Source organism: Paracoccus halophilus (genome assembly GCF_000763905.1).
GTDB classification, from domain to species: Bacteria; Pseudomonadota; Alphaproteobacteria; order Rhodobacterales; family Rhodobacteraceae; genus Paracoccus; species Paracoccus halophilus.
This window is the reverse complement of sequence record NZ_JRKN01000003.1, coordinates 1-54,135: the sequence shown is the minus strand read 5'-3', so window position 1 is coordinate 54,135 and position 54,135 is coordinate 1. Positions and strand designations below refer to the sequence as shown.

Genomic DNA, 54,135 nt, shown 5'->3' with positions numbered 1-54,135 from the left:
AGCTGCAATGGAAGCCCGATTTCGGCGCCCGCTGGGCGGCGCTGGACGTGGATTTCGAGATGTATGGCAAGGATCACAGCACCAACACGCCGATCTATGACCGCATCTGCGAGATCCTGGGCGGCCGCAAGCCCGAGCATTTCACCTATGAGCTGTTCCTGGATCAGCACGGCCAAAAGATATCGAAATCAAAGGGCAACGGGCTTTCCATCGACGAATGGCTGACCTATGCGGCGACCGAGAGCTTGAGCTATTTCATGTTCCAGAAGCCCAAGACCGCCAAGCGCATGTATTTCGACGTGATCCCCAAGGCGGTGGACGAATACCATCAGCAATTGCGCGCCTATCCCGAGCAGACGCCCGAGCAGCAGCTGGCCAATCCGGTCTGGCATATCCATGGCGGCGCGGTGCCGGCCTCCGACATGGTGGTGCCGTTCCAGATGCTGCTGAATCTGGCCTCGGTCGCCGGGGCCAAGGACAAGGACGGGCTCTGGGGCTTTATCCGGCGCTACGCCCCCGAGGCGACCCCCGAGGCCAATCCGACGCTGGACCGCGCGGCCGAATTCGCGCTGCGCTATTTCAACGATTTCGTGGCGCCCACCCGGCAGTTCCGCGCCCCAAGCGACAAGGAGCGGGCGGCATTGCAGGATCTGGCCGGGCGGCTGGCGGCATGGGATCAGCCCGCCGATGCCGAGGCGCTGCAGACCATGGTTTTCGCCATCGGCCGCGAACATGGGTTCGAGCCGATGAAGGACTGGTTCCAGGCGCTGTATCAGGTCCTGCTGGGCGCCGATCAGGGGCCGCGCTTCGGCGGCTTCATCGCGCTTTACGGCGTCGCGGAAACCCGCGATCTGGTCGGCCGCGCGCTGGCCGGCGAACTGGTGTCCGAAGCCCTGGGCTGATCCGGCCGGATGTTGCGCGCGGCCCCGTTGCGCCGCGCGCATGGTTAACGGACGGTTAACGCGAGATTGCCAAATTCCTGCCTGACCGCGCGGGCCTTGCGCCCTGCATGATCCGGGTAAGGGAGAATTTGGGATGAGCATTGCGATTATCGGCGATCAGGCTTTGATGCCGCGTCCGTTTCAGGCGGGTCTGGGCCTGTGGTCCCGGACCGATGGCCGGCCGGGTTCCCCGACCTGGGCCGGGGCGTCGAACGCGGCCATCGTGCCGGCGGACGAGGATTTCGGCGCCTGCCTCGAGATCCTGAAACAGCAGGCGGTGACCTCGATCCGCTACATGCGGCAGACGCCGATCACGCCGGGGAACTATCTGCGCATCTCGGCCCGGGTCAAGGCGATCGCCGGCAACCTGCCGCAGGTGCGCGTCGCCGCATTCGCCGGCGCCAGAAACGGCAGCCAGCTGGCCGGCGTGACGCAGGTCGGCCCCACTGTCAGCCTGCCCGGCTATGGCGAGGTGGTCGAGGTCTCGGCCATCGTCGGCAGCGGCCGGCGCGAGGGCGTGGACATGGCCTGGGGGCGCGATGCGGCTTTCGGCCATTTCGGGCTGGACCTGATCGGCGACAATAACGGCTCGGTCCGGATCGAGAACCTGGCGATTGAGAACGTGACCTCGGCCTTTGTTCCGGGCATGCTGGACTGGGTGGATGTGCGCGATTTCGGGGCGGTCGGCAATGGCGTGAGCGACGATCGCGCCGCCTTTATCGCCGCCGATCAGGCCGCCAATGGCGGCGAGGTCCTGGTCCCGGCGGGGACCTATTTCATCGCCAGCGATCTGAGCATGAACGCCCCGGTCCGCTTTGTCGGCAAGCTGAAAATGCCGCGCGCGGCCCGGCTGGCGCTGATGGGGCGGTTCGATTTTCCGACCTATGCCGACGCCTTTGGCGACGAGACCGAGGGGATGAAGCGCGCGCTGCAGGCGCTGCTGGGCTATACCGATCACGGCACGCTGGATCTGCGCGGCCGCACGGTGAACCTCAGCGAGCCGATCACCATCGCCGGGGCGGCGCCGGGCCTGACGACTTTCTCCAATCGCCGGGTCATCACCAACGGCCAGATCAATGCGGTCGAGGGGCCGGCCTGGGCCACGGCTCAGGTCAACTCGGCCGGGACCTATGATCCGAACGCGCCGCTGGTTCTGTCCAATGTCGCCAATGTCGCCAATATCGAGGTCGGCTCGCGCATCAACGGCAATGGCGTCGGCCGCGAGGTCTATGTGAACGGCAAGAACGTCGCCGCCCGCACCCTGTCCCTGTCGCAGCCGCTTTACGGTGGCGCGGGCACCCGCAATTACAGCTTTCTGCGCTATCGCTATGTCTTCGACTTCTCGGATATGGAGCGTCTGAGCCGCTTCACCTTCGACGATGTCGAGTTCCTGCTGAACGGCGTGGCGAGCGGTGTGATGCTGGCCAAATCCGGCTCGGTGAACACGTTCCGCGACTGCTTTTTCACCCATGCCAAGGATCGCGGCATCACCTCGATCGGCTCGGCCTGTCAGGGGATGACGGTCGATCGATGCGAATTCCTGTCCAACGAGATGGCCGATCTGGCGCAGAACCGGACCTCGGTGGCGATCAATATCAACAATAACGACGCCAAGATCCGGCATAACCGCGCAAATCGCTTTGGTCATTTCCTGGTGGCCAATGGCGGCGGCCATATCATCGAGGGAAATCACTGGTTCCAGGGCGACGATGCCCAGAACGGCGTGCGCTTTGGCGGGCTGGTCCTGACCCATACCAACCTGCAGGTGACGGTGACTGGCAATTATATCGACAATTGCTCGATCGAATGGACGAACGAGCACGATGCGCGGCCGGATTTCGAGGGCGGCGAATATTCCTTTGGCGGTCTGACCATCACCGGCAATACGTTCCTTGCCTCGAACACGACGCTGGGCTTCAACTGGCTGGTGATCAAGCCCTATGGCAGGGCGCATTTCATCCACGGCCTGGCGGTGGTGGGCAATGTGTTCAAGTCGCAGAACAACAGCGTGGCGCGGGTCGAAAAGGTCGATACCACCTTTGCCGACCTGAACTATCAGCGGATGCGCAACATCCTGTTCCAGGGCAATATGTTCAACGGTGTGAATACCTATATCGCCAATCCGCTGGACCTGAACCATACCCAGGCCACCGCCGCCAGCCGCTGGGTGCTGCCGGTCAATGCCTCGCTGCCCTTCAACGGTTGGGCGCGCAATGTCGAATCGGTGGTGGCGCGAAGCGCGATCACCAATGGCGCCGGCTCGCCGGTCGCCGATATGCCCTGGATCCAGGCCGAGGTCGGCCAGGGCCGTCGGCAGATCGCGCTGAACTGGCGCAGCGCGGTCAAGGGCTCGAACGCCTATCGCCTGCGGATGGACAATCCCGATTGAGCGGCCCAATCGCGACGGGGCAGAACCCCCGGCAGTCAGTCTGCCGGGGGTTTCAGCATGTCCTGCGGCCCCAGCCGGAACGCCCGGCCAAAGCCCGCATTGAGCAGGCCGGAGATGGGCTCGATCCGCCAGAAGCGGAAATCGGGCAGATCGATATAGGCGCGCGCCTTGGGGGCGCGGGTCAGCCAGAGCCGGCGCCGCTCGGGGTCGGAGGCGATCTGCCCGGCCCTGCCGATCAGCGACAGCCGGGCATGCGTCATGGGATCGCCCCTGGCCGAGGTCGCGGCGATCAGCAGACCGGCCCGCGGATCGGCGGCCAGCGCATGGCTATGCGCCGACAGGCCCGACAGCAGCAGGACCGGGGCGCCATCGGCATCGGGCTGCACGGCAACGCGGGTCACCAGCGGCGCGCCGGTCCCAGGGTCGAGCGTGCCGAGGCTGGCATGGCGCATTTCCGCCAGCAGGCGGCGGGCCAGCGCGCGCGCCTCGTCGTCGGTGGTGCGGATCGGATCCTGTGTCATGGGGCGATATTCCGGCTAAGGTCTTGTGCAGGCAAGGCGCGCTGACATTTCTGTGAACAATTTACAAAAACATAGTGCGAACGGTCAATAAATTTACAAAATTTCCATTACAAAAAAAAGGTTTACGCTGACTGATAAAATACATTAACCTTTCCTCCAGATCGTTTCGGGCGTCCATCCGCGGTCGGTCAGCCGCTTCGGGACATCCGTTTCACGAACAGAGCATGAGGAGAGGAGGCCAGCCATGTCCGTTGAAAATCTTGCCAAACATCCGATTCCGCCGGGCTTTGACGCCGCGCATATCCGGCCTGCGGATTATGCGCGGCTTTACGACGAATCGATTTCCGATCCCGAGGCCTTCTGGGGGCGCGAGGGCAAGCGCCTCGACTGGATCGAGCCCTATACCAAGGTCAAGAACGCCGATTTCACCATGGGCCGCGTCTCGATCAAATGGTTCGAGGACGGGGTGCTGAACGCCTGCGTGAACTGCGTGGACCGGCATCTGCCGACCCGCGCCAACCAGACCGCGATCATCTTCGAGCCCGACGATCCCGAAACCCCGGCCAGGCACATCACCTATGCGCAGCTGTCCGACAAGGTGAACCGGATGGCCAATGTCCTGCTGAGCCAGGGCGTGATGCGCGGCGACCGGGTGGTGATCTATCTGCCGATGATCCCCGAGGCCGCCTATGCCATGCTGGCCTGCGCCCGGATCGGGGCGATCCACTCCATCGTCTTTGCCGGCTTCTCGCCCGACGCTCTGGCCAACCGGATCAACGATTCCGGCGCGAAACTGGTCATCACCGCCGATACCGCGCCGCGCGGCGGCCGGCGCACGGCGCTGAAATCCAATGCCGACGCGGCGCTGCTGCATTGCTCCGACCGGGTGCGCTGCCTGGTGGTCAAGCATACCGGCGACCAGACCACCTGGGTCGATGGCCGCGATGTCGATGTGCTGGCGCTGATGGATCAGGTCAGCCCCGATTGCCCGCCCCGTCCGATGAACGCCGAGGATCCGCTGTTCATCCTGTATACCTCGGGCTCGACGGGCAAGCCCAAGGGCGTCGTGCACACGACCGGCGGCTATCTGGCCTTTGCCGCGATGACCCATGAGCATGTCTTCGACTATCGCGACGGCGATGTCTTCTGGTGCACGGCGGATGTCGGCTGGGTCACCGGCCACAGCTATATCGTCTATGGCCCGCTGGCCAATGGCGCCACCACGCTGATGTTCGAGGGCGTGCCGACCTGGCCCGATGCCGGGCGGTTCTGGGCGGTCTGCGAAAAGCACAAGGTCAACCAGTTCTACACCGCGCCCACCGCCATCCGCGCGCTGATGGGGCAGGGGACGGAATGGGTGGAAAAGCACGACCTGTCCAGCCTGCGCGTTCTGGGCACGGTCGGCGAGCCGATCAACCCCGAGGCCTGGGTCTGGTATGACAAGCATGTCGGCAAGGGCAAATGCCCGATCGTCGATACCTGGTGGCAGACCGAGACGGGCGGCCACATGATCACCTCGCTGCCCGGCGCGATCGAGACCAAGCCGGGCGCCGCCACGCTGCCCTATTTTGGCGTCAGGCCGGTGGTGCTGGATGCGCAGACCGGCAATGTGATGGAAGGCAACGGCGTCGAGGGGGTGCTCTGCATCGGCGACAGCTGGCCGGGCCAGATGCGCACCGTCTGGGGCGATCACGAGCGTTTCATGGAGACCTATTTCCAGCAATATCCGGGCTATTATTTCAGCGGCGACGGCTGCCGCCGGGACGAGGACGGCTATTACTGGATCACCGGGCGCGTGGATGACGTGATCAATGTCAGCGGCCACCGCATGGGCACGGCCGAGGTGGAATCGGCGCTGGTCGCCCATGCCAAGGTCGCCGAGGCCGCCGTGGTCGGCTATCCGCATTCGCTCAAGGGGCAGGGCATCTATGCCTATGTCACGCTGATGAACGATGTCGATCCCACCGACGACCTGCGCAAGGAGCTTGAGACCTGGGTCCGCACCGAGATCGGCCCGATCGCCAAGCCGGACCTGATCCAATGGGCGCCGGGCCTGCCCAAGACGCGCTCGGGCAAGATCATGCGCCGCATCCTGCGCAAGATCGCCGAGAACGATTACGGCGCCCTGGGCGATATCTCGACGCTCGCCGATCCGGGTGTCGTGGACGAGTTGATCGAGAACCGGATGAACCGGGGCTGAGATCGGGCAGAGATGCCGCGGGGCCGGCGCGGCCCCGCCATCGCCCCCGTCCGCCGCCGCCCACGGACGGGGTCACCGCAAGACCGAGGCGGCGTTACACAGGGAGGAAACAGGGGACATGAGCGACAAGCAATCCTCTAACGCCTACTGGCAGGCAAATATCCGCATCATCTGGATCTGTCTCGTCATCTGGGCACTGGTATCATACGGCTTCGGAATCCTGTTCCGGCCGATGGTGTCCGGGATCAAGGTCGGCGGCTCGGATCTGGGCTTCTGGTTCGCGCAGCAGGGATCGATCCTGGTCTTCATCGTGCTGATCTTTACCTACGCGAAGCTGATGAACCGGCTCGACCGCGATCACGGCGTCGAGGAGTGACATATGGACCAGTTCACGCTTAACCTGATCTTTATCGGCCTGTCCTTCGCGCTGTATTTCGGCATCGCGATCTGGGCACGCGCCGGCTCGACCGCCGAATTCTATGCCGCGAACCGGGGCGTGCATCCGGTGATGAACGGCATGGCCACCGCCGCCGACTGGATGTCGGCCGCGTCCTTCATTTCGATGGCCGGGCTGATCGCATTCACCGGCTATGACAACTCGACCTATCTGATGGGCTGGACAGGCGGCTATGTGCTGCTGGCCATGCTGCTGGCGCCTTACCTGCGCAAGTTCGGCAAGTTCACCGTGCCGGAATTCATCGGCGACCGTTTCTACAGCCAGACCGCGCGCATCATCGGCGTGATCTGCCTGCTGATCATCTCGATCACCTATGTGATCGGCCAGATGGAGGGCGTGGGCATCACCTTCGCGCGCTATCTCGAGGTCAGCAAGGAATCCGGGCTGTGGATCGGCGCGGCCATCGTCTTCGTCTATGCGGTTCTGGGCGGCATGAAGGGCGTGACCTATACGCAGGTCGCGCAATATGTCGTGCTGATCATCGCCTACACGATCCCGGCGATCTTCATCTCGCTGGCGCTGACCGGGAATTTCCTGCCGCAGATGGGCCTGTTCGGCAGCCATGACGCATCGGGGATGGAGTTCCTGACCAAGCTGGATCAGGTGGTGACCGATCTGGGCTTCAAGCAATATACCGCCCATAACGGCAGCACGCTGAACATGGTGATGTTCACCCTGGCGCTGATGATCGGCACGGCGGGCCTGCCGCATGTCATCATCCGCTTCTTCACCGTGCCCAAGGTCTCGGACGCGCGCTCCTCGGCGGGCTGGGCGCTGGTCTTCATCGCGCTGCTCTACACCGTGGCCCCGGCCGTCGGCTCCATGGCGCGGATGAATCTTTCGACCACCATGTGGCCGGGCGCCGATACCGGCGAGACCTATTCGCAGCCGGCCGTCTCGCTCGAGGCGATCGAGACCTCGCCGGAACTGAACTGGATGCGGACCTGGGCCAAGACCGGCCTGCTCTCGTGGGAGGACAAGAACGGCGACGGGCTGATCCAGTACTATAACGACACCGCGACCGAAGGTCCGGCCGCCGAAATGGCCGCCGCGCAGGGCTTGCAGGGCAATGAGCTGACCCAGGTCAGCAACGACATCATGGTCCTTGCGAATCCGGAAATCGCCAACCTGCCCGGCTGGGTCATCGCCATCGTCGCCGCCGGCGGCCTGGCGGCGGCGCTGTCCACCGCGGCGGGGCTCTTGCTGGCCATTTCGGGCGCCGTCAGCCACGACCTGATCAAGGGCGCGCTCAATCCCAACATCTCGGAAAAAAGCGAGCTGATGGCGGCGCGGATCTCGATGGCGGTCTCAATCCTGGTGGCGACGCTCCTGGGTCTGAACCCGCCGGGCTTTGCCGCGCAGACCGTGGCGCTGGCCTTCGGCCTTGCCGCCAGCTCGATCTTCCCGGTGCTGATGATGGGCATCTTCTCGAAGCGCATCAACAAGCAGGGCGCGATCTGGGGGATGATCGCGGGCATCGCCTCGACGCTGCTCTATATCTTCACCTACAAGGGCTGGTTCTTCATCGCCGGCACCAACATGCTGGAGGATACGGCGGCGAACTGGCTGTTCGGCATTGCCCCCGCCTCGTTCGGGGTGGTCGGCGCGGGGCTGAATTTCCTGGTGGCCTATCTGGTCTCGAACGTGACCGAGGAGCCGCCGGTCGTCGTGCAGGAACTCGTCGAGTCGATCCGCGTGCCCAAGGGCGCCGGCGCGGCCACCCACCACTGACGAGAACCGGCCGCGCCCCACGGGGCGCGGCCATTTACCGGGGGAGCGGATATGGACGAAATCGTGAAATTCCTGTCGGGCATCCATCCCTATGACGCCCTGTCGCGGGACGAGCTGGCGCGGGTCGCCGGTTCCTTCAGCCGCAGGGAATGGAAGACGGGCGACACCGTCTATCGCCATGGCGACCCGCTCGAGGGGATCTGGCTGATCGAGGATGCCGAGGTCGAGGTGACCGACAGCGCGGGCACGCCGGTCTCGACCCTGGGGCGCGGCAACAGTTTCGGCGAGCGCGGGCTGATGCGCGACGGCAATGCCGCGACCACCGCGCGCGTCACGCGCGGCGGCACGCTGCTGATGCTGCCCGGGCGCGAATTCCGCCGGCTGCTCAGCTCGAACGCCGCATTCTCGCGCTTTTTCAACCGCGGCGCCGGGCGCGGGCGGGGATCGCAATGCGCGCAATTCGCCGCTCTGCGGGTCTCGGAACTGCTGGGCCGCGCACCGCTGGCCTGCCCGCCGCAGACCCCGATCGTCGAGGCCGCGCGCATGATGCGCGAGGCCGGCGTCTCGTCGCTGGGGATCACCGGCCCGGAGGGCGCGCTGCTGGGGCTGGTCACCGTGCGCGACATGTCGAACAAGGTCGTGGCCGAGGGGTGCCGCGCCGACGCGCCGGTGTCGCGCATCATGACCAGCGATCCGGTGACGCTGGGCCCGGACGCGCTAGGCGCCGATGTGCTGGCCCTGATGGCCGAGCGCCGGATCGGCCATCTGCCGATCACCGAGCGCGGCCGGCTGGTCGGCATGATCACCCAGACCGACCTGACGCGGGTGCAGGCAATCTCGGGATCGGTGCTGCTGCGAGAGATCGCCCGCGCCCCCGACAGCGCGGCGCTGGCGGGCGCGACGGCGCGCATCCCCGAATTGCTGGCAGGCCTGGTCGCGGCCAGCCAGCGCCACGATCTGATCACCCGCCAGATCACCGATATCGCCGATGCCGTCACCCGCCGCCTGCTGTCGCTGGCCGAGGCCGAGCTGGGGCCGGCGCCCGGCGGCTGGCTCTGGGCCGCCTGCGGCAGTCAGGGCCGGCAGGAACAGACCGGCGTTTCGGATCAGGACAATTGCCTGATCCTGGCCCCCGGCATGGATGCCGATCATCCCTGGTTCCGCGATCTGGCGAAATTCGTCAGCGACGGGCTGAACCGGGCCGGCTATGTCTATTGCCCGGGCGACATGATGGCCTCGAACCCGCGCTGGCGGCAGCCGCTGGATGTCTGGCGTGGCTATTTCAGCGGCTGGATCGACCGTCCCAGCCCCGAGGCGCAGATGCTGGCCAGCGTCATGTTCGACCTGCGCGCCATCGGCGGCGATGCCACGCTGCTGCGCGATCTGCAGGCCGAGACCCTGGCCGCGGCCGGGCGCAATTCGATCTTTGTCGCCCATATGATCGCCAATTCGCTGAAGCATCGCCCGCCGCTGGGGCTGATCGGCGGTTTCGCCACCATCCGCTCGGGCGAGAAGCGCAACCATATCGACATGAAGATGAACGGCGTGGTGCCGGTCACCGATCTGGGCCGGGTCTATGCGCTGCAGGCGGGGCTTGTGCCGGTCAATACGCGCGCGCGCATCGTCGCGGCGGCCGAGGCGGGGGTGATTTCGACCTCGGGGGCGGCCGATCTGCTGGCCGCCTTCGATCTGATCCAGACGCGCCGGCTCCAGCATCAGGCGCGGCTGATCGCCGCCGGCCGGCGGCCCGACAACTTTCTGGCGCCCGCCGAACTTCCGGACCTTGAACGCAGCCATCTGCGCGACGCCTTTGTCGTCCTGCGCACCATGCAATCGGCCCTGGGCCATGGAAAAGGGGCGCTGGCATGATGAGCGGCATGGCCTGGGACATTTTGGGGATGATCGCCGTCGGCATCGGCGCGGCGGCACTGCTGTTTGCCGGCGCGCATGCGCTGCGCAAGGCCGGGCTTGCGGTCCCGCGCTGGATCACCCCGGCCGGGATCGGCCTTGCCATGCTGGGCTTTGCCATCTGGAACGAATACAGCTGGTATTCCCGGGTCAGCGCGCAATTGCCCGCGACCGTCGAGGTGCTGGAGACCGGCACCGGCGGCAAGGCCTGGCGGCCCTGGGCCTTTGTCATCCCGATGGTCAACCGCTTTGCCGCCATCGACCGCGCCGGCCTGACCGATACCGGGCAGGGGGTCCAGCGCGGGCAGGTGCTCTTTGTCGAGCGCTGGCAGCCGACGCGCTATGTCACGCTGGATTTCGACTGCGCCGGCGCGCGCATCCGCGCCGTCGCCGAGGGGCGCGAAAGCGACTGGCTGCCCGCCGCCCAAGATCCAGCCTATGCCGTGATCTGCGAAAGGGGGGGCTGATGGCGCGCATCCTGATCGTCGAGGACGAGGATAATATCGCCGTCGCGCTGGAATTCCTGATGACGCGCGAAGGCCACAGCCACCGCCGCCTGGCGACCGGGGCGGGGGCGCTGGACGCGATCCGGGCCGAGCCTCCCGATCTGGTGCTGCTCGACATCATGCTGCCCGACATCTCGGGCTATCAGATCGTCGAGGAGCTGCGCGCCGATCCCGCGCTCAGCGATGTGCGGGTGCTGATGATGACCGCGCGCGGCTCGCTGATGGAGCGCAAGAAAGGGCTGGCGCTTGGCGCCGACGGCTTTATCGCGAAACCCTTCGAGCTGTCGGAGCTGCGGGCCGAGATGGCGCGTCTGCTGGGCGCGCCATGCTGACCGGCCTGTCGCTGCGGCTGCGGGTCTTTCTGATCTTCGCGGGGCTGGCGGCCGGGCTGATGGCGGTGCTGGCGGCGGCGCTGCTTGTCGCGTGGCGACGGTTGCAGGCGGCGGGCGCGGAAGTTTCGGGCGAGATCGCGCCGCACGTCATATCGGCGCTGGCCGGCGCCGGCGCCATCGGCTTTTTTGGCGCGCTGGCGCTGGTGGTCTGGGTCTGGTTCCTGTTCGACCAGAACGTCGCGCGCCCCATCGAGACCCTTGCCGGCGGCCTGCGTACCGGCGCCGCGCCCGACGCGGACGAGGGCCGCTATCTCGCCGATCTGGCCCCCGCCGCCCGCGAGGCGGCCGAGGCGCGCGCGCAATCCGCCGAGGCGCTGGCCGAGGCGGTGCAGCGCCATGTCCAGGAACTGGACCGTGAAAAGGCCATGCTGGAATCGGTGCTGTCGGGCATCAGCGCGGTGGCGTTGATGACCGATGACGGGGGCCGGGTGATGTTTTTCAACGGCGCCGCGCGCGAGGCATTGCCCGGGCTGGTTCTGGGCCAGCCGCTGTCGCGCCATCTGCGCCCCGCCGCGCTGGACATGGCCGAGCGGCGACTGGCCGCCAGCCCGAACGGCGCCACCGAACTGACCGTGCTGACCGCCGCCGGGCAGCGGCTGGCGGGCCAGATCCGCGCCGCCGGCGAGGGCGAGCGGGTGCTGGTGCTGCGCCCGCCCGCGACCTTGCGCCGGGCCGAGGCGCTGGAAAGCCTGCGCCGCCACGCCGCCGCGCTGGTGCCGATGCTCGAGGCCGCCGAGGACGCGCTGCCGCCCGAGGTGGGCCGAGCGATCCATAACGAGGGCGCCGCCCTGATCGCGGATTTGCGCGGTCTGGACCCCGCGCCGGCCCCGATGCAGGTCGATGCCGCCGCGCTTGCCGCCTCGGTCGAAGAGGCCGAGCGGGGCGAGATCGCCGCGCTTTGCCTGGCCGGGGATGGCGGCGCGCTGGCCGTGCTGTTCAGCGATCTGGCGCGACGGCTGGCGGCCAGCGGCCGGCCCGCGCGGCTGGATATCGTCGGCGACGGGGACGAGGCACGCATCACCCTGAGCTGGCAGGGCGCGGCGCTGAACATGGCGCGGCTTGACGAATGGCTGGCGGATGCGCCCGATCCCGACCGTCCCGGCGAAAGCGGCGCGGCGATCGCGGCCGAGCTGGGCACCGGGCTCTGGACCGAGCCGCAACCCGGCGGCGGGTGCATCGTGATGCCGCTTCCCGCCAGTGCCAGCGCCTGCGAGATCGCGCCTTCGCTGACCTATCGCCCGCAGCTTGCCGGCACGGGCGAGGCGCTTGGCGAACTGACCTGCGTGGTCTTCGATACGGAAACCACCGGGCTCGATCCCTCGGACCGGATCGTGCAGATCGCCGGTATCCGCATCATGGCCGGGCAGCCGACCGGCGAGCGCTTCCAGACATTGGTCAATCCGGGCCGGCCGATCCCGCCCGGCTCGACGCAGATCCACGGGATCACCGATGCGATGGTGGCGGATGCGCCGGACATGACGGCGGCGCTGCGCGCATTCCAGCATTTCACCGAGGATGCCGTGCTGGTCGCCCATAACGCCCCTTTCGACATGGGGCTGCTGCGCGCCGCCGCGACGGAAACCGGCGTCGCCTTTCCCAACCGGGTGCTGGACACGATATTGCTGTCGGCGATGGTCTGGGGGCAGGCCGCGCCGCATGGGCTGGACGCGCTGGCCGGGCGTCTGGGCGTCACCATCCCGCCCGAGCTGCGCCATACCGCGATGGGCGATGCCGAGGCGACGGCGCAGATCTTCCTGCGCCTGATCCCTGCCTTGCAGGCCAAGGGCCTGACCGATCTGGGCGCGATCCGCGACGAGGCAAGGCGCCACCGCCGCCTGATCGAGGATGCCAACCGCTAGCACGGCGCGGCCGGCTTACGGGGCGACGCGATACATCTCTCGGGCGTACCATTGGCCAAGCGCGTTGCGCATCGGATAGCCGCGCAGATCCGGCCTTATCAGCATCGGGCGCGTGTAATGGTAAAGCGGGATCAGGGCCATGTCGCCGAGCAGCATCTCTTCGGCCTGCCGATAGAGTGGCGCCGGGTCTTCTGCCGCAAGGGCGCGCTCGAGCAGCGCGTCATATTCCGCGTTCGACCACGCGCCGATGCTGCGGCCGCTGCCAGACAGGTCCAGAAAGCTGCGGGGGTCGTTGTAATCGGCGCACCAGGCATAGCGCGCGAGGTCGAAATCGCCATCCTGCAACCGCTCGTGAAAACGGCTCCAGGCGTCTTCGGCCAGTTCCGCCTCGACGCCGATCTCCTGCCATGCCTGCCGGGCGGCCTGCGCCACCGCCCGGTCCCCCTCCGAGCGGTTGAGGCGCAGCATCAGGCGCAGCGGCCGCTCCGGCCCGTAGCCGGCCTCGGCCAGCAGGGCGCGGGCCTTTTCGCGCCTTTCGTCCAGCGACCAGTCGCTCGTCTCGATATCCGGCGCGATACGGCCGTTGGCCGCCCAATGCGTCCAGCCAAGGGCCGGCCGCTGGCCGCCCCGCAGCACCGCCCCGGCGATCGCGTCGCGATCAAGCGCATCGGACAGGGCCTGACGCAGGGCGCGTTCCTTGAGCGCGGGCGCCCCCTTGGCCGACAGGTTGAAGAGATAGCCATAGGAACAGGCATAGGGCGGCGTGATCGCCTGCCCGGGATGGTCCTGCCGCAGCCGGGCGATCTGCCCGGCCGGCGGCTGCAGGAGCCAGTCGAATTCGCCATCGAGATAGCGCTTCAGCGCCTCGCCCGGCTCGCTCACCGGCACGAAACGCAGCCCGGTCAGGATCGTTCCGGCGGCGCCGTGATAGCCGGGATTGCCGCTCAGCACGGCCTCGCCGCCCGGACTCTGCCCGTCCAGCCGATAGGCGCCGTTGCCGGCCAGCTTGCCGGGCTGGGCCCAGTCCGCGCCCTCGGCCGCGACCAGCTTCATCGGCACCGGAAATGTGGCGGGATGGCTGAGCATCTTCAGGAAATGCGGCATGGGCCCGGTCAGGGTCACCTGCAATCTGCGGTCGTCGAGGACGCGGATGCCCAGATCCTCGGGCGGCTTTTCGCGCCTGGCGATCGCGGCCGCGTTCTCGACATTCATTGCCTCGATGAACCAGGCATGGGGGCTGGCGGTTTCCGGGTCCAGGACGCGCCGCCAGGCGAATGCGAAATCTGCCGCCGTCAGCGGATCGCCATTCGACCATTTCGTCTCGCGCAAGCGGAACTCATAGGTTTTCCGATCCGGGGACAGCGAATATTCCGCAGCGGCGCCGGGAACCGGCGCGCCGTCCGCATCGGCGGTCATCAACCCCTCGAACAGCTGGTTCAGCAGATCGGTTTCCCCGCGCGAGGTGGCCATGGCCGGGTCCAGCGACCGGATCTCCTGCGGGATGGCGATGGCCAGTTCCTGCCCGGCGGCAAGCGCCTCGTCCAGGGCCGGTTCCACCGCCATCGCCGGCAAGGTCGCGGCCAGTACGGTGGCCAGCGCGACGGCAAGAGCGGTGAGCGGAGACGGGCGGATCATCGGCAACTCATGGCTTGCTCGGGCGCGGCGAAGGTCGCGCATCCGCCGGCGGCGGGCAAGTGCATTTGCCGCTTTCACAGTCGCGGCGCATGTGAAAGAACAGAGGGCATGGCACGGGACGCTCGCATCATTCTGGTTACCGGGGGCGCGCGCTCGGGAAAATCCGCGCTGGCCGAGACCATCATGGCGCGCTTTCCTGGTCCGCACAGCTATATCGCCACCGCCGAGGCGCGCGACGACGAGATGGCGCGGCGCATCGCGCAGCATCGTGCGCGGCGCGGCCCGGACTGGAACCTGATCGAGGAGCCGCTGGACCTGCCCGCCGCGCTGACGCGCAGCGCGGGGCAGGGCGCGCGGCTGGTCGATTGCCTGACCCTGTGGCTGTCGAACCTGATGGCCGCGAACCGGCCCGAGGATCAGGCGATCGGCGCGCTTTGCGACACGCTGTCACGTCCGAGCGCCCCCGTGGTGCTGGTCACCAATGAGCTGGGCCTGGGCATCGTGCCCGAGAACCGCCTGGCCCGGCGCTTTCGCGATGCCCATGGCTGGATGAACCAGGTCGTGGCCGCCCGCGCAGACGAAGTCTGGATGGCCGTGAGCGGCCTTCCCCTGAGGTTGAAACCGGAAAGAGAAATCCCTTGAAAGAGTTCGACGAATCCGCCGCCGAAGCCGCCCGTGCCCGCCAGGCCGAACTGACGAAACCGCCCGGCTCGCTGGGCCGGCTCGAAGAGCTGGCGGTCTTCATGGCCGGCTGGCAGGGGCGCGCGCGGCCCCGGATCGAGCGCGCCCAGGCGCTGGTCTTTGCCGGAAATCATGGCGTCACGGCCCAGGGCGTGAACCCGTTTCCGGCCGAGGTGACCGCGCAGATGGTGCGCAATTTCGAGCGGGGCGGCGCGGCGATCAACCAGCTCTGCGCGCAGGCGGGGGCCGAGCTTTCGGTGGTGGCGCTGGATCTTGACCGGCCGTCCGGGGACTTCACCCGCGGCATGGCGCTGGAGGTGGCGGATCTTGTCGCCTCGATCCAGACCGGCAAGGATGCCGTCGATCCTCGCGCGGACGTGATCCTGCTGGGCGAAATGGGCATCGGCAATTCCACCGTCGCCGCCGCTCTGGCCGCCGCCACATTCGGCGGCGAGGCGGCGGATTGGGTAGGGCCGGGCACCGGCGCCAGCGACGAGATCATGGCCAACAAGCTGCGCGCCGTGGATGCCGGGCTCAGGCGGCACAAGGGCGCGGCGACGGCGGCCTCGATCCTGGGCTCGTTTGGCGGGCGCGAGCAGGCGGCGATCTGCGGCGCGGTGATCCGCGCGCGCGAGCTGGGTATTCCGGTCATTCTGGACGGGTTCATCTGTACCGCCGCCGCCGGCGTGCTGATGGTCAATGACCGCAATGCGCTGGAACATTGCCTGATCGGCCATCAAAGCGCGGAAACCGGGCATCGCCGCCTGATCGCGGCCATGGGCAAAGAGCCGGTGGTGACGCTGGACATGCGGCTGGGCGAGGGAACGGGCGCGGCGGTCGCCTTGCTGATCCTGCGCGCCGCGCTGGCCTGCCATGACGGCATGGCGACCTTTGCCGAGGCCGGGATTGGCTAGGGCGGTTCTGGAGCTTGCCACCGCCTTCGTCTGGTTGACCCGTTTCCCGCTGGCGGGCCTTGTTTCGCGCGAATTGCCGCCGCTGGCGCGCACCGGCTGGGCCTTTCCGCTGGTCGGGCTGGCGGTGGGGCTGATGGCGGCACTGGTGCTGGCGCTGGCGGCATGGCTGGGGCTTCCGGCGCCGGTCGCGGCCCTGCTGGCGGTGGCGGCGATGGTGCTGGCCACCGGCGGGCTGCACGAGGACGGGCTGGCCGATCTGGCCGATGCCGGCGGCGGCGCGGATCGCGACCGCAGGCTGGCGATCATGCGCGATTCCCGGATCGGCAGCTATGGCGTGCTGGCGCTGATCCTGGTGACCGGATTGCGCATCGCCGCCATCGCCGCGCTGTTTGCCGCCGCGCCCATGCTGGCCATCGCCGCCTTGCCCGGCATCGCGGCAGCCTCGCGCGCGGGGATGGTGGCCGGTCTGGGGCTGATGCCGCCGGCGCGCCCCGACGGGCTGGGCAGGCTGGCGGGGCGCAGCCCGCCGGGACAGATCGCGATGGCGATCCTGCTGGCCGGGCTGGCGCTGCTGGCCCCGGCTTTGGCGACGGATCGCCCCGCTTTGGCCGCTGCGGCCGCCGCCGTCGCGATCGGGCTGGCGCAGCTTTGGCTGGCGCATCGGGCGATGCGCCGTCTGGGCGGCCAGACCGGCGATGTTCTGGGCGCCATGCAGCAGGCAGGAGAGGCCGCCGGGCTGGTCGCGCTGACCCTGTTCGTCTAGCTGACGTGGCATGACCGGACGTGGCATTTTCTTGACCGTATTCCACCATTCCTTCATATCCCTCCCCTATGTCAAAAGGTCGGATCTACCGGCCGGCGGGCCCGCGACGTGACGGGCGCAAGCAAGGGATGTTGTCATATGGGCGCCTTATTGGGGCTGGCGCGCGGGATCGACCGCGTGAATTCATTCATCGGGCGCAATGTCAGCTGGCTGATCCTGGTCGCCGTGCTGGTCAGCGCCACCAATGCTGTCATCCGCAAGGCGTTCAACACCTCGTCCAACGCCTGGCTGGAGCTGCAATGGTATCTTTACGGCGCCGCCTTCCTGGGGGCCGCCGCCTATACGCTGCTGGAAAACGAACATATCCGCATCGACATCATCTATGGCATCTGGGGCCGGCGCCGCCAGCACTGGATCGACCTGATCGGGCATGTCTTCTTCCTGATGCCCTTTGTCACGCTGATGATCTATTTCCTTTACCCTTGGGTGATGCGCTCGTTCGCCAGCGGCGAGGTCTCGACCAATTCCGGCGGCCTGATCCTGTGGCCGGCGAAGCTGTTATTGCTCATTGGATTTATCCTGCTGTTCCTGCAGGGGATTTCCGAGATCATTAAGAAGATCGCGGTGATGGCCGGGATGATCGAGGATCCGAGCCCCTTTGTCTCGCATCACGCCGCCGCCGCCCAGGAGGGCGAGGCGATGCTGCGCGGCACAAAGGGGGCGCAGGATGACGTCGCCGCGCGCGAGGATCACCGCAAATGATGGAACTCATCGCGCAGAACATGGCGCCGATCATGTTCGCCTCGCTGGTGCTGTTCCTGCTGTTCGGCTATCCGGTCGCCTTTGCGCTGGCCGCGAACGGCCTGCTGTTCTTTGTCATCGGGGTCGAGCTTGCGCCGCTGTCGGGCGGGGCGATCAACCTGAGCTGGCCCTTGCTCAACGCGATGCCGGAGCGGTTATGGGGCGTCATGTCGAACGAGACATTGCTGGCGATCCCCTTCTTTACCTTCATGGGCATCGTGCTGGAACGCTCGGGCATGGCCGAGGACCTGCTGGATACAATCGGGCAGCTTTTCGGCCCGGTGCGCGGCGGTCTGGCCTATGCGGTGGTGATCGTCGGCGCGCTGCTGGCCGCGACCACCGGCGTGGTTGCCGCCTCGGTGATCGCCATGGGGCTGATCTCGCTGCCGATCATGCTGCGCTATGGCTATGACCGGCGGATCGCGACCGGGGTGATCGCGGCATCGGGGACGCTGGCGCAGATCATTCCGCCCAGCCTGGTGCTGATCGTTCTGGCCGATCAGCTGGGCCGGTCGGTGGGCGACATGTACAAGGGCGCGCTGATCCCCGGCCTTGTCCTGACCGGCATCTACCTGAGCTATATCTTTGTCGTCTCGATCCTGCGGCCGAACAGCCTGCCCGCCCTGCCGCCCGAGGCGCGCAAGCTGGGTTCGGGCGTCACCTCGCTGCTGGTGGCACTGGCCGGCGCGGTCGCGCTAGCCTGGCTGATCTGGCGCTGGATGTATCCCAGCCAGGGCAAGGATGCCGATATCCTGGCGCCGGCGCTGGCGGTGATCGCGATCTATGTGCTGGCGGTGCTCGACAAGGGCCTGAAGACCAACCTGATGTCGCGGCTGGCGCAGCAGGTGATCATCGTCCTGATCCCGCCGCTGGCGCTGATATTCCTGGTGCTCGGCACGATCTTTCTGGGCATCGCCACGCCGACCGAGGGCGGCGCCATGGGCGCGGTGGGCGCGCTGGTCCTGGCCGGCGTCAAGGGCCGCCTGAGCTATGGCGTGGTGCGTCAGGCGCTGCTTGCGACCACGCGGCTGGCCTCGTTCGTGATGTTCATCCTGGTGGGCGCGCGGGTGTTCTCGCTGACCTTTTACGGTGTGAACGGCCATGTCTGGGTCGAGCATCTGCTGACCTCGTTGCCGGGCGGGCAATACGGCTTTCTGATCGCGGTGTCGCTGCTGGTCTTTCTGCTGGCCTTTTTCCTCGATTTCTTCGAGCTCGCCTTTATCATCGTGCCGCTGCTCGCGCCCGCCGCCGAGGCGATGGGGATCGACCTGATCTGGTTCGGCGTCCTGCTGGGCGTGAACATGCAGACCAGTTTCATGCACCCGCCCTTTGGCTTTTCGCTGTTCTACCTGCGATCCGTGGCGCCCAAGACCCCCTATGAGGACAAGCTGACCGGCAGGATGATGGCGCCGGTGACCACGGGCCAGATCTATTGGGGCGCGGTGCCCTTTGTCGGCATCCAGCTGGTGATGATCGCCATCGTGATGACATTCCCCGGCATGGTGCTGCATTACAAGGGCCCGCCCATCGACAGCTCGAACGTCACCTTCGAGATCCCGACCATGGGCGACAGCGGATTCGGCGGGCTTGGCGGGTTGGGCGGCAATCCCTTCGGCGCGCCGACACCGCCCGCGGCCCCCGGCGCCGCGCCGGGCGGCGATTCTCTGGGCGGCGGTTTGGGCGATCTGGGCGGCCCGCCGGTTTTCGGCACCCCGAATGAGCCGCCCGCGGGCGGCGATGTCCCGGCTCCGCAGCCGCCGCAGCCGGGCGGGCTGGACCCGCTGTCGGGGCCGCCGCCTGGGCTTGGCGGTCCGGCGCAACCGCCGGCGAACTGACGCATGGCTCAACAAGAAAGGCGGCCCGCGGGCCGCCTTTCCTGTGCCGTCCGCCGGCCCGTCATCCGGGCCGGGCCTTCAGAGGGTCACAGCGTGCCGTTGCGCTGCTGGATCATCATGAAGGTGTCATAGGTATATTCGGAGGTCTGGTTGTAAAGATACCAGTCGGCCCGCGCCACCTTGATCGATTCCCAGATCTTCCGGAAGCCCTCGTTGGTGGCCTCCATCTCGGCATAGACCTCGTTCGCGGCCTTGTAGCAGGCGTCGAGGATCTCGGCGCTGAACGGGCGCAGCTGCGTGCCCGAGGCGACCAGCCCCTTGAGGGCGATCGGGTTCAGCTGGTCGTATTTCTGCAGCATGTCGGCATCCGTGGCCTGGCATGCGGTGCGTAGCAGCGCCTTGTAGATATCGGGCAGGCCGTCATATTGCGCCTTGTTGAAGAAGAAATGGACCGTCGGGCCGCCTTCCCACCAGCCGGGATAGTAGTAATAGGGCGCGACCTTGAAGAAGCCCAGCTTCTGGTCGTCATAGGGCCCGACCCATTCGGACGCGTCGATCGTGCCCTTTTCCAGTGCCGGATAGACATCGCCGCCGGCCAGCTGCTGCGGCACCGCGCCCAGCCGTTCCAGAACCCGGCCGGCAAAGCCGCCGACGCGGATCTTCAGGCCTTTCAGATCCTCGACCGAATTGATCTCCTTGCGGAACCAGCCGCCCATCTGGGCGCCGGTATTGCCGCCGGGCAGGCCAAAGATATTGTGCTTGGCAAGGAATTCGTTGAACAGGTCGATGCCGCCGCCATGGTAGTGCCAGGCGTTCATCGCCCGCGCCGACAGCGCGAAGGGCACCGCCGCGCCAAGCGCGAAGGTCGGATCCTTGCCCCAGCTGTAATAGCCGACCGTGTGGCAGGCCTCGACCGTGCCGTCGGTGACCGCGTCCTGCGCGTTCAGCCCGGGCACGATTTCGCCGGCGGCGAAAACCTGCAATTGGAACTTGCCGCCCGTCGCCTCGGACAGATGCCGCGACAGCACCTCGGCACCGCCAAAGATGGTGTCCAGAGATTTCGGAAAGGCCGAGGTCAGACGCCATTTCACCTCGGGCATTTCCTGCGCGATGGCGGGCGCGGCCAGTGCGGCACCGGCGGCGGCGGTCGCGCCGCCGACCGTGGCGCGGCTCAGAAAGGCGCGCCGGTCAAGCTGATTGGTTTTCTTCATTATGTTCCTCCGCATTGATCGGCCTTGCTGGGCCGCCGATAGCGCGGGATGTTTGCACGCGTCGCCCCGCCTGTCGAGATGTCCGCATAGCATTTTCGCGATCCCGCGCATCGCCCGGCCGACCGGCGCGAAACCGGGCGCGAGGGCCGGCATCCTCGCCGATATTGTGGTTTCATCTGTGGGCTACCCAAGCTGTTCGGGCATGCCTATACTGCCTGTAGCATGGGGCTTTGGGGGAACAAGGGATGCGCTGCCCGTTCTGCGGAAATGTCGATACCCAGGTCAAGGATTCGCGACCTGCCGAGGATAACGTGGCGATCCGGAGGCGCCGTTTCTGCCCGGCCTGCGGCGGCCGCTTCACCACCTATGAACGGGTGCAGCTGCGCGATCTTGTGGTCGTCAAGTCCAGCGGCCGGCGCGAGGATTTCGACCGCACCAAGATGGAGCGGTCGATCCGCATCGCGATGCAGAAGCGCCCGGTCGATCCCGAGCGCATCGACCAGATGATCTCGGGCATCGTGCGGCGGCTGGAAAGCCTGGGCGAGACCGATATCCCCTCGAAGGTGATCGGCGAGATCGTGATGGAGACGCTGGCCCGGATAGATACCGTCGCCTATGTCCGTTTCGCGAGCGTCTACAAGAACTTCCAGGCGGCGGACGATTTCGACAAATTCGTGGCCGAACTGCGCCCCGGCGGCGCCGAGGAGTGAACGACCACCGCCACATGGGTCATGCGCTGGCCCTGGCGCGGCGGGGCTTGGGCAATGCCTGGCCCAACCCGGCCGTGGGCTGCGTGATCCTGCGCGAGGGGCGGGTGATCGGGCGCGGCTGGACGCAACCCGGCGGCCGCCCCCATGCCGAGGCGATGGCCCTGGCCGAGGCCGGCGCGGCGGCGCGGGGCGCCACCGTCTATGTCACGCTGGAGCCCTGTTCCCATCAGGGCCGTGCCCCGGCCTGCGCCGGGGCGCTGATCCGGGCCGGCGTCGCCCGCGTGGTCAGCGCCATGACCGATCCCGACCCGCGCGTCGCCGGGCGCGGCCATGCGATGCTGCGCGAGGCCGGGATCGCGCTGACCGAGGGCCTGCGCGAAGCCGAGGCGCGCGACTTGCAGCGCGGCTTTCTGACGAGGGTACTGCAGGGCCGGCCCATGCTGACGCTGAAGCTGGCCGGCAGTTTCGACGGCCGCATCGCCACCGCCTCGGGAGAAAGCCGCTGGATCACCGGGCCGGATGCGCGGCGCCATGTTCACATGCTGCGGCTGATCCATGATGCGGTGATGGTCGGCGGCGGCACCGCGCGGGCGGACCGGCCGTCATTGAACGTGCGCGGCTTCGGCCCGGTCCGGCAGCCGGCGCGGATCGTGGTGTCGTCCCAAGACCTGCCCGATCTGCCGCCCGAGGATGCCGATCACGGCCCGCTATGGCGCCTGTCGGGCGCGCCCGCGGCCTTCATGGCCGAACTGGCCGCGCGCGGCGTGACGCGGGTGTTCTGCGAGGGCGGCGGCGAACTGGCCGCAAGCCTGCTGCGGGCGGGGCTGGTCGATCGGCTGGTCGGCTATACGGCGGGGCTGGCCCTGGGCGCCGAGGGGCGGCCGGCGATCGGCGATCTGACCCTGGCGGCGCTGAGCGAGGCGCCGCGCTTTCGCCTGACCGGCATGCAGCGCCTTGGCGCCGATATCGTGCATTTCTGGCAGCGCGACTAGCGCCGCCAGAGCCAGGCATAGGTGCTGAACAGGCCCTGAAGCCTGCCCAGAGCCCGCAGCCCCCTGCCTTGCGCGACGGCAAGGGCGGGATCGCCAAGCCGCGCCAGGGCGGTTTCGGGCGGGCAGGGCAGCCGGCTTTGCGGATCGAAATAACGCGGATAGGCGATCAGCGCGGCATGGATCAGCCCCGCCAGATCGGTGCCGCCCGCGCGCCGCCGCGGGACCGGGCCCAGATCGCGGGTCAGCCCCCAGCCGGCATAGAACGGCGCGCCCAGCGTGGTCACGGGGATGCCGCGCATCAGCGCCTCGAACCCCAGGGTCGAGGTGATGGTCCAGACCTCGTCCACCTGCGCCATCAGCGCGGCGGCGCTGCTGTTGCGGGCGGTCAGATCGGCAAGCTCGGACAGATCGGCCGGCGCGATCAGGCCCGGCCGCAGCCCGGCCTCGACATCGGGATGCGGCTTGTAGATCAGCACCGCCCCGGGGTTTTCGGCCCGCACCCGCCGCAGCAGGTCGATATTGCGCCGCTCGGCCCCGGCGCCGAGCCGGATCGAGGCGTCATCCTCGACCTGGCCCGGCACCAGGATGCGATGCCCCTCGGGCAGTTCGGGCGGCTTGCCGCTCAGGTTGTATTTGGTGACGCCCGCCCGGGCCAATGCAGCGGCCAGATCCAGCGCCCGCGCGCGCCCGCCGGGCGGCAGCGGCGCGCTGATCAGCCGTTCCAGCCGGCTTTCGCGGCTTGGGTCGTAATAGATGCCGAGATCGTCGGCGACCAGCGACAGCGGCGGGACCAGCGCCGCGCCCAGCCCGCGCGAGCGGATGAAACCGTCCTCGACCCGTCTTGCGCCGGGCGTGTTGTCGGCATGGCGCGCCCAGGCCAGCGTCGTGTCGGGCCGAGGTTTTGCAGTAAAGCGGACGCCCGCGCCATTGCCGAAGAAACGCGCGACAAAGGGGCGCTTCCACAGCCGCATGCCATAGGCAAGGTGGCCCTCGCGATCCTCGCGCCAGGCGCGAACCTCGGCCTCGATCTGACGCAGGGCGCCCTCGAAATCCGTCAGCCGGTCCAGGCAGGGATCGTACCAGATCGGCGCGAGCAGGTGGCTGGCGGCGAAAAGCGCCTCGATCCTGGCGGGCTGGCGGCGGGGCAGGCGGTGCTCGTCCTCGGACAAGCCCCAGCCGGCATAGAAGGGGCGGCCGAAGATGCGCGGCCGGTGCCCGGCCAGCATCGCCTCATATCCCAGTTGCGAGGACATGGCATAGACCCGCACCGCGCCGCGCAACAAGGCCCAGGGCGAAACCGGGGCGGTGCAAAGAATATCACCCGGGCGCAGATCGGCGGGGTCGAAATGGCCCGGACGCAGCCCGGCCGCGGTTTCGGGATGGCTGCGGATCACGATCCGCGCACCGGGGTTTTCGTCGCGCGCGGCGCCGAGCATGGCCATGAACGCGGCCCGGTCGGCGCCTAGCAGCGAGGCATCGCCACGGGTCTGGTCCAGCACCAGAACATGGCCGGGCCGGCGCAGCTCGGTCCCCGGCAGATGGCTGTTATATTTCGACAGATCCGCCGCGATCAGCCGCTCGATGCCGGCGCGCGCTTCGGCTTGCAGCGCGCGGGCCCTGTCCGAGGGCACCAGGCTTTCGATCAGCGATGGCTCCTGCGGCGAAAAATGCACGCCCAGCGGGTCGGCGATCAGTCCGATCGGGCCGCGCCGCGCGATGGCGCCGCGCGCCCGGCCCGGCAGGACCGAGCGCAGAAAGGCGTCCTCGATCCGCAGCAGCTTCGCGCCGCGCCGCGCCGCGATCTGCCGGCCGCGCCATGCGGTCGGGCTGTCGCCCCAGATGCCGACCCAATCGCCGGGCCCGGGCAGTCCGACGGTGATGCGCCAGCCCGCCAGCGCGAGGATGCGCCGGATCCGCGCCGAGGTGAAAAAACCGCCATTGAAGACGAAAAGCCGCCGGGGGGTGTCCCCGGCGGCCCCGGCATTTCGTCGCGCCATTCCGTCCTACTCGAACGCGCTGTCCGCCGCACCGACATCGGTGGCGGTCCCCAGAATGGAGTTGAGGGTCTTTTGCCATTGCACGAAGGGCGCCTCGGTCACGTAAACCGTATCGCCGTCACGGATCATGAAGTCGCGCGCCAGGAACATCCCGTCGGGCTTGGTCAGGTCCAGCACATAGGCCATGCGCTGATCGCCCATGACGTCGTTGCGGCCCAGCACGGCGCGCGCCACCGATTGCGGCTCCTCGCGCATGACGAAGACGCCCTTGGGATCGGCCAGCGTGGTCGACAGGCCCCCGACCATGGCGACCGCCTCGATGGCGCTGATCTGCTCATTGCCCAGCGGCACCTTGGTCTGGCCACCCAGGGCGCCCAGGGCGGTGAAGCTGCGCTGATCCTCCTCGACCAGGATGACGTCGCCGGGGCGCAGCGCGATATCGTTGCTGGAGCTGGAATAGAGGTCGCGCAGCCAGACCTTGCCGCTGCTGTTGCCGCGCTTGACGATCACCACCGCGACCTCGGGTTCGATGTCGACGCCGCCGGCGCGCGACAGCATGGCCGAAAGGGTGCGGGTCGGGCGCTCGATCGGATAGACGCCCTGCGCGGTGACCTTGCCCATCACCGAAACGGTGGCGCCATCGCCCGCCACGCGGGTCACCATGACCTGCGGGTCGGGGGTCTGGGTTTCCAGCCGTTGGGTAATGATGCGGCGCAGCTCATCGGGGCTGTTTCCCGAGGCGCGGATGCGACCGGCATAGGGCACGAAGATATAGCCCTGGCTGTCGACCTGCAATTCGGTCAGCTGGGTCGAGCTGGTGCCCATCGAGGCCAGCAGCCCGTCATCGACGTTTTCCCAGATCGACAGGCCCAGCACATCGCCCGGCCGCACGACATCGGCGCCGACCTGCGCGGCATTGCGGAAATCCGAGCCGAAACCATAGGCCGGCGAGAAATTCGCCATGCGGTTCACGCGGTCATTGACATTGACGATATTCGTCGTGCCGCCCTTTTCGATCGAGCCCGAAAAGATTTCGCCCTTGGTCGGTCCCGAGCGCGGCAGGCCGCAGGCGGAAAGCAGAACGGCACCGCCCAGCAGGGCGACGGTCATGAAACGCCTGGCGGCGAAGCGCCGCGGAGCGCCTGAATTCCCCCGGGGAACTGGCGAAATAATCAGTTGTGTCAATCTCTTACTCCTGTCTCTCGCGGTGCATGCCTGCCCAGGTCATCTCTTTTTTTATGCAAATTACCCCAGCCCAAAGGGTTTTTCCATAATTTAACCCCGGATCAGTCACTGTTGTTCTCCATCTGTTGCCGATAATGACCACGTCCGGCGAAAACGGCCTGATAGGGATCCTCGGGCGCCAGCATCATATCCACGACGATGCGCAGCGCATGGGCGCGCGAATGGGCGGCGTAGAACCCGCCCGGCACCTGGCTGCTTTCCAGCAGGAAATCGCGATACCGGCGATAGGTGCTGGCATGGGGGCGCTGCGGATCGCGCAGAAAGCTGGCCAGATCCTGATCCGAGACCAGGCCGGGTTTGCAGAACACCGCGCGGCCCATCGCCTTGACCGGCAGCCCGCGCCACAGCGCCTGCTGCGCCGAGGTGGAGTTCACCGTCACCGTCGCCCGCGCCTGATTGAGCAGCTGCGCAAGCTTGCCGCCGCGCACGAAATGCACCCGCCGCCGGATGCCCAGGGCCTGCGCCTTGGTCAGGATCGCCTGCCGGATGCCGCCGCGCCCGTCCTCGAGCGGATGCGCCTTGAAGACGATGTGATGGTGCCGGGGCGCGGCTTGGGCGAATTCGGTCAGCACCTGATCGGTGAATTCCGACATCCGCGCATAGGGCGAATGGGCGACAAAGTTCGAATCGTGTTCCAGCTGCATCAGTACCAGAACATAGGGAAAGCCGCCGCGGCGGACCTGACCGGCCTCATGCGCGCGGATCACGGCGTCGACCGGGGTCATCAGGAAGCGGCGCAGGTTCAGGCGGAATTCCTGCCGCACGCCGATCCTGCGATGGGTCCGGTAGCCGGGATAGCGGCGGTTCGCGACCAGGACGAAAAAGTGATAGAGCGCGCCGTAGAACTTGTGCTGGCGCATGTCGCCCCAACGCGCCGGCGGACGGTGCATTTCGCCGATCCGGTTGCGCAGCGCCCGGCGCATCTCGGGGATCGAGAGGCGCATCAATGCCGAATGTCCGTTCGAGCCGTCGCGCTCATAGGTGATCCAGAAGGGCCGCAGATAGCCCTCCTCGAAGACATGCAGCTGCAGCCCGTCACGTTGCGCGGCGGCGCGCGCGGCGGCATGGACCGGGCGGACATCGCCGTAAAGCACGATATCGGTCACGCCCCGGTCGGCGATGATCCGGTCCAGATGGGCCGGCCATTCCTCGGGCGCGGTCTGGTGGCGGATGAAATGCGCCGGGTCGGACCAGAAGAATTCGTCCCCGGCATTGAACCCCACCCGCCAGACCTGCGCGCCCGTGTCGCGCAGCAGCCGCGCCACGCGATCGAAAAACGGGCCATGCGGTCCCTGCAGCATCAGAAAGACCCGCTTCCCGGCCGGCAGCAGATGCACGGGAAACGGCGTTTCCGCGCCATCGGCGGCAATGGCGGTGCCCTGGCGGAGAGGCGGAATGGTCGGAGGGCCTGACATCAAGTCGGAGTGAACGCTGCGCTAATCGGTCAAATCATCGCCCGAGGGCGAAGGTTTCCTGATGGCATGATTGGCGCGGGCTGTCACGGTCTTTCACAAATCCCGCCCAAGGCGCGCCGGCATGTGTTGCCGCCGCGCTTGCACAATGGGTGGCGAGGCTCTAGGTGTCGGGCAATGCAGGAAAAGAGGCGCCCATGTTCACCGGCATCATCACCGATATCGGCAAGGTCACCCGGGTCGAGATGCGCGGCGACATGCGGGCGCGAATCGCTTGCGGCTATGACATGGCGGGGGTCGATCTGGGGGCCTCGATCGCCTGCGACGGCATCTGCCTGACGGTGATCGACAAGGGGCCGGACTGGTTCGACGTGGATATCTCGGCCGAAACCATCGCCAGGACCAATATCGGCGCCAATGGCTGGGCCGCCGGCAAGCGGCTGAACCTGGAACGCGCGCTGCGCGTCGGCGACGAACTGGGCGGCCATATCGTCAGCGGCCATGTCGACGGCACCGCCCTGATCGAGGCGATGCAGGACGAGGGCGACAGCACCCGCATCACCTTCCGCGCCCCCGACGCGCTGGCGCGCTTCATCGCGCCCAAGGGGTCGGTGGCGCTGAACGGCACCTCGCTGACGGTGAACGAGGTGGCCGGCAGCCGCTTCGGCGTCAACCTGATCCCGCATACGCAAAGCGTGACCACCTGGGGCGAGCGCCGGGCCGGCGACAGCGTGAATCTGGAAATCGACACGCTGGCGCGTTACGTCGCGCGTCTGGCCGAGGCCGGCGCCCAGATGTGAGGCCCAAGCCTCTGGCCCTCGGTCCGCGCATCCGCTAAATCAGCGGAAATCAGGCTAAAGGTGCGCCATGCAGTATGAAAAACCGGGTCCGGTCGAACACGACTGGTCAGATGCGATTTCCCCTATCGAGGAAATCATCAACGAGGCCCGTAACGGCCGCATGTTCATCCTTGTCGATCACGAGGATCGCGAGAACGAGGGCGATCTGGTCATCCCCGCGCAGATGGCCACGCCCGAGGTGATCAACTTCATGGCCACCCATGGCCGCGGGCTGATCTGCCTGTCCCTGCCCGGGTCGCGCATCGACGCGCTTGGCCTGCCGCTGATGAGCCCCAAGAATTCCAGCCGCCACGAGACCGCCTTTACCATGTCGATCGAGGCGCGCGAGGGGGTGACCACCGGCATCTCCGCCCATGACCGCGCCCATACCGTGGCCGTGGCCATCGACCCGACCAAGGGCGCGGCCGATATCGCCTCGCCGGGGCATGTGTTTCCGCTGCGCGCGCGCGAGGGCGGCGTGCTGGTCCGCGCCGGCCATACCGAGGCGGCGGTGGATATCGCGCGGCTGGCCGGGCTGAACGCATCGGGCGTGATCTGCGAGATCATGAACGAGGACGGCACCATGGCGCGCTTGCCCGACCTGGTGGCATTCGCCCAGAAACACGGGCTCAAGGTCGGCACGATCAGCGATCTGATTTCCTATCGGCGGCGCCATGACAACCTGATCGCCGAACGCTCGCAGCAGGCGGTGCATTCGGTCCATGGCGGCGACTGGATGATGCGCGTCTTTGCCGATGAAACCACGGGCGCCGAGCATATCGCGCTGACCCGGGGCGACCTGACCGCGCCGGGGCCGGTGCTGGTGCGCATGCATGCGCTGGACCCGCTGCATGACGTGCTGGGCATCGGTCGCGAGGATGCGGGCGAACTGTCCGCCGCCATGCAGCTGATCGCGGATGAGGGCCGGGGGGTCGTGGTGCTGATCCGCGATCTGGAGAAAAAGCTGCGCACCCAGGGCGAGGTTTCGCCCCATGTGCTGCGCCAATACGGGCTGGGCGCGCAGATCCTGTCCTCGCTGGGCCTGTCGGAGCTGATCGTGCTGACCAATTCGGCGCCGGTCAAGGTCGTCGGGCTTGACGCCTACGGTCTTTCGATCCATTCCACCCGTCCGATTCCCAAAGGGTAAGACCATGGCCGCCAGCATCGAACATTATCAGTTGCCTTTGCCCAGGCTCGAGGGCGCGGTGCGGCTGCTGATCGTGGTCGCGCCCTATTATCGCCAGATCGCCGATGATCTGATCGCGGGCGCGCGCGCGACGGCCGCGGCGGCCGGCGCCACGGTCGATCTGGTCGAGGTTCCCGGCGCGCTGGAAATCCCCAGTGCCATCGCGATGGCCGCCAGCCGCCGGCTTTACGACGGCTATGTGGCCCTGGGCTGCGTGATCCGGGGCGAGACGACGCATTACGACACGGTCTGCAACGACAGTTCGCGCGGGATCACGCTGCTGGGCTTGCAGGGGCATTGCATCGGCAATGGCATCCTGACGGTCGAGAACACGGAACAGGCCGTTGTCCGCGCCGATCCGCAGGGTCAGAACAAGGGTGGTGGCGCGGCCGCCGCCGCATTGCACCTGATCGCGCTCAAGCGCGGCTGGGAAAGCCGCAGCCCGGGCAAGGACAGCGCCACGCCGCGCGACCCGATCCGGCTGGCCGGCGAAATCGACGGGCCGGCCGGGGCATGACCGGGCGGGGCGACACGCGCCGGGATGCCGGCGACCGTCAGGGCCGGCAGGCGCGCACCGCCGCGGCCCGGCTTTATGCCGTGCAGGCGCTGTTCCAGATGGAAGCCTCCGGCCAGTCGGCCGATCGGGTGCAGAGCGAATTCGTGAACTGGCGGATCGGCCGCGAGGGCGAGGATGCCGATATCGTCTCGGCCGAGGCGGATCAGGCGCTGTTTTCCCGCATCGTCGACGATGCGGTGACCTGGCAGGGGCGGATCGACCAGATGACCGACCGCGCGCTGGTGGCGAAATGGCCCATCGGTCGCATCGATCCGGTGCTGCGGGCGCTGTTTCGCGCCGCCGGGGCCGAGCTGGTGACGCCAAAGACCCCGCCCAAGGTCGTCATCGCCGAATATGTCCGAATCGCGCAGGCGTTTTTCGCCGAGGGGCGCGAATCGAAATTCGTCAATGCCGTGCTGGATTTCATGGCGCGCGAGGCCCGACCCGAGGCATTCTGACGCGGGCGCGCGGAACGGCTTCGGATGTCGCGGCATCCGGGCTATTATGCCCGCCTGATCGCCTCCGGAGACCCCATGCCAAAGCTTGTCCGGCTGTATATCGTCAGCATCGCCATCGGATTTGCGCTTTCCGCCGGCTTTACCGCCATGCTCATCGCGCTGGATGTCGCGTCCTTGCGGCATCTGGTGATGGCGACCAGCGGCGGCTGGATCGCGCTTGGCGTGCTGTTCTTTTTCCATGGCGTTCTGTTCGCGGGCGTGCAATTCGCCATCCGCATCATGCTGATGGCGCGCAGCGAGCGGCCGACCGGCGGGCTGCGCCAGCGTTTTCGCGCCCAACCCGCGCCGGTTTTCGCGGCCAGACCGGTTCGCAAGCGCTGAGCGGGCGTGCGGCGGGCTTGTGGCGGGAATGTGACGGGAACCGCAGCAACCGTGGCAGCACTAGTTTCCCCGAAAGCCTGGATGTCCAGGTGGGAGCCAGATAACGGGACCAGGGCCCCGACAGAGCCAGCCCCCTCGGTGAAATTATAGGCCAGTGGAAAAAGAGGCCACTCACGCGAAGAGCAGAAACCCGCCAGTCCCGTTAGATAGGGCGCGACAGGTGCCGCCGCAAGGGCAAAGACCCGGGGAAGCGGCTCTTGCAGGATGTTTCCGTTTCGTTCATGCTGAACGCCATGGAGAACCCGGCACCCCCAGCGTCCGACGGCCTGCCCGCCATGCCCGGCCAGCGGCTGGCGCGCGGCGTGGCGCGGTTTCTGACCGGGCTGGGCCACGCGCCGCTGACCGAATTCGTGCCCGGCGGCCGGCTTCGGGTCGATGTGATCTCGATCTCGGCAAAGGGCGAGATCTGGGTGATCGAATGCAAGAGCAGCCGGGCGGATTTCACCTCGGATCGCAAGTGGCAATCCTATCTGGCCTATTGCGACCGCTTTTTCTGGGCGGTGGGCAGCGATTTCCCCGAGGAACTTCTGCCCGGCGATACCGGCATGATCCGCGCCGATTCCTGGGGCGCGGAACTGATCCGAATGGCGCCCGAGACGAGGCTGGCCGGCGCACGCAGGACGCGGCTGATGCGCGAGATCGCGCGTGTCTCGACCCGGCGGCTGCTGGCGCTGAACGACCCGATGGGGGTCAGCGGCGCGGCTTTCTGACGCTTTTGCCGGGCTTGTCCTTGCCGCCCTTCATGCCGCGCGCCGCCTCGGCCGCGGCCAGAAGTTCCTCGGCGATCTCCTCGGCCTCGTCGGGGTCGAAATCCAGCGGCAGATCGACATTCTCGGCCTCGACATAGATTCGCACCATGCCGCGATCGGTCGGGCCGATCTGCAGATTCGCTGCGATGTCGCTTTCGCTGTTGATGCTCATCCTGGCTCTCCCGGCTGACCGCCATCTGATGGAAGGCTATTCCTTAGCGCGCGCGTCGAAAACCGGCAAGACGGGCTTGCGCCCGGCCAAGGCTGGCGCTAGATAGCACGCCTGTGCCGCCTTAGCTCAGTTGGTTAGAGCGCTAGATTGTGGATCTAGAGGTCCCCCGTTCGAGCCGGGGAGGCGGTACCATCCCGGATATCCGTATGCAGCCCCTGCCGCCGGCGAAAGCCGCGCCGTCGATGGAACGATTGTCCGGCTGCGCCGTTTTCTGATGGAATGCAGTTAACGCCTTGCGAAAGGATAGGTCATGGCCAAGCACGAAGCGACCCGCGAAGAACTGGAAACCCGCGCCCGCGAGGCCGCCGATGATGTCAGCGCGCGCGCCCGCCGTGCCGCGCAAGAGGCGCAGCATGCCGCCGAGGCCCTGCGCGACAAAGGTGCCGAATTCGTCGATTCGGCCCGCGAGCGCGGTCACGAATATGCCGAGCGCGCCCGTGACGAGGCCCGCCGCATCTACCGCGAGGGCGAACGTCGCGCCAGCGAAGTCGCCTCCCATGCCGAGGAATATTACGGCGAGGCAACCGATATCGTGCGCCGTCACCCGATCCAGGCGCTTGGCATCGCCGCCGGCATCGGCTTTCTGCTGGGTCTGACCATGACGCGCCGCTGAGCCCCTGATGTTCGACTATGCCCGGAAAATGCAGCTTGCCCTGACGGACAGGCTGCGCCGCGCGGGGCTGGCGGCCGGGGCAGGGGTGCTGTTGCTGATCGGCCTTGGCTTCCTGCTGGCGGCGCTGTGGGTCTGGCTGGCCGATCATCTTGGCTGGGGCGCGTTGGGGGCTTCGCTGGCGGTTGGTCTGGGCTTTGTCCTGCCCGGGCTGGCGCTGTTGCTCATGGCCCGCACCGAGCGTCACCCGGCGCCCAAGCCCGATGAGTTGCGCGCCGAGATCCAGAGCCAGGTCAGCCGGATGGCGGATACCGCGATCGACAAGGTCGCCGGCGCCGCCGATGCGGGGCTGGAGCGTGCTTCGGAGCGGGCCGGCCGGCTGATGGGCCGTGCCCGGCAAAAAACGCGATCCGCCACCGACGAGATGACCTACCGCGCCGACCGCTATGCCGACCGGGCCGAGGCGCAGGCACGGCGCGCGACAGGCGAGGCGGCGGACAGGATGCGGCGCTCCAACGATGCGCGGCCTGCCAGAGAGCCCCTGAACGCCGCCGGCATCGCGCCGCTGATCGGCGCCTTCGCATTCGGGATCACGCTCGCCTCACGCCTGGGCAGGCGGCGCGATCGCGGGATCGCGGATGACTGGGAAGACGACTTTGACGATCAGGACCGCGATCCGGGTCCGTGATCCGAATGATAACAGGTGGCGGGCTGTCGTTGCGCAATGGAAATCCCGCAGGCGCGGGATCTCATTGCCGGGACGATCCGTTGCTCAGGCATTCGCCTCGCGGATCTTTTCGGCGGCGTCCTTGTCATAGGTCACGCCCGCCTTGTCGAAAAGCTGGTCCAGCTCACCCGACAGCGTCATCTCGGTGATGATATCGCAACCGCCGACGAACTCGCCCTTGACGTAAAGCTGCGGAATCGTCGGCCAGTCGGAAAAATCCTTGATTCCCTGACGGATATCCGAATCCGCCAGCACATTCACGTCGCGATAGCTGACGCTCATGTAGTTGAGGACGCCGGCCACCCGGCTGGAAAACCCGCATTGCGGCATTTCCTTGGTGCCCTTCATGAACAGGACGACATCGTTTTCGTCGATCGTCTCCTGAATCTTCTGGCGCGTATCGGTCATTATGTTTTTCCTTGCTCTGGCGCCATTCCGGCGGGGGCGCGCTGTTTCAGGGTCAGGCGGGCGCCTTGGTGGTCAGCGCCAGCGCGTGCAGCGCGCCATCGGGGCCGTCCATCTTGCCCTGCAGCGCCGCATAGACCGCGCGCTGCTGTTCGACCCGGTTCTTGCCGCGGAAGCTTTCGTCGATCACCTCGGCTGCGAAATGATTTCCGTCCCCGGCCAGATCGGTAATGGTGATCCTGGCCTCGGGGAATGCGGCGCGGATGAGTGTTTCGATGTCATGGGCTTCCATAGCCATGGCAGATCCTTTCCTGATTGTTCAAGATTTAGGTCAAGGCCCGGCCTGCCGCAAGGTGCCCGCGCCGCGCGGGCGGGGTAGCGGCCGGGATCGGGGTAAATAAAATCCTAACTGTTGATTTCTGGATTTCCCGACGCGCCCGGCTAGGATCGGCTTGAACAGGAAGGAGACTGCAAATGTTCGGAAATGGTTCACTGTTGGGTCCTCTGCTCAATGGCCTGCTGGGCGGTCTGGTGGGCTCGGGGCGGCCCGTGAACGAACCCGGTGCCACGGGGCAGACGGGTGCGGAAAACAATGCCGACAACTCTGTCGCCGAGGTCGAGGCGCCCGATAGCGGCGGTGTGAAATTCGACCTTTCGCAACCTGGCGGCGGTGCGGCCGGAAATGCCGGAGATGCCGGTGACGCCGCCGATACGGCCGCCACGGCCGAGGAAGACGCCTTGGCCGCCTATTTCTATGCCGCGAAATGGGCGCAGTCCATACGGGCCCAGATGGCCACGCCCGCCGAGACGCGCGAGACCATCAAGACCGATGACGGCTTCATTTTCGCGAGCGAGCCTTTCAGGCGCGATATCGTGGAGGATCTGTTTTCCGAACAGACGATCCATTTCATGGGTCGAAAACTGGCAACCATCGGCGCGAATGGTGTCCTGACCATGGCTGACAGCGCCAATCAGGGTATTCAGCCCTCGATATCGCTGGGCAAGTTCTGAGACCACCTGTCGTTGTGGTGAAAGCGGCCGCGCATTCCAGCTGCGGCCGCTTTTGCCTCCACCGGCAATTTGTCCGGCCGATGATTACCGGAAAGGCCTGATTCAGCCATGACCGTCGGCGATCTTTCCAAGCGCGAAAACTGAAATCAAAATTCAGCCTTCAGGCGCTGGAAGACAGCGTCGCCCCCGCCTGCTTCTTCTTCAGAAAAATATCCCGGGGTGTGGGGCAGAGCCCCACAAAAGGCACCGGGCGCGCTATTTTTCCGGCACCAGCCCACGCGGCGCAAAGCGCAGAACCAGCAGCAAGACCAGTCCCAGGGCGATGAACCGCATATGCGGCGCGCTGCCCAGAAGATGGTTGCGCAGGCTGCCATCAGGCATCGGCGCGGTGATCAGCCGCATCAGTTCCGGCCCCCAGACCTCGGCCTTGATCCACAGAAACCAGATCAGGATCGCGCCCAGAACCGCGCCCCAGTTATTGCCCGATCCGCCGACGATCACCATCACCCAGATCAGGAACGTATAGCGCAGGGGATTGAAACTGTTGGGCGACAGCAGCCCGTCCAGGGTGATCATCATCGCCCCGGCCAGCCCGATCACCGCGCTGCCGATGACAAAGATCTGCAGATGGCGGCGGGTCACGTCCTTGCCCATGGCCGCGGCGGCGGTCTCGTTGTCGCGGATCGCGCGCATCATCCGGCCCCAGGGCGATTTCAGCGCCAGTTCCGCCAGCAGGATCAGCAGCAGCAGGACGGCGGTGAACAGCCCGGCATAAAGCAGCTTGACCCAGATCCCCGAGGCGGTGGCCGGATCCATCCCCCAGTTGGCGGCGCGGGCCACGAAATCGGCGCTGTTCTGCAGTTCCAGCTCATAGGGCACCGGGCGCGGAAGCCCCGAGACATTCTTGACCCCGCGCGACAGCCATTCCTCGTTGCGCATCACGGCGACGATGATCTCGCCGATGCCCAGCGTGGCGATCGCCAGATAGTCCGAGCGCAGCCCCAACGCGACCTTGCCGACGCCCCAGGCGGCAGCGGCGGCAAACAGCGCCCCGACCGGCCAGGACAGCAGGATCGGCCAGCCCAGCCCGCCGATATTGCCGGCGGAGGCGGAATTGTTCGCCTCGATCGCGATCACGGCCGGGTCGAACAGGAACCGGTACAGGATGAATCCCAGCACCAGAACCGCCAGCAGCGCCGGCACGCGCATGGCGCCGCGCAGGCGCTTCCAGACCAGTGCCGCCAGCACCAGCGTGCCCAGCCCGACCAGCAGCGCCAGGATCACCCTTGGCCCGCCCGCTTGCCAGGCCCCCTCGACCGGCGCGGTCGAGACCAGCACCGGCGCCAGGCCGCCAAGCGCCAGAAAGCCCACGACGCCCGCGTTGAACAGCCCCGCATAACCCCATTGCATGTTCACACCCAATGCCATGACGGCCGAGATCAGCCCCATGTTCAGGATGGCAAGCGCGGTGTTCCAGCTGCCGGAAAACAGCGCGTTGCGGAATGTGCCTTCGGCAAAGAACAGGGCGGCAAGGATCAGAAACAAAAGCGGCGCGCGCCAGGGGCTGGCGGTATCGGCTTGGCGAGTATTCGACATCTGAACCCCCCTTATACGGATTTGCCGCGGAACAGGCCGGTCGGCCGGAACAGCAGCACCACGATCAGGATCGTGAAGCTGACCGCGAATTTATATTCGGTGGACAGAAGCTGCAGCAGCTCCTGCGGCTGGAAGCCCAGATATTCCGCGACCTTCTTCCAGGGATAGGTCACCGCGACCTCGGAAAAGGCGACGATGAAACCGCCCGCCACCGCGCCCAGCGGATTGCCCAGCCCGCCGACGATGGCGGCGGCGAATATCGGCAGCAGGATCTGGAAATAGTTGAAGGCCTTGAAGCTCTTGTCCAGTCCGTAAAGCGTGCCCGCGATGACCACCAGCGCGCTTGCGATGATCCAGGTCAGGCGCACGACGCGCTCGGGGTCGATGCCGGACAGCAGCGCCAGATCCTCGTTGTCGGAATAGGCGCGCATCGCCTTGCCCGCGCGCGAGCGGCCAAGGAAACGAAACAGCGCCCAGCAGCACAGCGCCGTGACCAGCAGCGTCAGAAGCTGGCTGACGCGCAGCGACATGCCCTCGGCCAGCCCGCTCCATTCGCGGAAATCGCGGACCGTGAACAGGAAGCGCGCGCCGTCGTCAAAGCGGATCTCGTCGACGCCGATGATCAGACGCGTCAGGCCGTTGGTGATGAACATGACCCCGACCGAGGCCATGACCAGGATGATCGGCTCGGATCGTTTCCTGCGGTAAAAGCGATAGACGACGCGATCCGTGCCCAGAACGAAAGCCGCGGTCAGCGCGATGCCGAAGGGCAGGGCCAGCAGCGCCGTCGGCAGCGGCCCCAGACCGATGCCCAGGGCCTGCATTCCCCAGGTCACCAGAATGACCAGCGCCGTGCCAAGCGCCATGGTGTCGCCATGGGCAAAGTTGGAAAAGCGCAGGATGCCATAGATCAGCGTCACGCCAAGCGCGCCGAGCGCCAGCTGCGCGCCATAGGAGGCGGCCGGAAGGACCACGAAGTTCATCAGCGTGACGAGGGCGTTCAGAATTTCCATGTCAGCCCCCAAGAAAGGTGCGGCGGACCTCGGGATCGGCAAGGAGCGCCGGGCCGGTGTCGGTGTAAGCATTGGCGCCCTGCACCAGGACATAGCCGATATCGGCGATCTCCAGCGCCTGGCGGGCGTTCTGTTCGACCATCAGGATGGAAATCCCGGTACGTGCGACCTCGATGATGCGGTCGAACAGCTCGTCCATGACGATCGGGCTGACGCCGGCGGTCGGCTCGTCCAGCATCAACAGGCTTGGCCGGGTCATCAGCGCGCGGCCGACGGCGACCTGCTGGCGCTGGCCGCCGGACAGCTCGCCCGCGTTCTGGCGGCGCTTTTCGGCGACGGCGGGGAACAGCTGATAGACCTGCTCCATCGTGGCGCGGAAATCGTCCTGGCGGATGAAGGCGCCCATTTCCAGATTTTCCTCGACCGTCATGGTCGGAAAGATGTTGTGGGTCTGGGGCACGAAGCCCATCCCCTTGCGCACGCGCTCCTGCGGGGTCAGCGCGGTGATATCCGCGCCGTCCAGCAGCACCGCGCCCTCACGCAGGTTCAGCATGCCGAAGACGGCCTTCATGGCGGTGGATTTGCCGGCGCCATTCGGGCCGACGATGACCGCGATCTGGCCCTTTTCGACCGTCAGGTCGCAGCCGTTCAGGATATCGGCCTTGCCATAGCCGCCGCGCATGCCGGTGGCCGAGAGATAGGGCTGGCTCATCACAGATCCCCCTCGGGCTTGCCGTCGCCGCCATGGCCGGCCTCGGCGCCCAGGCCCGGCTGCGCGCCGTGGGATTCGCCGAATGCGGTTTCCTCGGCCACTTCGGCGGCGATCTTGTTCTTGAGCCCGGTGCCCAGATAGGCCTCGATCACGGCGTCGTTCTGCATGATGCTGTCGGCCGAGCCCTGGGCCAGCACCTTGCCCTCGGCCATGACGATGACCGGATCGCAGAGGCGGCCGATGAAATCCATGTCATGCTCGATCACGCAGAAGGTATAGCCGCGCTCCTTGTTCAGCCGCACGATGGCGTCGCCGATCGTGCCCAGAAGCGTGCGGTTCACGCCGGCGCCGACCTCGTCCAGAAAGACGATCCGGGCATCGACCATCATCGTACGGCCCAGTTCCAGAAGCTTTTTCTGGCCGCCCGACAGGTTCCCCGCCTTTTCGTCGGCGACATGGGAAATGGTCAGGAACTCAAGCACTTCGTCGGCTTTCCTGCGCAAGGCGCGCTCTTCCTCGCGGATCCGGCTGCGGCGCAGCCAGGTGTTGATCAGGGTCTCGCCGGTCTGCGCGCCGGGCACCATCATCAGGTTCTCGCGGACGGTCATCGAGGAAAACTCATGCGCAAGCTGAAAGGTGCGCAGCAGCCCCTTGTGGAACAGCTCATGCGGCGCAAGGCCGGTGATATCCTCGCCCGCCATGGTGACGCGCCCGGAGGTTGGCTTCAGAACGCCGGCGATCACATTGAAAAGGGTGGATTTTCCTGCCCCGTTCGGGCCTATGAGCCCGGTGATCGAGCCGGTCTCGATCGTCAGGCTGGTGCCGTCGACGGCGCGGAAACCTCCGAAATGTCGGTGCAGGTCCTGGACCTGGATCATCTATACTCCCCACCTTCATGCGCAACATGAAGAATTTCCCTTAACGGGATGTTTTATATTTAAGAAAGGGCCCGGATGACCGGACCCCTTCGATGATCTTCGGCGGCTTAGCGGAAGCCGACCACGTTCAGCTTGCCGCCCTTGAAGTCCACCTCGCGATAGACGCCCGAGCTTTCGCCCGGCTCGACCAGCTCGACCGAAGTGGCGCCGACATAGTCGATATCCTCGCCCGCCGCCAGCAGTTCCAGACCCTTGGCCAGTTCGCCCGGCAGGATCTTTTCGCCCGGGGCGTTGGTCACCTCCATCACCTTGTCCTTGTAGAGTTTGGGATCCGAGGTGCCGGCGGCCTGCATGGCCAGCAGCATCATGGCGGCGGCGTCATAAGCCTCGCCCGAGAATGCCGAGGTGCCGTCGAAACCCGCGGCCGTCGCCATTTCGGCGTATTTGTCATGCCCTTCGCCCTCGGCAGAGGGGTTCTGGCCGAACGAGGTTTCCAGCTGCGTGCCGAAACGCTCGACCAGGGCCTGGTTCACCATGCCGTCGGGCAGCACGAACGTGTCGAAGGCGCCGGTATCCAGCGATCCCTGGATGATGCCCGCACCGCCCTGGTCGGCATAGCCCACCACGATCAGCGCGTCGCCGCCGGCGGCAGCCAGCGCCGCGACCTCGGCCGAATAGTCGCCCTTGCCGTCGTCATGGGCCGATACCACCGTCACGGAGCCGCCCTTTTCCTTGTAGGATGCGGCAAAGCTGTCGGCCAGGCCCTTGCCGTAATCGTTGTTGGTATAGGTCACGGCGACGCTGTTGATGCCGCGCTCAAGCACGATATCGGCCATGACCTGGCCCTGACGCGCATCCGAGGGCGAGGTGCGGAAGAAGAAGCCCTTGTCGTCAAGCGTCGACAGCGCCGGCGAGGTGGCCGAGGGCGAGATCATCACCACCCCGTTCGGCACGCCCACCTTTTCCAGCGAGGCGATGGTTTCGCCCGAGCACATGCCGCCCATGATGCCCTTGACGCCCTCGCTGGTGACCAGACGCTCGACCGCCGCGACCGAGGCGGCGGCGTCGATGCAGGTATTGTCCACGGCAATCGGCGTGATGGTCGAGCCGTCCAGCAGCTTGCCGCTGTCCGAAACCTCTTTCATCGCCAGCTCGGCGCCTTTCTGGATCGGCGGCGCTATGGATTCCAGCGGCCCGGTCAGGCCCAGCGAGATGCCCATCTTGATCTCTTCGGCGCCCGCGGCGCCAGCGATCAGGGCGCCTGCGGCGCTGGCCAGAAGAAGCTTTTTCATTGATATACTCCCTGAGTGGATCTTTGTCCTGCCGGCAAGGCTATAAGCGGCGCTCGAAAAAGAAAAGTATCTTGGGGATGGGGATGGCGCCGAAAACCGCAAGCTGACGCGGCGACATGCGCATTTCGCGCATGATCGCGGGTCCGGCTAGCTGCCCGGCTCGGCTTCGGTGCCGCGCTGGCGATAGGGCGTGCTGCCATAGGTCGCGCGATAGCATTTCGAGAAATGCGCGGCGCTGGCGAAACCGCAGGCCAGCGCGATCTCCATCACGCTCATTTCCGTCTGCATCAGCAGGTTGCGGGCGCGCTCCAGCCGGATCTCCATGTAATAGCGCTTGGGCGAGCGGCCCAGATAGCGGGCGAACAGCCGCTCCAGCTGGCGCGGCGACATGCCCGCCTCGGAGGCGAGGCGGGCGGGGCTGACCGGCTCTTCGATATTGGCCTCCATCCGGGCGACCACCTGCGCCAGTCGCGGGTGACGCGCGCCGATGCGGGTCGGGATCGACAGGCGCTGATGATCCTCTTCGGAGCGGATCGAGGTGTGGATCATCTGATCGGCGATGCGATTGGCCAGTTCGGTGCCGTGATCGCGGGCGATCTGGCGCAGCATCATGTCGATGGCGGCGGTGCCGCCGGCGGCGGTCAGGCGGTTGCCGTCCTCGATAAAGACCGTGCGGATCAGGGTCACGTCGGGAAAACGCTCGGCGAAGCCGTCCTGGTTTTCCCAGTGGATCGTGGCCCGGCGGCCGTCCAGCAGCCCCGCCTCGGCCAGCACCCAGGCGCCGGTGCACAGCGCGCCGATGCGGGTGCCGCGCCGTTCCTCGCGCCGCAGCCATGCCAGAACCGGACGCGTCGCCGCCCGGGTCACGTCGACGCCGCCGCAGACCAGAATCGTGTCGTCACGCCGGGTATCGGCCAGCGGACCGTCCAGCCGCACACGGGCACCGTTCGAGCAGGCCGCATCTTCGCCCTGCTCGCCGATGACCTGCCATTCGTAGAGCCTGCGCCCGCTGAGCCGGTTGGCCAGCCGCAACGGCTCCATCGCGGCGGCAAAGGAAAGCATCGTAAAGCGGTCCAGCAGCACGAAAAGATAGCGCCGGGGGCGCTCGGCCGCGGCACGGGAAGGAGGATCGGGGTCGTAAGGGATTGCTGGCTTGATATCTGGCATGTCGGTCGCGCGTCTTTCTGTCGCGGCAGATCAGCAGGCAATCATGGCGCGCGCAAGGCTTTTCCTTCCCGGTCTAAGACCTTATATGGCTATGACCGCCAATATGAAGGATAGGATCATGGCACAGACGAATCCCAGTTCCGCGACCCCGGCACAGGCATGGGACAAGCGTGGCTGGCGCGCCTATCCGCGCGTTCAGATGCCCGACTATCCCGATGCCGCCGCGCTTGGCGCGGTCGAGACGCAGCTGAACAGGTTTCCGCCGCTGGTTTTCGCCGGCGAGGCGCGCCGCCTGCGGGCCTCGCTGGGGGATGTCGCGGCGGGCCGCGCCTTCCTGTTGCAGGGCGGCGATTGCGCAGAAAGCTTTGCCGAATTCTCGGCCGACAATATCCGCGACACTTTCAAGGTCATGCTGCAGATGGCCGTCGTCCTGACCTGGGGCGCGCAATTGCCGGTGGTCAAGGTCGGCCGCATGGCCGGGCAATTCGCCAAGCCGCGCTCGGCCCCGACTGAGAAGATGGGCGATCTGGAACTGCCCAGCTATCGCGGCGACATCATCAACGGCTTCGACTTCACGGCCGAGGCGCGCATTCCCGACCCGCAGCGCATGCTCCTGGCCTATACCCAGGCGGCGGCGTCGCTGAACCTGTTGCGCGCGTTTTCGACCGGCGGCTATGCCGATATCCATCGCGTGCAAAGCTGGATCAGCGATTTCACCGGCGGCGAGGAGGCGGCGCGCTACCGCGATATCGCGGATCGGATCAGCGATGCCATGGCCTTCATGCAGGCCGCCGGCGTCACCGCCGAGACGGCGCATGATCTGGGCAAGGTGGATTTCTACACCAGCCACGAGGCGCTGCTGCTGGAATACGAAGAGGCGCTGGCCCGGATCGATTCCACCACCGGCCTGCCCGTTGCCGGCTCGGGACACATGATCTGGATCGGCGACCGCACCCGCCAGGTCGATGGCGCCCATGTCGAATTCGCGCGCGGCGTGCAGAACCCGATCGGGCTGAAATGTGGTCCCTCGATTTCCGACAGCGATCTCAAGGCGCTGATGGCCAAGCTGAACCCCGAGAACGAGCCGGGCCGCCTGGCCCTGATCGCGCGTTTCGGCGCTGGCTCGGTAGGCGATCATCTGCCGCGCCTGATCAAGGCGGTTCGCGACGAGGGCGCGAATGTCGTGTGGTCCTGCGATCCGATGCATGGCAACACGATCAAATCGGCCTCGGGCTACAAGACGCGCCCCTTCGACAGCGTGCTGCGCGAAGTCCGCGAGTTCTTTGCCATTCACCGCGCCGAGGGCACCATTCCCGGCGGCGTGCATTTCGAGATGACCGGCAAGGATGTGACCGAATGCACCGGCGGCGTGCGCGCGGTCACCGATGAGGATCTGTCCGACCGCTATCACACCGCTTGCGATCCGCGGCTGAATGCCAGCCAGTCGCTGGAACTGGCCTTTCTGGTGGCCGAGGAACTGCGCAATCGCCGGGTCAATGGCGGCGCGCAGGCCAAGGCGGGCTGAGCCGGAGCGCGGCGAACCCGGATCAGGGCGGCGGGGCAGGACCCTGCCGCCCGTCTTCGGTTTTCATGGGCTAGAAGCGGGGAAGGCCGTCCGGTTTGCGCTCGTTCAGGCTGACGATGCGAAAGCGCGCGCGGCGCTCTTCGGGGCTCGGCTCGGCGCTGTCCGGCAGGTTTCGCGGCTTCCATGGCGCCGGCGGTTCGGAAAAGCCCGCGGCCGAGGCACTGGGTTCCAAAAGCCTGGCGCCGGGGATCACGGGAAAATGCAGATCCCCCAGCAGGTCGAAGCGGCGCGGGGCCTGACCCGGCTCGCCCTCGGCGATCAGGCAGCCCAGGGCGCGGGTCACATCGCCAAGGTCCGAGCGCAGCGGCAGCAGCAGCATCGACGCCCGCAGCGCCGGCCGGCCGTATGAGGCGCCGGCATCCAAGTCGAGCCGGGCGATCTGCGGGCCGCGAAAGACGCATTCCAGCACATCCGACAGCCGCCCGCGCGAACTGGTATTCAGGAACGAACACAGCGGCATGCCGCGCACCTCCATCCCCATCAGGTCGATCAGATGGCGCCCGGCAAGCCGGAACCGCGCCGCCCCCGGCGCGATACGCTCAAGGATGAAGGCATAGTCCAGGGCCCGGCGGATGCCTTTCGGCTCGACATCCGCGCGCGCGGGAATGGCGCGGCCCTGGCGCAGCCCTTCCCAATAGGCGCGCAGCTCGGCCATGATCCGGTCGGGATGGGCGGGACCGAAATCGGCAAGACGGAACACCCGCGCCCGGTCGCGCGGCGCGCCTGCCTGTTCGGGAACGGCGGTGCCGTTCTGGTCCTCGTTCTGATCTCTGGTCATGACCTTTTTGACCCCGAATGACAAATCTACCAACTACGGCTTGCAAACTAGCCCGCCCGTTCCTTCATGCCGAGTGATTTCTTAACCAATGGTTAACCAACTATCCTTTTCGGCAGGACTTGACCCCGGCAACCGGCAGGGCCATTCAGGCGACGCAATATGCAGGGAAAAATGGTGGCGATGACGAACGAGCGCAGCGGCCTTCTGGTGATCCTGTCATCCCCTTCGGGGGCCGGAAAATCGACGCTGGCGCGGCGCCTGATGGCCTGGGATCCCTCGCTGCGCTTTTCGGTCTCGGCGACCACGCGCAGGCCCCGGCCGGGCGAGGTCGAGGGCGAGCATTACTATTTCCGCAGCATCGGGGAATTTCGCGACATGGTGGCGCGGGACGAGATGCTGGAACATGCCGAGGTGTTCGGCAATTTCTACGGCACCCCGCGCGGCCCGATCGAAGAGGCGATCCGGGCCGGGCGGGACACGCTTTTCGATGTGGACTGGCAGGGCGGCCAGCAGATCCGCGCCTCCAGCCTTGGCGCCAATGCCGTCTCGATCTTCGTGCTGCCGCCCAGCCTTGCCGAGCTTGAGCGCCGGCTGGTCGGGCGCGGGCAGGACACGCCCGAGGTGATCGCCGGGCGGATGGAAAAAAGCCGTGCAGAGATCAGCCATTGGGCGGAATATGATTACGTGATCGTCAATGACGATATCGAGCGCAGCGCGCAGGCGCTGACCACGATCCTGACGGCCGAGCGCATGCGCCGCGAACGTCAGGTCGGGCTTGGCCCCTTCGTGCGGGCCCTGATGCAGGAGGACAGCAAATGATCTGGGAACTGGACGGCATCGCGCCGCAAGTCGCGCCCGACGCATGGGTGGCCGAGAACGCGCAGGTGATGGGCAGGGTCGTGCTGGAGGCGGGCGCCAGCGTCTGGTTCGGCGCCGTGCTGCGCGGCGATAACGAGGAAATCCGGCTGGGCCGGGGCTCGAACATTCAGGATCTCTGCGTCTGCCATACCGATCCCGGATATCCGCTGATCATCGGCGCGAACTGCACCATCGGGCACCGGGCCATGCTGCATGGCTGCACCATCGGCGAGGGCGCGCTGGTCGGCATGGGCGCGACCATCCTGAACGGCGCGAAGATCGGCGCCGGCGCCCTGATCGGCGCCGGTGCGCTGATCGCCGAGAACAAGGAAATCCCGCCCGGGGCGCTGGTCATGGGCGCGCCGGGCAAGATCATCCGCGAGTTGGATGACGCCGCCCGCGCCCGCCAGATCGAATCCGCGCGCCGCTATCAGCAGAACGCCGCGCGGTTTCGCAACGGATTGGTGCGGGCCGGGCAAGGATGATCGACCCGACGCTTCTGGCGGTGCTGCGCGGCGTGCCGGTCGCGATGCTGGTGGTCGACCAGAAGGCCCGGATCGTCAGCGCCAATGAAACGGCCGAGGCGCTCCTGGGTCCGATCCCGGCCGAGCGCCCCTTTGTCACCGTGCTGCGCCATCCCGAGGTCAATGCCGCGCTTGAGGGGGTTCTGGAAGGGCGCGAGCGCGCCCGGCTGAACGTGACGCTGGGGGCCGCCGACCGCCGGGTCTTTTGCGAGGTCACCGTGACGCCGCTCGAGGCCCGGCCGCTGCATGGCGCCATCATCAGCATCGAGGACCGTTCCCGCGACGAAGAGACCGAGCAGATGCGCCGCGATTTCGTGGCCAATGTCAGCCATGAGCTGCGCACGCCCCTGACCGCGCTCATGGGCTTTATCGAGACGCTGCGCGGCCCGGCGCGGAACGATCCCGCCGCCCGCGACCGGTTCCTGGACATCATGGAGCGCGAGGCCGGGCGCATGAACCGCCTGGTCGCCGACCTGCTGTCGCTGAGCCGGGTCGAACAGGACGAGCGCCGCCGCCCCGCGCAGCGGATCGAGCTGGCCGCCATCCTGCGCGGCGAGGTGGCGACGTTGGCGCCGGCCGCGGCCGCGGCCGGGGTCGAGCTGAAACTGCTGGGCGCTGACGACAATGTCATGATCCCCGGCGATGCCGACCAGCTGGTTCAGGTCATCCGCAACCTGATCGAGAATGCGGTGAAATACGGCGCCGCCGGCGGTATCGTCACCGTAATGCTGCGCCGCCTGCCGCATGAGCCGGTGCTGCGCGGCCCGGCATGGTCGATCACCGTTGCCGACCGGGGCGAGGGGATCGAGCCGCAGCACCTGCCGCGTCTGACCGAACGCTTCTATCGCGTCGATACCCACCGATCGCGCGAAAAGGGCGGCACCGGGCTGGGACTCGCGATCGTCAAGCATATCGTCAGCCGCCATCGCGGTCGCCTGCGCATCGAAAGCGAACGCGGCGAGGGCAGCCGCTTCACCATCATCCTGCCCGAGACCATCGGACGAACCTGACATCGGGGCTGCGGACGCCTGTCTTTCATGGACGTGGCAATGGGGCGCTGCTAGTCTTGTGCAAATCCAGACAGACGAGGTTGGCATGAAGCGATTCGCGGGCGGCTGCCTTTGTGGCGATATCCGGATCACGGCGCGGGGTCGGCCCAGCCGGGTGGGTCTGTGCCACTGTCTTGATTGCCGAAAACATCATGGCGCGCTGTTTCACGCCTCGGCCGTGTTTCCCGAGGATGTGGTGACGATCAAGGGCGATCCGCATGATTATCAGGGCCGGTTCTTTTGCCCGCGCTGCGGCTCTTCGGTGTTTTCGCGCAGCGGCGACGAAATCGAGTTGCATCTGGGAGCGCTGGACGCGCCGGATCAGCTGATGCCGAGCTATGAACTCTGGACGATCCGGCGCGAGGGCTGGCTGCCGCCCTTTCCGCTGGCGCGACATTATGAACGTGATCGCGAGACCAGCGGCCGTTTCGAGGATGAGGGCGTTCCCGGCTGACGCGGATCCGTTTTCGCGGGCGGCTGGGCGGGCGCCGGGATGCGCCCGCTTGCGTCATGTCACGGGGTCAGGGTCACTCGGCCGCGTGGTCCACATGCCCGGTCTCCGACTCGGGCTTCATGCGAAAGCCGCGTTCCAGCTGGTCAAAGGGCGCGACCGGATAGTCGCCCGAAAAACAGGCGTCGCAATATTGCGGCTGGGCCTTGTTGCGCCCCCCGGCCTCGCCGGCGGCGCGGTAAAGCCCGTCCAGCGACACGAAGCTCAGGCTGTCGACGCCGATCCATTCGCGCATCTCGGCCTCGGTCATCTGCGCGGCCAGCAGCTTTTCGCGATCCGGCGTGTCGACGCCATAGAAACAGGGCCATGCGGTGGGCGGGGATGCGATGCGGAAATGCACTTCGGCGGCGCCGGCATCCAGGATCATGTCCTTGATCTTGCGCGAGGTGGTGCCGCGCACCACGGAATCGTCGACCAGCACCACACGCTTGCCGGCGACCAGCGCGCGGTTCACGTTCAGTTTCAGCCGGACGCCCATATTGCGGATCTGTTCGGTCGGCTCGATGAAGGTGCGGCCCATATACTGGTTGCGGATGATCCCCATGCCGAAGGGGATGCCGCTTTCATGCGCGTAGCCGATGGCGGCGGGCGTGCCGCTGTCGGGCACCGGACAGACCAGATCGGCCGCGACCGGGGCCTCGCGCGCCAGTTCGACGCCGATCTGGCGGCGCGTCTCATAGACCGAGCGGCCGCCGATGATCGAATCGGGGCGCGAGAAATAGACATGCTCGAAGATGCAGAAACGCCCCCTGGACGGCCCGAAGGGGCGCGAGCTTTCCACCTCGCCCTTGGAAATCACCACCATCTCGCCGGGATCGATCTCGCGCTCGAAGCGGGCGCCGATGATGTCCAGCGCGCAGGTTTCCGAGGCCAGGGCGAAGCCCTCGTCGCCCAGGCGGCCCAGAACCAGCGGCCGCACGCCCAGGGGGTCGCGCACGCCGATCAGCTTGGTGCGGGTCATGGCGATCACGCTGAACGCGCCCTCGACCCGGCGCAGCGCGTCCTTCATCCGCTCGGGGATATTGCGCTGGATGGAGCGCGCCATCAGATGGATGATGCATTCGCTGTCGGAACTGGACTGGAAGATCGAGCCGCGCTCGATCAGCTCGCGGCGCAGCGCCATGGCGTTGGTGATATTGCCGTTATGCGCGACCGCGCAGCCGCCCATGGCGAATTCGCCGAAAAACGGCTGCACGTCGCGGATCGCGGTGGCGGCCTTGGTGCCGGCGGTCGAATAGCGCACATGGCCGATCGCCAGCGAGCCGGGCAGCGTCTCCATCACGCCCTGCTTGGTGAAATTGTCGCGCACATAGCCGAAGCGGTGGGCGCTGTTGAAACCCTGCTCCGGATCGTGGGCGACGATGCCGCCGGCCTCCTGGCCGCGATGTTGCAGGGCATGCAGCCCCAGGGCGACGAAATTGGCGGCATCCGCGACTCCGATCACACCGAAGACGCCGCATTCCTCATGCAGGCGGTCGGAATCGAAGGGATGGGCAAGAAATGGCTGCATCTTCACCGACTCTTGGGGGCAGGGGCTGGACTTTTCCATCAGGCTCGTCGCCAATCTAGGGTGTCAGGCGCGCGAAGTCACGCCCCACCGGGATGGCGGGGCGCATTTTCTGTTGTCAATCTGTCACAAGGCTCAGTTCGCCGGGGTTTCGGTGGCGGCATCGACCGGCGTGCCGACCGGGCTGCAGCTGCGCACCATTTGCTCGTAGCGGCTGACCACCCAGCCCGGCGCGTCCTGCGGGATCTGCTCGTCCATCTGGCCGCTCATCCGCTCGAAGACGCGGGCCGAGCGGGAATTGTCCACCACCGCGAAAGGCTGCGTGGCCATCACGCGGTCATAGACGATGAAGGCGATGGCGACCAGCAGGATGCCGCGCGCCACGCCGAACAGAAATCCCATGCCCTGATCGACGCCGCCCAGTGCCGAACGCTGCACGACCGAGGAAAACAGCGGCGTCAGGATGGAAAACAGCACCAGCGCCAGCGCGAAGACGGCGGCGAAACCGGCGATGGTGCCCAGTTCGCAGCTATCGGCCAGAAACTTGTTCAGCCCCGGTATCTGCGCCACCATGGGCCGCACCGTGGGCGCGAAGATGAAGGCCAGGACCGCGGCGCCGATCCAGCCCAGGATGGCCAGCGATTCGCGCACGAATCCCCGCGCATAGGCCAGGATGGCCGACAGGATGATGACGGCCGCAACGATGCCGTCGATGATGGTGAAGCCGTCCATAGTTCACGCCCCTCCGCGGGTTTTTCCGCGTTTTATGGCAAGTTCATCCGGCACCGAACGTCTCGCCCACAAAGCTTGTCAGGTCAGGGATGCGGCCGATCCGCATCCCGGAAATACCTTCGACCTTGGTGGCCGACGGCAGAATTGCCCGTGAAAAACCAAGTTTCCGCGCCTCTTTCAACCTGTTTTCGGCCTGGGTGACCGGTCGAAGCGCCCCCGACAGGCTAATCTCGCCAAAAAGGACAGTATCGGCGGGCAGCGGCGCATCCTCGCGCGCGCTGAGCAGCGCGGCGGCGATGGCCAGGTCTGTCGCCGGCTCGTTGACCCGCATCCCCCCGGCAACATTGAGAAAAACGTCGAGGCCGGCAAAGGGAATGGCGCAGCGCGCCTCGAGCACCGCGAGAATCGTCGACACGCGCCCCGAATCGAGCCCGACCACGGTTCGGCGGGGACTTGCCAGCGTCGAGGGCGCGACAAGCGCCTGGATTTCGGTCAGGACCGGGCGGGTGCCCTCGATCCCGGCGAATACCGCCGAGCCGGGCGAGGGCTCGCCGCGTTCGGACAGAAACAGCGCCGAGGGATTGGCGACCTCGGCCAGACCGCCGCCGGTCATCTCGAAGACGCCGATCTCGTCGGCCGGGCCGAAGCGGTTCTTGTGCGCGCGCAGGATGCGGAACTGGTGGCCGCGCTCGCCCTCGAAGTACAGCACGGTATCGACCATGTGTTCGACCACGCGGGGGCCGGCGATCTGCCCCTCCTTGGTGACATGGCCGACCAGGATGACGGCGGTGCCGCGGCGCTTGGCGAAGGTGACCAACTCATGCGCGCTGGCGCGGACCTGCCCGACCGAGCCCGGCGCCGCCTCGATCCGGTCGGACCAGAGCGTCTGGATCGAATCGATGATCGCGACATCGGGGCGTTCGGTGTCCAGCGTCGTCAGGATGTCGCGCAGCGCGGTCTCGGCGCCCAGCCGCACCGGCGCCTCGCCCAGACCCAGCCGCTGCGCGCGCATGCGGACCTGGGCGCTGGCCTCCTCGCCCGAGATGTAGATGGCGGATTTTCCGGCGCGGGCAAAGGCGGCGGCGGCCTGTAAAAGCAGCGTCGATTTGCCGATCCCGGGATCGCCGCCGACCAGGATCGCCGAGCCGGGCACCAGCCCGCCGCCCAGCACGCGGTCAAGCTCGGCGATGCCCGATTGCGCGCGCGGCGGCGGGGCTTCGCGCGTCGCGAGATCGGTCAGCGGCACCGCGCTGCCCTTGAGCGCGCCGAGGCCGCGACCGGGTCCCTGGCTGAGCGGCGCCTCTTCGATGATGGTGTTCCAGGCGCCGCAGGCGTCGCAGCGGCCGGCCCATTTGGGCTGGCTGGCGCCGCAGGCGGTGCAGGTGAAGGCGGTGATCGGTTTGGCCATGTCGGCCTATCTGGCAGATTGCGCGGCGGCGCGCCATGGGGTGCGTGTCCGCCCGTTGCGCGGTGGGCATGGATATTTGGGTGAAGAAGAAACGCTCAGGCAGCGCCCAGGCCCGCGCGCATCATCACGCGGCGGATCGGGGCGGCTGCATAGAGCGCGCCGAGCGTGGCGGCGCGCAGGTCGCGCAAGGGCCGTGCCGAGATCATGCTGGCGCGGTTCAGCGCGTCGATGCCCAGCAACCGGGCCATCGCCTCGGGGCGGCGGCGGCGGGCATAGGCGTCGAGCGATTCGCGGCTGCCGGGATCGCCCGCGGATAGCGCGATCAGGCTGGTGAGGTCGGCCAGGCTCATGTTCAGGCCCTGGGCGCCGATCGGTGGTACGACATGGGCCGCCTCGGCGATCAGGGCGGTGCGCGGGCCGGTGAAGCGATCGGCGATCTGGCTGATGATCGGCCATTCGGTCAGCTGCGTGGCCTGGCTCAGATGGCCCAGCACGCCGGCGGAACGGCGGTTCATCTCGAGTTCGAATTCGGCGCGGGGCAGGGCGCGCAGGCGCCCGGTTTCCGCTCCGCGCTCCATCCAGACCACGGCCGATGAGGGCCGGCCGTCGCGGTCGGGCAGCGGCACCAGCGTGAAGGGCCCGCCCGAGCGGTGGACCTCGGTCGAGACATTCTCATGCGGGCGTTCATGGGTGACGGCGAAGGCCAGCGCCTTCTGGCCATAGCGCAGGGTGCGCGTGCCGATACCGAGCGCGCGGCGCACCGGCGAGGCGCGGCCATCGGCGCCGATCACCAGCCTGGCGCGCAGCCTGCTGCCATCGGTCAGGGTGACAAGCGCCTCGGAATCGCGGGCGAGCAGGGTGGCCGTGCCGATCCCCGGCAGAAAGCGGACCCCGGGCAATTGCGCCAGCCGCGCCGGGATTTCGCGCTTCAGCAGCCAGTTGGGAAGGTTCCAGCCAAAGGGCTGGTCCGAGATTTCCGAGGCATCGAATTCGCGCGTCAGCCGCGCCTGCGACAGCTTGCCGCCGGCGTCGATGATGCGCATCACCCGCAGGGCGGTGGCATGCGGGGCCAGCCGCTCCCACAGGCCGGCGGCCGAGAGCGCGGCGATGGACGGCTGCAGAAAGGCGGTGCTGCGCAGATCGGCGCCCCTGGCCGTTTCCTCGGATATCGGGGCCGCGGGGTCGACGCAGGTCACCTGATATCCGGCGCTGCCGAAGGCGGCCGCGGCGATCATGCCGGCGATGCCGCCGCCCGAGATGAAGATGTCGCAATCCGCCATCGCGGGGCGCGGCCTAGAACCCGGCGGCATAGGCGATCAGCACGCCGAAGACCGCCATCGTCGCCACCAGCCCGATCATGGTGATCGCGAGCAGGCCCCAAAGCGCATAGGCGATGACGCCCAGCACGACCAGGGCGAGGACAAAGATGATCAGAATGGTTGCGAGACGGGATTCGCTTTGCTGACTTGCCTGGCTTGCGGGTTCCATCTGGGGCCTCGGGTTCTGTTGCGTCTGATTCAGATTTTACCGGCGGCGGAAAATTCGGCAAGCGTGCCGAGGAATCCGGTCAGGTCCCCGGTGCGGAAATGGACATGCGGGCCATGTTCGTGATCGCTGGCCAGATCGTCGGGGCCATGGCGGCCGGGGCCGACCAGAATCGTGCGCATGCCCAGCGAATGCGGGATCGCGAGGTTTCTGGGATCGTCCTCGAACATGGCGGCGCTGGCGGGGTCGAAGCCGGCCTTTTCACGGACTGCGGCATAAGCGCGCGGGTCTGGCTTGGGGTGAAATCCGGTTTCCCCGATGCCATAGACCTCGTCGAAAACGTCCAGATGGCAATGGGCGAGCACCTGGCCGGCATATTCGGAATCGCCATTGGTGTGGATGATCTTGCGCCCCGGCAGTGCGCTGATCGCGGCGGCGAGCCGGGGGGACGGGCGCAGCACGGAAAAGTCGATGTCATGGACCTCGCGCAGATAGGGCGCGGGGTCGACGCCATGTTCGGCCATCAGCCCGGACAGCGTGGTGCCATGCTCGCGCCAGTAGTGATCGCGCAGCCGGCTTGCCTCGGTCTCGGTCACGCGCAGCTCGCGCATGACATAGCTGGTCATGCGCCGCTCGATCTGGGCGAAAAGCCGTATCTCGGGCGGGTAAAGCGTGTTGTCGAGGTCGAAGACCCAGGTGGTGACATGTCGAAAAGCCATGTCCTTGCCTAACCCGGCAGCAAGGCGCTTGCAATCGCCGTCGCCAGCGCGGATCGTGCGGGTCATGAAAGACGCCTATTCGCTGATCCTGTCCGCCATAGACAACGGAATCTACCGCGCCGGCGACCGTCTGGTCGAATCGGAACTGGCCGAGCGTTTCGGTGTCTCGCGCACGCCGGTGCGCGAGGCGCTGCAACGGCTGGAAACCCAGTCCATGCTCAAGCGTGACGGGCGCAGCCTGATCATCGCCACGCTGGACCATAACCAGCTGGCCGAGCTTTACACGGTGCGCACCGAGCTCGAGGCGCTGGCCGCCCGGCTGGCCGCCCGTCACGCCACGCCCGAGGAAATGCGCGTCCTTGCCGGCATGGTCGAGGAGGACCGCGCCAGTCTGGGCGATGCCCATGCGCTGGCGCGGGCCAATCGCCGCTTTCACCACCAGATCCATCTGGCGTCGCATAACCGCTATCTGGTGCAGCAGCTTGACCTCGTGCATCGCTCGATGGCGCTGATGGCGCGCACCACGCTGGCGGTCCCGGGACGCGATATGGTGACCCTGGACGAGCATCAGGCGATCGTCGATGCGATCGCCGAGCGCGACGAGGCGCGCGCCGAGGCGGCGCTGCGGCGCCATATCTCGATGGCCTATGAAACCCGGCTCAAGGAGGATGCGCGGCTGACCGGCGAGGCGGGGGATTGAGCCGCCGCATCCGCGCCCTTGCCGACCTGGAAGAGGGGGCCGCGCATCTGATGGCGGTCTGTCCGGTCTGGGCGCGGGAATTGCCGGTGCTGATGCCGCTGCCCCTGCGGCTTCGCCCCGACGGGTTCGCGGCCATTCGCGACGCCGTCGTCTCGCAGCAGATATCGACCCATGCCGCCAGCGCCATCGCCGCCCGCATGGCCGAGGCCGGGCTGGAGAGCGAGGCGGATATAGCCGGCGCCGCTGACGAACTGATGCGCGAGGCCGGGCTGTCGCGGCCCAAGATCGGATATCTGCGCGCCATAGCCGGGGCGGGGATCGACTGGCCCGGCCTGCGCGATCTGCCCGACGACGAGGTGATCGGGCGGTTGACCGCGCTGCCCGGGATCGGGCGCTGGACGGCGGATATCTATCTGAAATTCGCCCTGGGCCGCGCCGATGCCTTTGCCTCGGGCGATCTGGCGCTGGCCGAGGCGGCGCGGCTGCTTTACGGGCTGACCGGGCGGCCCGGCCCGGCGGCGCTGGTCGAACTGGCCGCGCCGTGGCGGCCCTGGCGTTCGGTTGCGGCGCGCGGGCTCTGGGCCTATTACCGGGTGGCCAAGGGACGGGAAGGGATCAGATGACGCGCGAATTGAAATCCGAACGCAGGGGCCCGGAAAAAGCCGGCTCGGTGGTGATCTTTCTGCATGGCTATGGCGCCGACGGCGCCGACCTGCTGGGGCTGGCCGATCCGCTGGCGCCGCATCTGCCGGACACCGTCTTTTACGCCCCCGACGCGCCCGAGCCATGCGCCAACAATCCGATGGGCTATCAGTGGTTTCCGATCCCCTGGATGGATGGCTCGACCGAAGAGCAGGCGCGCAGTTCCGCGGCGCAGTCATTCAATGATATCAACGCCTTCATCGACAAGGTTCTGGCGGATGAGGGCGTCGGGCCAGAGCGTCTTGCGCTGGTCGGGTTTTCCCAGGGCACGATGATGGCGCTGGCCGTCGCGCCGGAACGCGCGCGCGAAATCGCCGGCGTGGTGGGGTTTTCCGGGCGGCTGCTCGATCCGGACAGGGTGGCCGACGCGCGGGTCAAGCCGCCGATCCTGCTGCTTCATGGCGATCAGGACCCGGTCGTGCCGTTCGAAAGCATGTCCGTCGCGGGCGAGGCGCTGCAACAGGCCGGATTCACCGTCTAAAGCGTTTTGCATTTAATCTGAGGCATATCCGGCAGCTTTGAGGAAGTTCCAGCATTCGTCTGGATGGAACATGTCACAGATGTCACCAAGGGCTTCGAACAAGGCATCAAAGGTTCTGGCGCCG

55 protein-coding genes, 1 tRNA gene and 1 other RNA gene (1 of these 57 only partly in view) are annotated in these 54,135 nt (G+C 66.9%); 34 read left to right on the top strand and 23 right to left on the bottom strand.

The features are described 5' to 3' along the window. Both IT41_RS02800 and IT41_RS02795 read left to right on the top strand, forming a co-directional pair. Positions 1–902, top strand: partial view of a lysine--tRNA ligase gene (locus IT41_RS02800; protein WP_036738663.1) — the 3' portion only. The gene continues 691 nt to the left of window position 1, outside the view; the window shows 902 of its 1,593 coding nt (coding positions 692–1,593); its start codon lies off the left edge, out of view; it ends in the stop codon at positions 900–902. Between the two features lie 133 nt (positions 903–1,035). Further along, positions 1,036–3,330 carry a glycosyl hydrolase family 28-related protein gene (locus IT41_RS02795; protein WP_036738662.1) on the top strand — a complete coding sequence of 765 codons (2,295 nt, stop codon included), beginning with the start codon at positions 1,036–1,038 and terminating at the stop codon, positions 3,328–3,330. A 35-nt stretch (positions 3,331–3,365) separates the two neighbouring features. Here the strand turns inward: IT41_RS02795 and IT41_RS02790 are convergent, their stop codons facing one another. Then, positions 3,366–3,851: a HugZ family pyridoxamine 5'-phosphate oxidase gene (locus IT41_RS02790; protein WP_036738661.1), complete on the bottom strand. Its 486-nt coding sequence runs from the start codon at positions 3,849–3,851 to the stop codon at positions 3,366–3,368. A gap of 244 nt (positions 3,852–4,095) precedes the next feature. Between IT41_RS02790 and acs the strand changes: the two genes are divergently transcribed. From acs to IT41_RS02755, 7 genes are all read left to right on the top strand, one after another. Continuing rightward, on the top strand, positions 4,096–6,051 hold the full coding sequence (acs, locus tag IT41_RS02785; RefSeq protein ID WP_036738660.1) for an acetate--CoA ligase: 1,956 nt from the start codon (positions 4,096–4,098) through the stop codon (positions 6,049–6,051). Between the two features lie 118 nt (positions 6,052–6,169). Next, positions 6,170–6,427, top strand: a complete 258-nt coding sequence (locus IT41_RS02780) for a DUF4212 domain-containing protein (protein ID WP_036738659.1) — start codon at positions 6,170–6,172, stop codon at positions 6,425–6,427. A 3-nt stretch (positions 6,428–6,430) separates the two neighbouring features. Next, complete coding sequence (locus tag IT41_RS02775) at positions 6,431–8,239, top strand: sodium:solute symporter family protein (protein WP_036738658.1); 1,809 nt, start codon at positions 6,431–6,433, stop codon at positions 8,237–8,239. Between the two features lie 51 nt (positions 8,240–8,290). Then, the gene (locus IT41_RS02770; protein WP_036738657.1) at positions 8,291–10,108 is read left to right on the top strand and encodes a DUF294 nucleotidyltransferase-like domain-containing protein; all 1,818 of its coding nucleotides are present in this window, start codon (positions 8,291–8,293) and stop codon (positions 10,106–10,108) included. Between the two features lie 8 nt (positions 10,109–10,116). Beyond that, a complete protein-coding gene (locus IT41_RS02765) occupies positions 10,117–10,614 on the top strand; it encodes a hypothetical protein (RefSeq protein WP_231564677.1) in 498 nt (165 codons plus the stop codon). Next, positions 10,614–10,985 (top strand): response regulator transcription factor, encoded by a 372-nt coding sequence (locus IT41_RS02760; RefSeq protein WP_036738656.1) that lies wholly within the window; start codon positions 10,614–10,616, stop codon positions 10,983–10,985. Before IT41_RS02765 ends, IT41_RS02760 begins: the two co-directional genes overlap by 1 nt. Then, on the top strand, positions 10,979–12,904 hold the full coding sequence (locus IT41_RS02755) for a 3'-5' exonuclease (protein WP_036738655.1): 1,926 nt from the start codon (positions 10,979–10,981) through the stop codon (positions 12,902–12,904). The genes IT41_RS02760 and IT41_RS02755 overlap by 7 nt, the downstream gene beginning before the upstream one ends. A gap of 15 nt (positions 12,905–12,919) precedes the next feature. On the opposite strand, the gene IT41_RS02750 is transcribed toward IT41_RS02755, so the two are convergent. Further along, positions 12,920–14,539, bottom strand: coding sequence for a peptide ABC transporter substrate-binding protein (locus IT41_RS02750; protein ID WP_036738654.1), 1,620 nt, complete (start codon positions 14,537–14,539; stop codon positions 12,920–12,922). A 108-nt stretch (positions 14,540–14,647) separates the two neighbouring features. Here IT41_RS02750 and cobU point away from each other — a divergent pair, with 108 nt between their 5' ends. The 5 genes from cobU (at position 14,648) to IT41_RS02725 (ending at position 19,533) form a co-directional block, all read left to right on the top strand. Further along, the gene (cobU, locus tag IT41_RS02745) at positions 14,648–15,181 is read left to right on the top strand and encodes a bifunctional adenosylcobinamide kinase/adenosylcobinamide-phosphate guanylyltransferase (protein WP_036738653.1); all 534 of its coding nucleotides are present in this window, start codon (positions 14,648–14,650) and stop codon (positions 15,179–15,181) included. After that, on the top strand, positions 15,178–16,134 hold the full coding sequence (gene cobT / locus IT41_RS02740; RefSeq protein ID WP_036738652.1) for a nicotinate-nucleotide--dimethylbenzimidazole phosphoribosyltransferase: 957 nt from the start codon (positions 15,178–15,180) through the stop codon (positions 16,132–16,134). Before cobU ends, cobT begins: the two co-directional genes overlap by 4 nt. Next, positions 16,127–16,897, top strand: a complete 771-nt coding sequence (gene cobS, locus IT41_RS02735) for an adenosylcobinamide-GDP ribazoletransferase (RefSeq protein ID WP_052081242.1) — start codon at positions 16,127–16,129, stop codon at positions 16,895–16,897. Before cobT ends, cobS begins: the two co-directional genes overlap by 8 nt. A 138-nt stretch (positions 16,898–17,035) precedes the next feature. Further along, a complete protein-coding gene (locus IT41_RS02730) occupies positions 17,036–17,659 on the top strand; it encodes a TRAP transporter small permease subunit (protein WP_052081241.1) in 624 nt (207 codons plus the stop codon). Next, positions 17,656–19,533, top strand: coding sequence for a TRAP transporter large permease (locus IT41_RS02725; protein WP_036738650.1), 1,878 nt, complete (start codon positions 17,656–17,658; stop codon positions 19,531–19,533). The genes IT41_RS02730 and IT41_RS02725 overlap by 4 nt, the downstream gene beginning before the upstream one ends. Before the next feature lie 86 nt (positions 19,534–19,619). Here the strand turns inward: IT41_RS02725 and IT41_RS02720 are convergent, their stop codons facing one another. Next, positions 19,620–20,744 (bottom strand): TRAP transporter substrate-binding protein, encoded by a 1,125-nt coding sequence (locus IT41_RS02720; RefSeq protein ID WP_036738649.1) that lies wholly within the window; start codon positions 20,742–20,744, stop codon positions 19,620–19,622. A gap of 245 nt (positions 20,745–20,989) precedes the next feature. Here IT41_RS02720 and nrdR point away from each other — a divergent pair, with 245 nt between their 5' ends. After that, positions 20,990–21,454, top strand: coding sequence for a transcriptional regulator NrdR (gene nrdR / locus IT41_RS02715; RefSeq protein WP_036738648.1), 465 nt, complete (start codon positions 20,990–20,992; stop codon positions 21,452–21,454). Between the two features lie 14 nt (positions 21,455–21,468). Then, positions 21,469–22,446, top strand: coding sequence for a bifunctional diaminohydroxyphosphoribosylaminopyrimidine deaminase/5-amino-6-(5-phosphoribosylamino)uracil reductase RibD (ribD, locus tag IT41_RS02710; protein WP_036738815.1), 978 nt, complete (start codon positions 21,469–21,471; stop codon positions 22,444–22,446). On the opposite strand, the gene IT41_RS02705 is transcribed toward ribD, so the two are convergent. The 3 genes from IT41_RS02705 to IT41_RS02695 form a co-directional block, all read right to left on the bottom strand. Further along, on the bottom strand, positions 22,443–24,443 hold the full coding sequence (locus IT41_RS02705) for a capsular polysaccharide biosynthesis protein (RefSeq protein WP_036738647.1): 2,001 nt from the start codon (positions 24,441–24,443) through the stop codon (positions 22,443–22,445). The two genes, ribD and IT41_RS02705, sit on opposite strands and share 4 nt — an antisense overlap. A 6-nt stretch (positions 24,444–24,449) precedes the next feature. Then, positions 24,450–25,553 carry a polysaccharide biosynthesis/export family protein gene (locus tag IT41_RS02700; RefSeq protein WP_036738646.1) on the bottom strand — a complete coding sequence of 368 codons (1,104 nt, stop codon included), beginning with the start codon at positions 25,551–25,553 and terminating at the stop codon, positions 24,450–24,452. Positions 25,554–25,729: 176 nt separating this feature from the next. Beyond that, on the bottom strand, positions 25,730–26,989 hold the full coding sequence (locus tag IT41_RS02695; protein ID WP_052081256.1) for a capsule biosynthesis protein: 1,260 nt from the start codon (positions 26,987–26,989) through the stop codon (positions 25,730–25,732). 308 nt (positions 26,990–27,297) lie between these two features. Here IT41_RS02695 and IT41_RS02690 point away from each other — a divergent pair, with 308 nt between their 5' ends. From IT41_RS02690 to IT41_RS02670, 5 genes are all read left to right on the top strand, one after another. Continuing rightward, positions 27,298–27,900, top strand: coding sequence for a riboflavin synthase (locus IT41_RS02690; protein ID WP_036738645.1), 603 nt, complete (start codon positions 27,298–27,300; stop codon positions 27,898–27,900). Positions 27,901–27,967: 67 nt separating this feature from the next. After that, entirely contained in the window at positions 27,968–29,086 is a 1,119-nt protein-coding gene (gene ribB, locus IT41_RS02685; RefSeq protein ID WP_036738644.1) for a 3,4-dihydroxy-2-butanone-4-phosphate synthase, read from the top strand. 4 nt (positions 29,087–29,090) lie between these two features. Beyond that, the gene (locus tag IT41_RS02680) at positions 29,091–29,642 is read left to right on the top strand and encodes a 6,7-dimethyl-8-ribityllumazine synthase (protein ID WP_036738643.1); all 552 of its coding nucleotides are present in this window, start codon (positions 29,091–29,093) and stop codon (positions 29,640–29,642) included. After that, positions 29,639–30,139, top strand: coding sequence for a transcription antitermination factor NusB (nusB, locus tag IT41_RS02675; RefSeq protein WP_036738642.1), 501 nt, complete (start codon positions 29,639–29,641; stop codon positions 30,137–30,139). Before IT41_RS02680 ends, nusB begins: the two co-directional genes overlap by 4 nt. 75 nt (positions 30,140–30,214) lie before the next feature. Beyond that, positions 30,215–30,520 carry a hypothetical protein gene (locus tag IT41_RS02670; RefSeq protein ID WP_036738813.1) on the top strand — a complete coding sequence of 102 codons (306 nt, stop codon included), beginning with the start codon at positions 30,215–30,217 and terminating at the stop codon, positions 30,518–30,520. A 33-nt stretch (positions 30,521–30,553) separates the two neighbouring features. Here the strand turns inward: IT41_RS02670 and ssrS are convergent. Then, positions 30,554–30,712: non-coding RNA, 6S RNA (gene ssrS, locus IT41_RS22160), on the bottom strand. A 143-nt stretch (positions 30,713–30,855) separates the two neighbouring features. On the opposite strand from ssrS, the gene IT41_RS02665 reads away from it, so the two are divergent. After that, positions 30,856–31,290 carry an MmcB family DNA repair protein gene (locus IT41_RS02665; RefSeq protein WP_036738812.1) on the top strand — a complete coding sequence of 145 codons (435 nt, stop codon included), beginning with the start codon at positions 30,856–30,858 and terminating at the stop codon, positions 31,288–31,290. On the opposite strand, the gene IT41_RS02660 is transcribed toward IT41_RS02665, so the two are convergent. Beyond that, positions 31,271–31,501, bottom strand: a complete 231-nt coding sequence (locus tag IT41_RS02660; RefSeq protein WP_036738641.1) for a DUF6324 family protein — start codon at positions 31,499–31,501, stop codon at positions 31,271–31,273. The two genes, IT41_RS02665 and IT41_RS02660, sit on opposite strands and share 20 nt — an antisense overlap. Positions 31,502–31,616: 115 nt before the next feature. On the opposite strand from IT41_RS02660, the gene IT41_RS02655 reads away from it, so the two are divergent. The 3 genes from IT41_RS02655 (at position 31,617) to IT41_RS02645 (ending at position 32,859) form a co-directional block, all read left to right on the top strand. Beyond that, positions 31,617–31,693: transfer RNA gene (locus IT41_RS02655), tRNA-His, on the top strand. Positions 31,694–31,811: 118 nt separating this feature from the next. Further along, positions 31,812–32,174, top strand: coding sequence for an ElaB/YgaM/YqjD family protein (locus IT41_RS02650; RefSeq protein ID WP_036738640.1), 363 nt, complete (start codon positions 31,812–31,814; stop codon positions 32,172–32,174). A 7-nt stretch (positions 32,175–32,181) separates the two neighbouring features. After that, positions 32,182–32,859, top strand: a complete 678-nt coding sequence (locus IT41_RS02645) for a phage holin family protein (protein ID WP_036738639.1) — start codon at positions 32,182–32,184, stop codon at positions 32,857–32,859. An 84-nt stretch (positions 32,860–32,943) separates the two neighbouring features. Here the strand turns inward: IT41_RS02645 and grxD are convergent, their stop codons facing one another. After that, positions 32,944–33,306, bottom strand: coding sequence for a Grx4 family monothiol glutaredoxin (grxD, locus tag IT41_RS02640; RefSeq protein ID WP_036738638.1), 363 nt, complete (start codon positions 33,304–33,306; stop codon positions 32,944–32,946). A 52-nt stretch (positions 33,307–33,358) separates the two neighbouring features. Continuing rightward, positions 33,359–33,601 carry a BolA/IbaG family iron-sulfur metabolism protein gene (locus tag IT41_RS02635; RefSeq protein WP_036738637.1) on the bottom strand — a complete coding sequence of 81 codons (243 nt, stop codon included), beginning with the start codon at positions 33,599–33,601 and terminating at the stop codon, positions 33,359–33,361. Positions 33,602–33,777: 176 nt separating this feature from the next. Between IT41_RS02635 and IT41_RS02630 the strand changes: the two genes are divergently transcribed. Continuing rightward, the gene (locus tag IT41_RS02630; RefSeq protein ID WP_036738636.1) at positions 33,778–34,314 is read left to right on the top strand and encodes a hypothetical protein; all 537 of its coding nucleotides are present in this window, start codon (positions 33,778–33,780) and stop codon (positions 34,312–34,314) included. Positions 34,315–34,569: 255 nt separating this feature from the next. Here IT41_RS02630 and IT41_RS02625 read toward each other — a convergent pair whose 3' ends face one another. The 6 genes from IT41_RS02625 to IT41_RS02600 form a co-directional block, all read right to left on the bottom strand. After that, complete coding sequence (locus tag IT41_RS02625) at positions 34,570–35,910, bottom strand: branched-chain amino acid ABC transporter permease (protein WP_036738635.1); 1,341 nt, start codon at positions 35,908–35,910, stop codon at positions 34,570–34,572. An 11-nt stretch (positions 35,911–35,921) separates the two neighbouring features. Then, complete coding sequence (locus IT41_RS02620; RefSeq protein WP_036738634.1) at positions 35,922–36,923, bottom strand: branched-chain amino acid ABC transporter permease; 1,002 nt, start codon at positions 36,921–36,923, stop codon at positions 35,922–35,924. A gap of 1 nt (position 36,924) precedes the next feature. Further along, entirely contained in the window at positions 36,925–37,635 is a 711-nt protein-coding gene (locus tag IT41_RS02615; protein ID WP_036738633.1) for an ABC transporter ATP-binding protein, read from the bottom strand. Beyond that, the gene (locus IT41_RS02610) at positions 37,635–38,513 is read right to left on the bottom strand and encodes an ABC transporter ATP-binding protein (RefSeq protein WP_036738632.1); all 879 of its coding nucleotides are present in this window, start codon (positions 38,511–38,513) and stop codon (positions 37,635–37,637) included. The genes IT41_RS02615 and IT41_RS02610 overlap by 1 nt, the downstream gene beginning before the upstream one ends. 107 nt (positions 38,514–38,620) lie before the next feature. Then, positions 38,621–39,805: an ABC transporter substrate-binding protein gene (locus IT41_RS02605; RefSeq protein ID WP_036738631.1), complete on the bottom strand. Its 1,185-nt coding sequence runs from the start codon at positions 39,803–39,805 to the stop codon at positions 38,621–38,623. Between the two features lie 147 nt (positions 39,806–39,952). Then, positions 39,953–40,972 (bottom strand): GlxA family transcriptional regulator, encoded by a 1,020-nt coding sequence (locus IT41_RS02600; RefSeq protein ID WP_036738630.1) that lies wholly within the window; start codon positions 40,970–40,972, stop codon positions 39,953–39,955. Positions 40,973–41,090: 118 nt separating this feature from the next. On the opposite strand from IT41_RS02600, the gene IT41_RS02595 reads away from it, so the two are divergent. Further along, the gene (locus IT41_RS02595) at positions 41,091–42,497 is read left to right on the top strand and encodes a class II 3-deoxy-7-phosphoheptulonate synthase (RefSeq protein ID WP_036738811.1); all 1,407 of its coding nucleotides are present in this window, start codon (positions 41,091–41,093) and stop codon (positions 42,495–42,497) included. A 70-nt stretch (positions 42,498–42,567) separates the two neighbouring features. On the opposite strand, the gene IT41_RS02590 is transcribed toward IT41_RS02595, so the two are convergent. Continuing rightward, positions 42,568–43,335, bottom strand: a complete 768-nt coding sequence (locus IT41_RS02590) for a PAS domain-containing protein (protein ID WP_036738810.1) — start codon at positions 43,333–43,335, stop codon at positions 42,568–42,570. A 180-nt stretch (positions 43,336–43,515) separates the two neighbouring features. Here IT41_RS02590 and gmk point away from each other — a divergent pair, with 180 nt between their 5' ends. From gmk to IT41_RS02570, 4 genes are all read left to right on the top strand, one after another. After that, positions 43,516–44,154: a guanylate kinase gene (gene gmk, locus IT41_RS02585; protein ID WP_036738809.1), complete on the top strand. Its 639-nt coding sequence runs from the start codon at positions 43,516–43,518 to the stop codon at positions 44,152–44,154. After that, positions 44,151–44,678 carry a gamma carbonic anhydrase family protein gene (locus IT41_RS02580; protein ID WP_036738629.1) on the top strand — a complete coding sequence of 176 codons (528 nt, stop codon included), beginning with the start codon at positions 44,151–44,153 and terminating at the stop codon, positions 44,676–44,678. Before gmk ends, IT41_RS02580 begins: the two co-directional genes overlap by 4 nt. Next, positions 44,675–45,727, top strand: a complete 1,053-nt coding sequence (locus IT41_RS02575; protein ID WP_036738628.1) for an ATP-binding protein — start codon at positions 44,675–44,677, stop codon at positions 45,725–45,727. Before IT41_RS02580 ends, IT41_RS02575 begins: the two co-directional genes overlap by 4 nt. An 85-nt stretch (positions 45,728–45,812) precedes the next feature. After that, positions 45,813–46,220: a GFA family protein gene (locus IT41_RS02570; protein WP_036738627.1), complete on the top strand. Its 408-nt coding sequence runs from the start codon at positions 45,813–45,815 to the stop codon at positions 46,218–46,220. A 73-nt stretch (positions 46,221–46,293) separates the two neighbouring features. On the opposite strand, the gene purF is transcribed toward IT41_RS02570, so the two are convergent. From purF to IT41_RS02540, 6 genes are all read right to left on the bottom strand, one after another. Beyond that, on the bottom strand, positions 46,294–47,787 hold the full coding sequence (gene purF / locus IT41_RS02565) for an amidophosphoribosyltransferase (RefSeq protein WP_036738808.1): 1,494 nt from the start codon (positions 47,785–47,787) through the stop codon (positions 46,294–46,296). A gap of 132 nt (positions 47,788–47,919) precedes the next feature. Next, the gene (locus IT41_RS02560) at positions 47,920–48,516 is read right to left on the bottom strand and encodes a CvpA family protein (RefSeq protein ID WP_036738626.1); all 597 of its coding nucleotides are present in this window, start codon (positions 48,514–48,516) and stop codon (positions 47,920–47,922) included. Between the two features lie 43 nt (positions 48,517–48,559). Further along, complete coding sequence (gene radA, locus IT41_RS02555) at positions 48,560–49,924, bottom strand: DNA repair protein RadA (RefSeq protein WP_036738624.1); 1,365 nt, start codon at positions 49,922–49,924, stop codon at positions 48,560–48,562. Between the two features lie 95 nt (positions 49,925–50,019). Further along, a complete protein-coding gene (locus IT41_RS02550) occupies positions 50,020–51,204 on the bottom strand; it encodes a UbiH/UbiF family hydroxylase (RefSeq protein ID WP_036738622.1) in 1,185 nt (394 codons plus the stop codon). A 13-nt stretch (positions 51,205–51,217) separates the two neighbouring features. Continuing rightward, complete coding sequence (locus tag IT41_RS02545) at positions 51,218–51,412, bottom strand: hypothetical protein (protein WP_036738621.1); 195 nt, start codon at positions 51,410–51,412, stop codon at positions 51,218–51,220. Positions 51,413–51,441: 29 nt separating this feature from the next. Next, the gene (locus tag IT41_RS02540; protein WP_036738807.1) at positions 51,442–52,128 is read right to left on the bottom strand and encodes a pyrimidine 5'-nucleotidase; all 687 of its coding nucleotides are present in this window, start codon (positions 52,126–52,128) and stop codon (positions 51,442–51,444) included. A gap of 64 nt (positions 52,129–52,192) precedes the next feature. Between IT41_RS02540 and IT41_RS02535 the strand changes: the two genes are divergently transcribed. Genes IT41_RS02535 through IT41_RS02525 form a run of 3 tightly spaced genes read left to right on the top strand, consistent with a single transcriptional unit; the run spans position 52,193 to position 54,011 of the window. Beyond that, positions 52,193–52,828: a GntR family transcriptional regulator gene (locus tag IT41_RS02535; protein ID WP_036738619.1), complete on the top strand. Its 636-nt coding sequence runs from the start codon at positions 52,193–52,195 to the stop codon at positions 52,826–52,828. A gap of 50 nt (positions 52,829–52,878) precedes the next feature. Further along, the gene (locus tag IT41_RS02530; RefSeq protein ID WP_052081255.1) at positions 52,879–53,451 is read left to right on the top strand and encodes a DNA-3-methyladenine glycosylase family protein; all 573 of its coding nucleotides are present in this window, start codon (positions 52,879–52,881) and stop codon (positions 53,449–53,451) included. Beyond that, positions 53,448–54,011 carry an alpha/beta hydrolase gene (locus tag IT41_RS02525; RefSeq protein ID WP_036738806.1) on the top strand — a complete coding sequence of 188 codons (564 nt, stop codon included), beginning with the start codon at positions 53,448–53,450 and terminating at the stop codon, positions 54,009–54,011. Before IT41_RS02530 ends, IT41_RS02525 begins: the two co-directional genes overlap by 4 nt. Positions 54,012–54,135: the final 124 nt, after the last annotated feature.

What these genes read in the sequence shown, in the direction of transcription:
- IT41_RS02795 (WP_036738662.1), top strand. Translation starts at nt 1,036, where the DNA reads ATGAGCATTGCGATTATCGGCGATCAGGCTTTGATGCCGCGTCCGTTT.
- IT41_RS02790 (WP_036738661.1), bottom strand. Translation starts at nt 3,851, where the DNA reads ATGACACAGGATCCGATCCGCACCACCGACGACGAGGCGCGCGCGCTG.
- acs (WP_036738660.1), top strand. Translation starts at nt 4,096, where the DNA reads ATGTCCGTTGAAAATCTTGCCAAACATCCGATTCCGCCGGGCTTTGAC.
- IT41_RS02780 (WP_036738659.1), top strand. Translation starts at nt 6,170, where the DNA reads ATGAGCGACAAGCAATCCTCTAACGCCTACTGGCAGGCAAATATCCGC.
- IT41_RS02775 (WP_036738658.1), top strand. Translation starts at nt 6,431, where the DNA reads ATGGACCAGTTCACGCTTAACCTGATCTTTATCGGCCTGTCCTTCGCG.
- IT41_RS02770 (WP_036738657.1), top strand. Translation starts at nt 8,291, where the DNA reads ATGGACGAAATCGTGAAATTCCTGTCGGGCATCCATCCCTATGACGCC.
- IT41_RS02765 (WP_231564677.1), top strand. Translation starts at nt 10,117, where the DNA reads ATGGCCTGGGACATTTTGGGGATGATCGCCGTCGGCATCGGCGCGGCG.
- IT41_RS02760 (WP_036738656.1), top strand. Translation starts at nt 10,614, where the DNA reads ATGGCGCGCATCCTGATCGTCGAGGACGAGGATAATATCGCCGTCGCG.
- IT41_RS02755 (WP_036738655.1), top strand. Translation starts at nt 10,979, where the DNA reads ATGCTGACCGGCCTGTCGCTGCGGCTGCGGGTCTTTCTGATCTTCGCG.
- IT41_RS02750 (WP_036738654.1), bottom strand. Translation starts at nt 14,539, where the DNA reads ATGATCCGCCCGTCTCCGCTCACCGCTCTTGCCGTCGCGCTGGCCACC.
- cobU (WP_036738653.1), top strand. Translation starts at nt 14,648, where the DNA reads ATGGCACGGGACGCTCGCATCATTCTGGTTACCGGGGGCGCGCGCTCG.
- IT41_RS02730 (WP_052081241.1), top strand. Translation starts at nt 17,036, where the DNA reads ATGGGCGCCTTATTGGGGCTGGCGCGCGGGATCGACCGCGTGAATTCA.
- IT41_RS02725 (WP_036738650.1), top strand. Translation starts at nt 17,656, where the DNA reads ATGATGGAACTCATCGCGCAGAACATGGCGCCGATCATGTTCGCCTCG.
- IT41_RS02720 (WP_036738649.1), bottom strand. Translation starts at nt 20,744, where the DNA reads ATGAAGAAAACCAATCAGCTTGACCGGCGCGCCTTTCTGAGCCGCGCC.
- nrdR (WP_036738648.1), top strand. Translation starts at nt 20,990, where the DNA reads ATGCGCTGCCCGTTCTGCGGAAATGTCGATACCCAGGTCAAGGATTCG.
- ribD (WP_036738815.1), top strand. Translation starts at nt 21,469, where the DNA reads ATGGGTCATGCGCTGGCCCTGGCGCGGCGGGGCTTGGGCAATGCCTGG.
- IT41_RS02705 (WP_036738647.1), bottom strand. Translation starts at nt 24,443, where the DNA reads ATGGCGCGACGAAATGCCGGGGCCGCCGGGGACACCCCCCGGCGGCTT.
- IT41_RS02700 (WP_036738646.1), bottom strand. Translation starts at nt 25,553, where the DNA reads ATGACCGTCGCCCTGCTGGGCGGTGCCGTTCTGCTTTCCGCCTGCGGC.
- IT41_RS02695 (WP_052081256.1), bottom strand. Translation starts at nt 26,989, where the DNA reads ATGCTGCAGGGACCGCATGGCCCGTTTTTCGATCGCGTGGCGCGGCTG.
- IT41_RS02690 (WP_036738645.1), top strand. Translation starts at nt 27,298, where the DNA reads ATGTTCACCGGCATCATCACCGATATCGGCAAGGTCACCCGGGTCGAG.
- ribB (WP_036738644.1), top strand. Translation starts at nt 27,968, where the DNA reads ATGCAGTATGAAAAACCGGGTCCGGTCGAACACGACTGGTCAGATGCG.
- IT41_RS02680 (WP_036738643.1), top strand. Translation starts at nt 29,091, where the DNA reads ATGGCCGCCAGCATCGAACATTATCAGTTGCCTTTGCCCAGGCTCGAG.
- nusB (WP_036738642.1), top strand. Translation starts at nt 29,639, where the DNA reads ATGACCGGGCGGGGCGACACGCGCCGGGATGCCGGCGACCGTCAGGGC.
- IT41_RS02670 (WP_036738813.1), top strand. Translation starts at nt 30,215, where the DNA reads ATGCCAAAGCTTGTCCGGCTGTATATCGTCAGCATCGCCATCGGATTT.
- IT41_RS02665 (WP_036738812.1), top strand. Translation starts at nt 30,856, where the DNA reads ATGCCCGGCCAGCGGCTGGCGCGCGGCGTGGCGCGGTTTCTGACCGGG.
- IT41_RS02660 (WP_036738641.1), bottom strand. Translation starts at nt 31,501, where the DNA reads ATGAGCATCAACAGCGAAAGCGACATCGCAGCGAATCTGCAGATCGGC.
- IT41_RS02650 (WP_036738640.1), top strand. Translation starts at nt 31,812, where the DNA reads ATGGCCAAGCACGAAGCGACCCGCGAAGAACTGGAAACCCGCGCCCGC.
- IT41_RS02645 (WP_036738639.1), top strand. Translation starts at nt 32,182, where the DNA reads ATGTTCGACTATGCCCGGAAAATGCAGCTTGCCCTGACGGACAGGCTG.
- grxD (WP_036738638.1), bottom strand. Translation starts at nt 33,306, where the DNA reads ATGACCGATACGCGCCAGAAGATTCAGGAGACGATCGACGAAAACGAT.
- IT41_RS02635 (WP_036738637.1), bottom strand. Translation starts at nt 33,601, where the DNA reads ATGGCTATGGAAGCCCATGACATCGAAACACTCATCCGCGCCGCATTC.
- IT41_RS02630 (WP_036738636.1), top strand. Translation starts at nt 33,778, where the DNA reads ATGTTCGGAAATGGTTCACTGTTGGGTCCTCTGCTCAATGGCCTGCTG.
- IT41_RS02625 (WP_036738635.1), bottom strand. Translation starts at nt 35,910, where the DNA reads ATGTCGAATACTCGCCAAGCCGATACCGCCAGCCCCTGGCGCGCGCCG.
- IT41_RS02620 (WP_036738634.1), bottom strand. Translation starts at nt 36,923, where the DNA reads ATGGAAATTCTGAACGCCCTCGTCACGCTGATGAACTTCGTGGTCCTT.
- IT41_RS02615 (WP_036738633.1), bottom strand. Translation starts at nt 37,635, where the DNA reads ATGAGCCAGCCCTATCTCTCGGCCACCGGCATGCGCGGCGGCTATGGC.
- IT41_RS02610 (WP_036738632.1), bottom strand. Translation starts at nt 38,513, where the DNA reads ATGATCCAGGTCCAGGACCTGCACCGACATTTCGGAGGTTTCCGCGCC.
- IT41_RS02605 (WP_036738631.1), bottom strand. Translation starts at nt 39,805, where the DNA reads ATGAAAAAGCTTCTTCTGGCCAGCGCCGCAGGCGCCCTGATCGCTGGC.
- IT41_RS02600 (WP_036738630.1), bottom strand. Translation starts at nt 40,972, where the DNA reads ATGCCAGATATCAAGCCAGCAATCCCTTACGACCCCGATCCTCCTTCC.
- IT41_RS02595 (WP_036738811.1), top strand. Translation starts at nt 41,091, where the DNA reads ATGGCACAGACGAATCCCAGTTCCGCGACCCCGGCACAGGCATGGGAC.
- IT41_RS02590 (WP_036738810.1), bottom strand. Translation starts at nt 43,335, where the DNA reads ATGACCAGAGATCAGAACGAGGACCAGAACGGCACCGCCGTTCCCGAA.
- gmk (WP_036738809.1), top strand. Translation starts at nt 43,516, where the DNA reads ATGACGAACGAGCGCAGCGGCCTTCTGGTGATCCTGTCATCCCCTTCG.
- IT41_RS02580 (WP_036738629.1), top strand. Translation starts at nt 44,151, where the DNA reads ATGATCTGGGAACTGGACGGCATCGCGCCGCAAGTCGCGCCCGACGCA.
- IT41_RS02575 (WP_036738628.1), top strand. Translation starts at nt 44,675, where the DNA reads ATGATCGACCCGACGCTTCTGGCGGTGCTGCGCGGCGTGCCGGTCGCG.
- IT41_RS02570 (WP_036738627.1), top strand. Translation starts at nt 45,813, where the DNA reads ATGAAGCGATTCGCGGGCGGCTGCCTTTGTGGCGATATCCGGATCACG.
- purF (WP_036738808.1), bottom strand. Translation starts at nt 47,787, where the DNA reads ATGCAGCCATTTCTTGCCCATCCCTTCGATTCCGACCGCCTGCATGAG.
- IT41_RS02560 (WP_036738626.1), bottom strand. Translation starts at nt 48,516, where the DNA reads ATGGACGGCTTCACCATCATCGACGGCATCGTTGCGGCCGTCATCATC.
- radA (WP_036738624.1), bottom strand. Translation starts at nt 49,924, where the DNA reads ATGGCCAAACCGATCACCGCCTTCACCTGCACCGCCTGCGGCGCCAGC.
- IT41_RS02550 (WP_036738622.1), bottom strand. Translation starts at nt 51,204, where the DNA reads ATGGCGGATTGCGACATCTTCATCTCGGGCGGCGGCATCGCCGGCATG.
- IT41_RS02545 (WP_036738621.1), bottom strand. Translation starts at nt 51,412, where the DNA reads ATGGAACCCGCAAGCCAGGCAAGTCAGCAAAGCGAATCCCGTCTCGCA.
- IT41_RS02540 (WP_036738807.1), bottom strand. Translation starts at nt 52,128, where the DNA reads ATGGCTTTTCGACATGTCACCACCTGGGTCTTCGACCTCGACAACACG.
- IT41_RS02535 (WP_036738619.1), top strand. Translation starts at nt 52,193, where the DNA reads ATGAAAGACGCCTATTCGCTGATCCTGTCCGCCATAGACAACGGAATC.
- IT41_RS02530 (WP_052081255.1), top strand. Translation starts at nt 52,879, where the DNA reads ATGGCGGTCTGTCCGGTCTGGGCGCGGGAATTGCCGGTGCTGATGCCG.
- IT41_RS02525 (WP_036738806.1), top strand. Translation starts at nt 53,448, where the DNA reads ATGACGCGCGAATTGAAATCCGAACGCAGGGGCCCGGAAAAAGCCGGC.